Genomic DNA, 57,671 nt, shown 5'->3' on the forward strand with positions numbered 1-57,671 from the left:
TAAAGATTAGTAGTATCATACCGAAATCATCAGATTAGAAAACTCTCTTCAACCAGGTAATCACCGGATATGAAAAAAATCGCCATTTTTGGTAGTGCATTTAACCCACCTAGTTTAGGGCATAAAAGTGTTATTGAGTCTTTGAGCCACTTTGATCTTGTGTTACTTGAGCCAAGCATTGCACACGCTTGGGGCAAGAACATGCTTGATTACCCAACTCGGTGCAAAATGGTTGACGCGTTCATCAAGGATATGGGGCTTTCTAATGTTCAGCGTTCTGATGCAGAGCAAGCTTTATACCAACCTGGACAAAGTGTGACGACCTATGCGTTGTTAGAAAAAATTCAAGAAATTTACCCAACTGCCGATATAACTTTTGTCATTGGTCCTGATAATTTCTTCAAATTTGCTAAATTTAGTAGAGCTGAAGAGATTACGGAACGTTGGACTGTTATGGCATGTCCTGAAAAAGTAAAAGTCAGAAGCACAGATATTCGCAAAGCATTGGCCGAGGGTGAAGAGATCGGCGCCTATACAACACCTTCCGTACGTGATTTATTACTTAGTAAAGGCTTATACAGAGAAACATTGTCTGGGAACTGAGAGGTCAGATTTTCATGGTCAGAGTAGTTTTATTTAGTGCATGTGCGCTGCTTGTGGTGACACAAGCTCATTCCGCGTGTAACTATTTTTCTGATCGTTCCGTGGTGTTTGAAGATAACACGCTTCCAATCTGTGAAGAAATTTTAGATTCCATCGGCGTGTTAAGTACTGAAGCATTGATTTGGTATGCAGCGGAAGCGAAGCTTGAAGGACCAACAGAAAACTATTGGGAGGAGTGGGCGATTAAGCCGGAAGACACCCCACTTCTAACTCAAAACTTAGAAAAGAATTACTTTGGTCTTGGTTTTTGGATGCCGGAAGAGCTCCGAGACGAAGAGAGTAAAATGGATACAGAAGAGTGGCTTCGTAGTCACGGGTTGATGTTCAGCGTTGGTTTTGGTGATAAATCCGACGGACAGCCAAGAATGCGGTTTGATTATCGTTGGCACGAATATTATGACGCTGACTGGATGATGCAGATAGAAGTACCTTTCTAGGCATCTCAAGCAAATGAAAAAAGGGCGTACATTATCAATGTACGCCCTTTTTGTTTTAATCTACTTTCTGTGTCCGTAATTCTACGTAATGCTGAACACGTAGCTTGTTGAAGAGCAGTTATAGCGCTTCTCCAAAGACTAAAAAGCAAAGCTGTTCATATTCTTCGGTGTTACCAGCAAAAAGAGAGTCAACAATTTGCTCTTCCTTCTTCCCCGACAGTTTCATTTTTCTTGCTTCACGTAGTGTTAGTACCAAGCAAAGCTCTTTAGAAATATTCATGTCACAGCCAGGAGTCCACTGATTGATGGTTCTTGTTAACGTTGAGTGCGCTAGTTTAGGAGACAGCGTCAATACTTCATGTCTTACTACTGTCAGTAGATCGGTTTGCAGATCCGAGCGTTCGGCTGTTGTTGCTAGCTTCTCGACGAGCGCTTTTAGTAGCGGTGAAGGCTTCACAAAGCCCGCCTGTTGTGAGAACTCGTCATTTAAACGCACAGAAAAATCACAACGATATACACGAGAATTAGGTAAAAAGGTGAGGGAGCTCAAACATCCTTGAGGAATCCAAAAATATTGGCCTGGTTCAATGGCATACTCCTGCTTACCCAATTTAATGACGGCTAACCCTTCGATGACAGATAGTAGACTGTGCTTCAGTGCTTTTTTACGCGCAGCTACATCAAGAAAGGGGTATTTAGCGTCGTGAAATTCAATTGCGTAGTTCATTATGAGTACCAGTGTTTTTTGGCGCTAAGGGTAACGTTAAACCCATACGATTCCAACCTGCTGAGAGAATTTTTTAGCATGATAAATGGTGGCTTAACTGGTATGACCATGTTAAAAGTATGGGTTGAAATGCTGCTTGTCAGCAAAACTATGCGTAAAATGTGCCAGCTTTTTTTGATATGTAATGAACAATGACAGCCAATACCGATCCTTATATTGAAATTCGTCCTTACAACGACGAAGAAATTCCAGCAGCGCTGGATCGTCTAATCCAAGATGATGAATTTATCACTGCTATCCTAGAGCATCGCTTTGCTAATAAAGCAGCGTGGTTCAAAACGCTAATGAGCCCGATCCTGCGCATCTACCTGAAAGCCAAGTGGAGCAAGCTTGATTCTGTCGAAGCAATTCAGATTGAAGTGAAGAAGTATCTGAAAGATACATTGAATAAGACAACGGATGGCGTCACTTTTTCTGGTTTGGATAAGCTGGATAAAAACACGTCATACCTATTCGTTTCTAACCACCGTGATATTGCGATGGACCCTGCGCTCGTAAATTATGGCTTGTACCAAAGTGGGCACCGTACAGTTCGTATAGCGATTGGCGATAACCTGCTGAAGAAGCCATGTGCGACAGAATTGATGCGACTCAATAAGAGCTTCATCGTTAAGCGCTCTGCTAAAGCGCCTAGAGAAATGATGAAAGCATTGGGACAACTGTCAAGCTATATCAAACATTCGCTTGATACTGGCAATTCAATTTGGATTGCCCAAAAGGAAGGTCGTGCTAAAGATGGAAACGACTTTACTGATCCTGCTATTTTAAAAATGTTCCATGTTGAAGGTCGTAAACAAAAGATCAGCTTTGGTGAGTACACGCGTTCTCTGAAAATCGTTCCTGTCTCGATTGCCTATGAAAATGATCCATGTGACATTGCCAAAGCAAAAGAGCTGTACGAAAAAGCAGAAAATGGCCGCTATGAAAAAGGCGAATTTGAAGATATCGAAAGCATCATTCAAGGTATCGTTGGCTATAAAGGCCGTGTACATGTTGCGTTTGGTGATGTGATTGAGCAAGAGTTTGAAACGCCGGAATCTCTTGCTGGTGAAATCGACCGCCAAATTCACAACAACTACAAGTTGTACCCAATCAACTTGTTAGCTGCTGGGCATGAAGATTCGAGCATCATTACGGAAGCAGTTAAGCGTCATCTCGCGGATAAGTTGGATCAGCTACCTGAAGGCGCAAGACCTTATTTGGTGGCGAGCTATGCCAATCCTGTGAATAACCAAGAGTAACTTTCGTCACTGAACTCTGTTGATTCAGAATGCCTTAAAGCCTCGGTCTGACGGGGCTTTTGTTTATCTGCTCTTTAAGGTGCGACGGCGCCACCAAGGGTTAAACTGCTGGGCCATTTTGTGATCTTGTTACCACCTAAATAGATATTCCCTTTCACCGTCATTGTGTCTGGAAATACTTTCAGCGCTGATCCTCCAATATAAAGATTACCATCAACCACCAATCCTTCAGGAAGTTCAGAAATGGGAGTGCGAATAACACTTAGATCACCTTTTACTCGAAGTTTAGCTGGAAGCGCTTTTAACGGTGTATCTGTCAGATTTAGGTAACCGCCTAGTTTGATGCCTTTAGGCCAGTTTTCGATCTTACTACCTAGTAGGTTTGCATAGCCTTTTATCTTTGTTCCTGAGCGAATAACTTTGAGTGCGCTGTTAGTTGCTTCCAGACTGCCTTCAACATCAAGCCCTTTAGGCAAGGTTTTGATAGGGGTTTGTGAGATGTTTAAGTTACCCTTTACCACTAGGCCAGAGGGTAGTTGGGTGTAAGGCTTGTTTCTAAGATCAAGATTGCCGTAATTATCGATGTGACCAAACTTAGAATAGTAATCTAGCTCATATGCCAAAGGAGACGAGCAGAGTAGGATTGAAGTAAGGCATAGGGAAACAAAACGCATAGTCAAAGAGTTAGTTAAATACCGAGATCAACAGGTGCTTATCTTATACTTAAATAAACCTATTATGCATTTTTTGCTCACAGTTTTTGATTCATAACTTAAATATTCAAATTAGAGATACACGTTAAAAGTGTGCGCTTCTTTACTGAGCTAAGTAACTTCAAGCTTACTAAAATGAGATAAATTAAATGATTGAATGTGAAGCAGACCCAAGTGTAGAGGTGAGAAAAATATCAGTAGATATTTGAATAATATGAGATTCTTCCAAGAACTTCACAAGGGTCCTTGTTAGTATTATTGAGGTTTGAGGGAGATTTTCATGAAGTTAAAAAGTGTATCTATTTTTACCGCTGGTGTTTTTGCAGTACTGCTGTCGGGTTCCGTTTTTGCTAAATCATACAGTACATCAGAAAACAAAGCGCTAATAGTTGCTGACGGTAAGGTAGGTCAGCGTATCTGTTACTACGATGATAAAGCCTACACCACAGGGGCCGTGATTAATGTTGAAGGCGTATTACTGATGTGTACCGCTGAGAACGATTTTGAAACCAATGGCTCGTTAAAGTGGGTCGTGTTCAAAAAAGATAAATAAACGCGCCGAAGTTGTCTGTTTCATTTAGAGCGGTTTAAGATTAAGAGATTGGAAAAATAAAAAGCGAGCATCATGCTCGCTTTTTTCATTAACGCGCGAGTGAGCGAGTTTTTAATTCAAAGATAAGTTTTTCAGCACTTACTTCAAATTTGAATCGAGCCGTCGCTTGGTTCGATTCTTCGGTTATTTCTGAAACATTGTATTCAACATCAGCACATACTGATTTAGCGAGCTCGATGTATTTTTGTAGTTCAGACTCTAGCTCTGTTTTTGTCTGTGCGAAAACCGTTACGTCGGCAACTTCGTCACCTTCTTTGATGATAAAGCCAATCTCGCCAGCACAGCCGCAGGCCTCACATACTTGGTTTTTTTCTAATTCGACACTCATAACGAATCCTCTTGTAAATACTAAGGGTATTCTATCAGGTATTTGATCTGTATCTACAAAAATGACGACTTTTGCGTAAAAAAGGAACAGAATAGGCACTTGTTAAGTAAGGGTTAAAGATTGGATTACTAAATCATCAAGAACGTTAATGTGATATATATCAACATTTAAAATCAATTAACGAACATAGTGACGAGATTTTGCTCAGTCCAGTTGAACTAATGGTTAATTTATAAGACTATTTCTTGATTGATTATTTTTAATAATTATCATTCTTGGTCTTTGAATAGTTTCGATGAATAATTGGCGCAAGGTTTTGATGAGACTAACTTTTCGCCTTATTTTGAGTAGCATGTATTGACAAAAACATAACTGAAAATTACACATTACGCAGTGTAAAGACGTTATGGTTTGGAACTCGACATGATATTAAATAGTCGCAATACATATACCCAAAGCGCTTTCAAGTGCAGCGCTTAGCAACCTGATTTCTAGGTTTTCGCTAATCGAACCGCATCGGCGAGCCGGGTATAATGCTAAGAATGATTTCATTCTGGCCTCATTTAATAGTGAGTTAGATGGATTTACAAAGAGAAGAGCTTAAAATATGCCAAAGCGTAGTAAAGAAGATACCGAAATCACTATCCAAAAGATCATGGATGCCGTCATTGATCAGCTACTCAGATTAGGTTACGACAAAATGTCGTACACGACGCTAAGCCAGCAGACAGGTATATCGCGTACCGGTATTAGCCATCACTTCCCTAAGAAAACGGACTTCACCGCCGCACTGGATGGCCGTATCTTTAAAATGTTTATTGAACACTTAGAGTTTGATAAAGGATTAAATGCATTTTCACAAAGTTGGATTAAAGCGCTGGAAGATGCTGAATTCCTCGCGATTTTACGACTGCTATTCCATCACATTGTCACCGCTGAAAATGCGCAAGAATTTGCTGCTAATGGTATTGACCGCTTATACAAAATGGTTGAAAGCCAGTTTGGTGCGGGTGGTGACAGAGAGCTTGAGTGGTTGATTGGTCGATCATTGATCCAAATGAGCAAGTAATAGCCTTTAAAGCACCAAATTCTGCCACTATCAAAGCAAAGGCCCGCAATTCTCATATTGCGGGCCTTTGTCGTATCAAAGTGTTTTAGAGACGGCTTAGAGGAGATACGCTTTATGCTGCGGCATGCACTTGAGGGAAGTCTAGCGTCGGATGTTTTGTCACAATAGATCGATAGCCATAAACTTGCTCAATGCGCTCTGACGTTAGTGCATTCCATGGCGTGTCATCACAAACTAGTTTCCCGTTATGCAAGAGTACAAGGCGGTCTGCGTACTGAGAGGCTAGATTCAAGTCATGTAACACCACAACCACCGCTGCGTTTTGTGCTTTTGCCGTTTCACGAGCAATCTTTAACGTGTTGTGTTGGTGGGCGAGATCCAACGCTGAGGTAGGTTCATCAAGCATTAAGATTCGTTTTTCGCCAGATTGATGTAGTTGTGTCATCACTCGTGCTAGATGCAGTCGTTGCTTTTCTCCACCAGATAAAGACGGGTACAGGCTTTCTGCTAAATGCAATACGTCGGTTTGTTCCATGTAATGTAAAGCCAGTTTAGTGGTTTCTTTATTGGACAGTGATAGAGGTATTGCCCCCAGCTCTACTACTTCTCTGGCTAGAAATGGGAAGGTTAAGGTGCTGTGCTGCGGGAGCATTGCAATATGTTTGGCGCTTTTTTCAGGCTCCCAATCATGCTTTTGTTTACCGAAGTAGGTGATGTGATGATTCGAAGAGATCTCACCGCATAGAAGCTTGAGTAAAGTACTTTTACCTGCGCCATTGGGGCCGAGTAGGGCGGTCACTTCACCAGCTCGGATATCAATGTTGATGTCATCGAGCACCACACGGTTGCCATACGTCATCGAAATGTTTTTCCCCGATAAAACGATCTGGTTCATTACAAAATCTTCCCTTTTTGCTGGAACAATAAGTAGATGAAAAAGGGCGCGCCAATCAATGCGGTCACGATTCCAACTGGTAATTCAGCTGGTGCCACGGCAACACGAGCAAACATATCTGCGGCAGTAAGAAGCAGTGCTCCCATTAAGGCAGATATTGGTAATAGCGTTCGATGGTCAGGCCCAGCGAGCATGCGCCCTAAGTGAGGAATCACGAGCCCAATAAAGCCAATTGCACCACTGATGCTCACCGTAATACCAACACCCAGTGCAGAAAGTAAAATAAGCTGACGTTTGAGTTTTTGAACCGGAACTCCTAAGTGTCTTGCTTCTGATTCCCCTAACAACAGAGCATTCAGCGCCATCGACTTCTTCTGAAACCAGAGCAATAGGATGACGAGTGTTACAGCAGATAGAGCAATCCCTGACCAATTTGCACCAGCTAATGAGCCCATCGACCAAAGCGTCAAATCTCGCAGCATCTGATCATCTGCGATAAAGTTCATGTAGCCAATCGCAGCACCCGAGAGCGCGCTGATGGCAACGCCGGCTAACAACATAATTGTAACTGAGGTACCAAACTTACTTGTGCCGAGTTTATAAACGAGAATAGTCGTTAGTGCACCGCCAAGGAAAGCAAAAAGAGGCAAAGCCGCTAAGTTCATTAGTTGCGGATAGTTTTGGCTAAATTCAGCAAATACAACAATAGCGAATGCACCACCAAGAGCAGCGCCAGCAGACACACCAATGATACCTGGCTCGGCTAATGGGTTACGGAACAAGCCCTGCATAACCACACCACAAATTGCCAAAATGGCGCCGATGAACATACACAAAATGGTGCGAGGCAATCGGATTTCGTTAATGACCAACTGAATGTGAGGAGCGAGATCAGAACTGCCTCCCGTTAGGCTACGCAAACTGTCAGCAAAGCTAATGTTCATTGGGCCAACGGTAATAGAGGCGATAGCAATAAATGCTAAAAATCCACTAAGCACTGATAACGTCGTTGAAAGGGGGATACGTCTTAACAACATGTCATGTCTCTATGGGTAAAGCAGTGCATTCAAGCGTTTAGCTTCTGCAAGGCTTTTAAGGCCCAAACCACCTACCAGAGCATGGCCATCAATCGTTATGATGTCTTTGTTCTTTCCAGCGGGTGTTGCAGCAAGAAGCGGCATTGCTTTTAAAATTGCATCGGCACCACCCAACGTTTCATAGCTGCGACCACTAACAAGAATCACGTCAGGCTGCATCTCTACCATCGCTTCTGTGGATAGAGGCTTGTAAGACGAGAGTTGTGTAGCGGCTGGGTTTTGTCCGCCGGCGAGTTGAATAATTGCATCGGGTGTTGTTTGTGAGCCCGCAACATTTGCAGGTCGCCCTTCATGGATCAGCAGAAAGAGCACTTTCTTTTTCTTCGCTTGATCAGGTTGGTTTGCATTGAGTGCTTGTACTTGCGCCTGGACATCTTGCTTTAAGCTTTCAGCTTGAGCTTTGCGATCCATAAGGTTCGCAATTTGATCAATACGTTGATAAAGGCCCTCGACATTTGCATCAGTATTAACGATTTCTACATCTACGCCAGCCGATTTCAATTGGTTCAATGTTGTTTTCGGCCCCATCTCATCAGAACCAATGACTTTTGTCGGACGTAAGGCGAGCAACCCCTCCGCTGAAAGACGACGATGGTAGCCCACTTTAGGCAGTTCCATTTCTTTTGGTAATTGACTGGTGACGTCGATAGCAACCAAGCTATCTTTAGCGTCGAGTTCAAGCAAGAGTTCAGTGACGGCGCTGCCTGCGCTAACAACGCGCTCTGAGGATGGCGTTTCATTGGCAAAAAGTTGACTACTCGCAAGTAGGGAAATAGCTGCCGTGACAACAGCATGAATAGTGATGCGTGTGTTCTTCATTTTGAAAGGATCTCTATCTTACTTATTTTTATGATGGCTCTTCAGTGAGTAACTGAGTTGCTTGAATTCCGTTTTCTTGTAAAAAGCCGAGAAGTTGTACTAGCGACTGAATATTCGCGGTTTTTTCTGCTCCAATTACAATCGGTTTATCGCTTGACTTACTCTCTTCTAACAGCGCGAGGGTAAAGTTGTCCCAATCGATATATGTCTTGCCGTTAATAGCCCAGTAAGGCTCGTCTTTAAGAATATTTACCGTGATGGATTGCTTATCGACATCTGCAACAGCCTGAGATTCTGTGCTCGGTAAATTGACGTCTAATGAATCGAGTTTGACCGCTGCGGTTAACATCAGGAAAACCATGACGATAAAAATAATGTCTAACAGCGGTGTTAAATCGGGGGTTAAACCGTTACGACTATTTTCTTGTGGTGTTTTAATCATTGAGTTGCAGCCTCAATCTTCTCAGAAGAGCGCAGTGTTACTTTTGAGTGGTCTGGCGAGACATGCTGTAACGAGATACCTTCAAGCCATAAGTTGACGTAGTTTAAAGTGTGCTCAAGCTTGGCGATTACACGATCCGCCCACAAACCAATGATCTGCGCTCCTGAAATGGCAGGAAGTGCGATAATGAGACCCGCGGCAGTGGTGCGCATAGCAAGACCTAGGCCGTCAGCCAAATCATTCGGAGTGATATTCCCCGTTGAAACCGCGATGCCTTTAAACATGTCAATTAAGCCAAGTACCGTACCAAGCAAGCCAATTAAAGGGCTGATGACGCCAATCAGCGTCAGCAAACGAAGGCCGGAATGCAGCTGATGGCGTTTTTCTTGCAGCCAAATACCTGCGGCATCCTCTCTTAAAGATTTCGAGAAAGAATGATGAGCAAGCAACATCGCAACACCACGGTACAGAAGCGGCCGCTTATTCGACAACTCTTCAGCAAGTGCTTCAAGCTCGCTCCCATTTGTTGGGTCTAATCCTGTGAGCTTTTGGCGAATGGCTCGCTTTCCTACACCAAGGCTAATTAACACATGGAATAATCGCTCGGCGATGATCATCACCGTTAGAGCTGAGCAAATGATCAAAGGCCATGTCATCAGCCCAAATTGAGTTTGTAATTCTTGTAGTTGTTCCATTATCCATCCAACTTAAAACGAACAGGTACTTGTACTCGGTGAGCGACTTTTAGCCCACCTGAAATATGTGGTGTAAATTGCCACTGTTTGATCGCACGAAGTGCTGAGGCATCTAGCGACTCTGTGCCGGAAGACTCAATCAAAACCTGTTTAATCTGGTTACCATTCTCATCTAGCCATATCTCATACAAGGCTACACCCTCAATACCGCGTCTTTGTGCAGACCTTGGGTAACGGGGTTGTGTTGGTTGACTCACAAACGTTGGTTTGTCGACCAAGACAGGCTGAGATGTTGCCCCTTTGGATTTGCTCGCAGGTGCGGATTGTTGAGCTACCGTCTCTTTCTTCACCGGTTCCGTTTTTTTCTTTGGTTTCGCTTCGGGCTGAACCTTTTGCTTTGTTATGGTTTTGGTGGGCTCGACCGCTTTAGGTTTAGATTGTTTAACCGGTTCAGGTTTTTTCTCTACTACCTTCTTCTTAACAGCGTCTTTCTTGACGACCTGTTTTTTTACAATCTTCTTTTCTGGTTCAGGTTGGTCTTGAGGCTGCTCTTTTGGTGGCGCTACATTTTCTGGTGTAGATTTTTCGACAGCGGGAGGAGCAGACACAAGATTTAGACTTACCGAACTTGCTGGGTTTCCAGCCGGCATCGCGAACACCTTTGTCTCTTGAGAAACAAAAAGAAGTGCGGCATGGATGGCAAGGGAAGCACCTCCTGCAATGACATATCTTTGTACGTTCACGGAATATCTCGGGAAACTATGAAAACTTGGGCAGATTATTACTTACAATGGAAATAAGATCAATTATCAATTGCATTATCATTACGCTCAAATTATGATTCTTGCAGAATTTTTAAGATCAGCTTCCATCCCTTACATGATGGGAGTTAAGCGAGTATATATGAGCGTCGATATCGATAAGCTTGATGAATCAGTGTTGGGCAGTGATAGTCCTGATCCATTGCGATTTGCTTTTGTTAAGAAGCATTCTGCACATGCCGGGGGAGCGAGCGTACCTGTGCCCTCGTCTCAACAACAGGCGATTTTTTCGAGTATTACGGCTAACTCAGTTAAAGCGACCAATAAACGCTGTCTTTATATTCATGTTCCGTTTTGTCGCGTTCGTTGCACTTTTTGTAACTTCTTTCAAAATGCTGCAAGTCGCACACTGGTTGATGAGTACTTTGAAGCATTAATGCAGGAGCTTAGAGAGAAAGCGGCATTACCTTGGACACAAAATGGTATTTTTCACGCCGTATATATCGGGGGCGGAACGCCAACGGATTTATCTCCAATACAGGTTCGTGTGTTAGGCCAGGCTATCCGAGACCACTTTCCTTTGGCCGCAGACTGCGAAATCACCTTAGAAGGTCGCATCAATCGTTTTTCTGATGAGTTGTATCAAGGCGCTTTAGACGGTGGGTTTAATCGTTTCTCTTTTGGTGTGCAAAGTTTTAATACACAAGTGCGCCGCAGCGCAAAACGTTTAGATGATAGGGAAGATGTCCTCAAACGAGTGAGCGAGATCGCCAAAGAAGACAAAATTCCGGTCATTATCGATTTACTCTATGGCTTACCTTATCAAACCAAAGAAGTGTTAGAGCAAGATTTAAATGATTTCCTCTCGACTGGCGCACACGGACTGGATTTGTATCAGTTAGTGGTTGGCGGGTCAGCTCCCATGCTCAACCTCGTAGAAAAGGGAAAAATCCCGCCACCTGCGACCACACCAGAAAAAGCGGGAATGTATGAGCTCGGTGTGAACTTTATGGCCAAACACCATATGAAGCAACTGAGTGTGAACCATTGGGCAATCGATAACCGCGAGCGTAGTTTATACAATAGTTTAGCCAAGACTTATGCAGAGGTATTGCCAATTGGCTGTGGTGCTGGAGGTAATATCGGTGGCTACGGGATGATGCAACACCGCACACTAGAGACCTATATTAAAGCGGTCAAAGAAGGTCAAAGCACCATCGCGATGATGATGAAGCAAAGCCCTCTAGAACCACTTTTTTCTGCACTCAAATCTGCGTTTGACCGTGGCATTGTTCAAGCAAATCAACTTCCATCATTTATGGGAGAGGACGCGTTCGGGTTTTTATTGCCTCTATTTAAAGTGTGGCAAGCGAAAGGCTTAGTACAACTACATGAACGTAGCGCAATCCTTACTCTTGCAGGCAGCTTCTGGGCAGTGTCACTGGCTCAAAGTTGTATTCAGGTACTCACGTCAGAGATGCACGAAACCGTACCGAAAGCATCCAATAATTAATGAAAACAAATTGAACAAAAACGGAAGACACAATGGAATCAATCAAGCAACAAGTTGAAGTATTACTAGAGCAAGAAGCACAATTATTGCCAGCTGCGATGGCAGAGCGTCTTGGCATTTCCGAGTTTGAGGTTGTTGCGGCTCTACCTCAGGAAATGGTGGCTATTGCACCAGGAGAGCAAGCGCAAAGCATCTTAGAAAGTTTGGTTGGTTTTGGCCCGGTGACGACCATCGTCCACTCTTTTGGTTCTATCTTTGAAGTTAAAGCGCCGTTTCCAAAAGGAAAAGTGGCGCGTGGCTATTACAATTTAATGGGTAGAGAAGGTGAACTGCACGGCCACCTTAAATTAGATAACGTTAAAAATGTCGCATTAGTCAGTAAACCGTTTATGGGTAGAGAGAGTCACTATTTTGGTTTTTTCTCAGAGTGCGGAAGCAATATTTTCAAGATTTATTTAGGCCGTAACGAAAAGCGCGAGTTGATTGAAGAGCAAGTCACCGCATTTCGCGCCCTACAAGCCGAATTAAAAAAGTAATCACAAACATAATCGAGGCTTAACTCGAATACTAATTAGTAAAGTCAGGTATCAATATGGATCAACAAGTTAAACAAGAGCGTTTGCAAGGTCGTTTAGGGCCAGAGATCAAAGAGTTCCGTCAGGAGCGTCGTACACTTCAGCTTGCAACTGTCGATGCAGAAGGTCGCCCGAATGTAAGCTACGCGCCTTATGTCCAAAACCAGGAAGGTTATTTCGTTCTCATTTCTAAAATCGCTCGTCATGCCCGTAACCTTTTAGAAAATCCAAATGTTTCATTGATGATGATCGAAGATGAAGAGTCTTCAAAGCAGCTGTTTGCTCGTAAGCGCTTAACTTTTGATGCGGTAGCAAATGTAGTTGAGCGAGACACAGAGATGTGGCAACAAGTTGTTGAACAAATGAAAGAGCGTTTTGGTGAGATTATTGATGGTCTAAGCCAGCTAGAGGATTTCGTTTTGTTTAACTTAAAGCCAGAATCGGGGCTATTTGTTAAAGGTTTTGGTCAGGCGTATCAAGTGTCTGGTGATGATTTAGTAGATTTTGTTCACCTTCAAGAAGGTCACAAGAAAGTCGAAAGTGCCTGATTGTAAACCGATCATATGAATGTCGATCATTTGGCATAATGAACGTTTAAAGGGAGTTAGGTTATACTGACTCCCTTTTTTATATTGGAACAAAAGCATGAAACCTGTAAGCAAGGAATTGAGCGAGATTTGCTATCCGTTTATTTACGAGGACAGTCCGGTTTGTGACTTTGAAATTACAGCAGATGAACTTTGTAGTCGTATTGGCCTTGTTCTCGCTATGGAGTTGGACGAGTTTAGCCGCGATATACTGACAAGAATGCAGCCTAATGTTTATCATCTAAATGGTTCGGTTCGCGGAAAATTAGCGATTACAGAGACGGAAGTTGAAGAGTTAAAGGCTGATTATGCTTTGCTCAAGCAACGTATTGATGGCGGCTTCAAAGGCTTTGTTCTACCCGGAGGGCTCCCGGCAGCCAGTCAATTGCATTTGTGCCGTTGCCAAGCTAAAAAAACGGTACGAGCATTAGTTGCCGTTGAACATACAGGTAAGAAGCAGCCCGCACCTATTTTGTTTCGTTACGCGAACTTATTAGCGAATGTACTTTACAGCCTAGCTTCTTATATTAATCATGCTCACCAAGTCAAAGAGACGGAATTCGTTTCTCGTAGTTACGCGATGCCAAAGAAGTGAGCTGAGAAATTAGCGGATGTGAGCATCAGGGATAGGACAAGTACTGCATTATATTCTCAAATCAACTCGTCCAATAAGAGTTAAGAAGTCATAGCTTTGGCTTCTAGCTCTTTTGCTCCGCGAAGCATCGCTTCGATTAGTTCTCCTGCATTGAATTTCTCAAGTGCCTCATGCGCGCCAACTTGGTGAGCTCTGTCTACACAGATTTCGCTCGATAACGATGTATGTAAAATGCGGTATGAATGGTTCAGAGAGGAATTATTCTGAACTTCAAATGCTAATTCATAACCGTCTAATCCGGGCATTTCAATATCGCTGACCAGAATATCAATTGGGCGATGAGCCGCAGCGTCACTTTTCATCAGTTCCAATGCATCTAAACCATTTTTACAGATTTGATACCCAATATTGATGCTATCGAGTGCGTCACACAGCTGTTTACGAGCGATGGAAGAGTCATCCACCAATAGAATACTGAGTGCTTTTAGGCGTTCTCGCTCAATATCTGTCAGCATTGGGATCTTTGAATTCTCGTACTGCGGATAAATTTTGGAAAGTAGCAGTTCCACATCCAGCATTTGAACAGTTTTGTCCTCGTAGCGAGTAATTCCAGTCACGAAAATATTTTTTCCAGCGCTCGGAGGTGGCGTTTCAATAGCTTTCCAATCGCACTCAATGATCTTCTCTATACTACGAACCATAAAAGCAACCACGGTTCGCAAGCAATCTGTCACGATCAAGTAGCAGCTTTTATATTCTTCTTCACTTATAGGACGAAAGCCAACAGCCGCTGACATATCGATCACTGGTACTGTTAAGTTACGTATCGTAACGGTTCCAATGACGTGATGATGCGAGTAAGGGATCTTTGTCGTTGGCATGTACGGGACGATTTCACGGACTTTTAGCGTACCGATAGCGAAACTCTGTTGCAGGGTGAGCTTAAACATCAACATGCCCTGAGATTGATTCGCTTTGCTAATGACTTTTGCCATGAAAATAACCTTATAAACACCACCGAATTGTGTCTAATCTAATCTTATCAGACGAAGGCTTCAACCACCGGAGAGACAAATGTGAGCTTTTTAGACAATCTTTTAGAGACATAGTGATTAACTGAGCAAAACTTGTTTGTATTTTAAACTCATTATGTAGACGATTTTATATTCCTCGTGTATTGGGGCCTTTACCGCTGAGCTATTATTAAGAAATGTTTGGTCTGTTAAAAAGGATTGGGTACACTTGCGCGACCAGAATAGTGAGAGATAGATCAATGGCAAATACAGCAGCCGCATTACATATTCTTGTGAAGCAAAAAGAGCAAGCGGAAGACATAATCAAGCAACTGAAAAAAGGCGCAAAGTTTCAGACATTAGCGAAGAAGTATTCAACTTGCCCGTCAGGCAAACGCGGTGGTGACCTTGGTGAATTCCGCCGTGGTCAAATGGTACCTCAATTCGACAAAGTGTGCTTTTCTGGCGAAGTGTTAACGCCGCATTTAGTTAAAACCAAGTTCGGTTGGCATGTTGTAAAGGTGCTTTACAGAACATAAGGCTTGGTATCTACCTAAACATTGTCAGATGAAACCCACAAGCATTGAATATCATCTGTACGGTCTCTTTTCACCAATCACTACCGTCATGACATGGCAGATACATTCTGATCTGCCATGCTCAACCAAACGCTAATCTTTCCAAACTAGAAACTCATTTATATGCAGTTAACTTGGCTTTTCTCATAAGTCGTTATCCTATTTCAAGCTTTGGTATGAGAATACGTTTGCTGGTTGTATCAATTATCAATGCTATTCCTTGCTGGCGAACTTTGGTTCATGTTCGGGCGCCATTCGCATATGATAGCGACCTTATTAAAATTAATCCTGTTCATAATTTAAGATGTCCCTGACTCATAAAGACTATTTTAAAATCGCATTTCCTTTCATCGTTTCTATTGTTACCCAACCATTATTGGGGGCGGTGGACACCGCGGTGATCGGTAAACTCGGTGTGGCTGAGATGATTGGTGGTGTAGCGATAGGCACCGTCATCATGAATACCTTGTATTGGCTGTTTGGCTTTTTCCGCGTCAGTACTACTGGGCAAAGTGCAATCGCATTAGGTAAAAATAGCCCGGAAGATCAAGCGAGCAGCTTATTCCGTCCTTTCGTGCTTTCGCTCTGCCTTGGCTTGATTTTCATTGCGTTGCAGTCCGTGATTTGGATGGGGGCAGAGCTGATTATCTCCCCTGATGCAGTCGTGGCAGAAAACGCTAAGACTTACTTCGATATCATGATCTTTGGTGCGCCGTTTGTACTGCTGAACTACACCGTGATTGGTTGGTTGATGGGGCAAGCGAAAGCTAAAGCAACCTTGTTCACGCAAGTGTTTGGTAACGTTCTGAACATCGTGCTGGATATCGTCTTTGTGTTGTACTTTGATATGGGCATTGCTGGTGTTGCGGTGGCGACACTTATCGCGCAAATCTCGACGTTTGTTATTGGTGCGGTGCTGGTGTTGAAAACCTGTCGCTTCCCGCTGTTTGATCACATTCAGACCGCAAAAATGACGCGTAAAGATCTCAAAGTCATTGCGTCTTCCAATATGGATCTGCTGCTTCGTACTGTGTGTCTATTGGTGTTCTTCAACATGATGGCGCGTGTAGGCTCTCAGCTTGGTTCTGATGTGCTTGCTGCGAACGCAATCTTGATGCAAGTGACCTTTATCGTCAGCTACATGTTCGACGGTGTGGCGAATGCGTCGAGCGTCTTTGCCGGTAAAGCGGTAGGGCAGAAGAATCCGACATTGCTTGATAACGTGATTAAGCTAAACACGCAATGGACCGCGGCGTTTGTTGTTGTCTTGACCTTGCTGTTAGTGCTGTTCAAACACCAAGTGGTGATGTTGTTTACCACCTTGCCAAACCTTGTTGAACTGTATCTAGACATGAGCCCTTGGTTATTGGCATTCCCGTTGGTTGCTGGTTTTGGTCTTACGTTTTACGGCATCTTTACCGGTACAGGGACGACGCGACCAGTGCGTAACTCTACCTTTCTAACCATGGTGTTGTTCTTAGTGACTCAATTTATTGCGGTGCAATATTGGGGCAACCACGGTTTATGGCTGGCATTCACTCTGTTCTACGTTGGGCGCTTTGTCTTCTTGTTCCCATACCTCGAACAAGTCAAACAAAAGTGTCAGTAATTCACACTGTCACAAACGACCTAATTTAGATGTTCTTATAACAAGGGTGGAGCCATCTGCCCTTGTTGATAAATCTGAAAAAGGTGATGAAATAACCCCTCCGACTGGTTTCCTTGCTTTAACCCGCATGATATTATTTGTGATGTTATATTATTACATTTAGTTTGATGCCGTGATTTCTCAACCAGTACTCTCCGTTAATAATCTCAGCCTTACAGACTCAGAACGCACACTCTTCAAAGACATTTCTTTTGAGCTGTTTCAAGGTGAAGCTCTTGCCATTATGGGACCTTCCGGCATTGGTAAATCCATGTTGTCGAAAGCCGTCGCAGGTTTTTTGCCGTCAGATATTTGGGTAGACGGAAGTATCCAGCTTAACAGCAGTGAAGTCGCACAAACTGCCATGCTGCAACGGAGTCAATCACAGCGTCCCGCGGTCATTTTCCAAGATGCACTTAAAGCGCTGAATCCATTGGCGTCTGTCGAACAACAACTGTGTTTGGCATTGACGGGCAACAAAACACGCTTGTCTTCAGCAAACCGAGAAACGGTGACGACCTTGTTGTCTCAACTCGGATTTGCGGATCCAAAAGCAGCATTAGCGCAGCATCCAAGTCAGCTATCTGGTGGTCAACGTCAGCGTATTTGTATTGCCATTGCATTGCTTGGTAGTGCCAACTTGATCATCGCTGATGAGCCCACCAGTGCGCTCGATCCAATCACCGAAGCGGAGATCCTTGAGTTGTTCCGCTGCAGTGTTCAGCAACGCAGCATCAGTGGTTTGTTGATCACGCACGATCTGTCTGCGGCTTTGGCGTGTGACAAAGTCTTGGTGATTGCGGACAACACCATGGTGGCTTATGGCGCACCGTGGCAAGCCATTCAGCAAAGTTCGCATCCTTTCTGCCAACAACTTGCGCAACTGCTGCCTTAACCTCATCTCTGGAGCCTATTTTGACTAAGCACAACTTGAGCGGGCACACACAGCCTAAATCGGCGGAAGTTCGCTTTGAGCAAGCCAGTGTTCACTATTACTCCAAACCAAGTTGGTTAGGGGGCAAACCGTTCAAAGCGCTCGAACAATTGGATCTTGCTATCGACACAAAGAACATTGCGATTGTTGGTCCTTCTGGTGCGGGTAAATCGACCTTGATTGAGCTTCTGTTCGGTCTTCGTAAGCCCACATCTGGTGAAGTGTATGTGTGTGGTTATCCGTTATCGCGTAGCTCGGCTAAGCAGCGTCAAGAGTTGTGTCAGCACATTCAATTGATTCCGCAAGAGCCGCAATCGAGCTTGAATCCTTATTACACCGTTCGCCAGATCTTACTGGAGCCGCTAAGCAACATTGGTTTGACGCAAGAGCTCAATGAGAAGGTGGAAAAGGTCTTGGCGGATGTCGGTTTGGACCTCACATTGCTGGATCGCAACCCGCAGCAATTATCAGTTGGGCAAGCGCAACGTGTGGCTATCGCCAGAGCTTTGATTGTCGAACCTTGCGTGTTGGTTGCCGATGAGCCAACCAGCAGCCTAGACCCCGTCAGTCGTAAACAGATTCTTGACCTGTTGGCAGGTATTCAAAAGAGTCGTCAGATGCGTCTGATTTTGGTGACACATGACCTCGATGCGGCACAAACCCTATGCGATGAAATCCTAGTGTTAGACAAAGGACGTGTTGTCGAGCACGGCACAGCACAAAACGTGACAAATAACCCATCGCACTTGATCACTAGAGCCTTGATGAGCGCTCAACACAAAAGTAATGAATTCACAAAAACCATTGGAGAGGTTTCTTATGCACCTTAGTACTCCCAAGTTAGCTTTGTCGCTGGCTTTAAGCGCACTGCTGACAGGTTGTTTTGACTCTGGCGAAAGCAAGCCAGAAGCGGAAAAAGCAGCTGCACCGCAAGCAACGGAAATTCGCGTTGCCATGATGCAACCACCACGCACAGGTTTGTCGCCACTTTCAGATGACGCGTTCAAACTGTCACGTTGGAGCACAGCAGAAACGCTAGTGAACCTAAACGATCAGTCGGTAGCAGAACCTATGCTGGCAACAGAGTGGGAACAAGTTGACCCGATGACGTGGCAGTTTACGGTACGTAAGGACGTGAAATTCCACGATGGTTCTGATCTTGATGCCAATGCGGTTGTGAACTCTCTACAAAAAGCATTAGATGCTGCACCAAAACCACGCATTTTGGATGGTATCGAATGGCAAGTTAGCGCACTGGACGACTTCACTGTTGAAATCAAAACGACCTTTAACGATCCATTGTTGCCAAGCCGTCTATCTAGCCCACAGCTAGCGATCCTTTCTGGTGCTGCATATCAAGAAAACGGTCGCGTTGTGCCAATTAATGCGGGTACCGGTCCATTCGTTCTGACAGAAATCAACGGTACAACCAGCGCTAAATTGAAGCGTTTTGACGGTTACTGGGGCGAAAAAGCAAAAGTAGACAGTATCTTTGCTGAATACGTACCAAACGGTTTTGCTCGTGCTGCGGCACTACGTACCGGTGAGGCGGATGTCGTTGAAGCGGTTCCTGTATCGCAAATCGCGATGATGGAATCTTCACAGCTGCACGAAGTGGCAATGCCGCGTACCAACACGCTTTACCTAAACAACAAATCAGATGTGTTTAGCCAGTTCGGTTTGCGTAAAGCAGCGGCTCAAGCGGTTAACCGCGAGCAAATCATCAAAACGGTTTACGAGAACCACGCCGATTCAGCAAAAGGTCTGTTAGGTCCTGCATTGGCATGGGCTCAACCAATTCGTGATGCGAACCCTCGTATGGAAACCATGGAAATGCGCCACGCGAACGGTGAGAAGATCACCATCGGTACATTTACCGACCGTGCTGAGTTGCCAGAAGTAGCGGTGCTGCTAAAGCAACAACTTGAAGCGGCTGGCTTTGTGGTTGAGCTAGACGTTCGTGAATACGCACAAATCGAAAACGATGCTCTAGCAGGTAAGTTCGATGCGTTCTTGTTGTCACGTGCAACGGTGCTGGATTCTGGTGACCCAGTGGCGTACATGCAAAGTGACTTTAGCTGTAAAGGTTCTTACAACCTAGGTCAGTTCTGCTCTGAAGAAGTGGATGCAGCATTGAAACACGCTGATCGTCAGCCGTTGGGTGAGAAACGCCAACAAGCGATCATCGAAGCAGAAAGCAAAATCCTTGAACAATACGCTGTGATTCCACTGCTTCACGAGCGTGTAATCCAAGGTGAGAGTGATCGCGTGAAGAATGCACAACGTGACCCACGTGAGCGTCGCCTGATCGACCAGTTTACTGAGGTGAACTAACTCGATGTCGTCTGTTGCCAACATGCGTTCTCGTTGGAGCGCTTGTATGCCTGAATGGTTTACGCGTTTTTTGTCGCGCTTCCTGTCACTCGGGGTAGTGGTTGTGCTGGTGGGTTTGATGCCGGATATTGCCGGTATCGACCCAAGCCAATCAATCCTCCGTGCCCGTGCGGGTGCTCAACAATTGCTGACGGCAGAAGCTCTGCAAGCCATTCGAGAAGATCTTCAACTTGACCGCAGCGCTGCTGAGCGACTGTGGGATTGGTTGACGCTTGCCATGCAAGGTGACTTAGGTGTCTCTTGGGTGAGCGGGGCGTCCGTCATGGAGAGCGTTCAACAAACCGCAAAAACGTCACTATTACTGATGCTTACAGCGTTAGGTATAGCATTTGTAATGTGCATGGCGAGCGTGCTTTACACCGTGCGTCGTTGGCAACAGAATCGTTTAGACAAGCATCACGACACGCTCAGTTCGGTGTTGGTCTCATTGCCGGAATACGTGATTGCTTCATTGCTGATCATGGTATTTTCCATTTGGTTGGGTTGGTTCCCACCTTATGGTTGGCAAGGCGTGCAAAACCTCTGGCTACCAAGTTTGGCAATGGCATTGCCTGCTGCTGGTTTGTTCGGGCGCTTGCTCAATGACAGCCTCAAGCGAGTATTAGATGAGCCTTGGGTGATCACTTGGCTATCGGCGAACGTCAGTAAGTTTCAAATCTTACGCTTTGCCTTATGGCGTGCCGTTAGTAACTTGATTCCTCAAATCGCAATGACGGTGATTGGTTTAACCGGCGGCGCGGTTGCTGTGGAACAAGTGTTTTCCATTCCGGGTATCGGACGACTAATCTTAGGCGCAGCGAAGTCACAAGATCTGCCAATGCTGCAAGGTGGCTTGTTGGTGTTGCTGGTGTTCTCGATGTTGATCAGCAGTGCGAGCATCTTATTGCAACGTTGGTTACTCGGGCACAGTGTCACAAGTGGCAAGCTGATCAGCAGTCACAGTACGTTCCGTTTTACCCAAAGCACCACCAAACGTATCGTCAGTGCCACAATCTTTGCCTTGCTGATTGGTTGTGCTGGATGGGCGTTAATGCGCGATCCTTACACCATCCAATTTACCCGCCTTGAATCGCCAAGCTTAGCAGCACCGTTTGGTGCCGATGCGGTTGGACGAGATCTGCTTGCTCGTGTTGGCGGCGGTATGATGTCGACAATCAAAATGGGCATCATCGCAACGTTCCTCAGTTTGGTGATTGGTTTGCTGCTCGGCTTCGTGACTCGTTATAGCCAAGGCTTAATTGAGATCACCAAAGGTGTGCCATACATTGTGGCGGGTCTGCTGATTGCGGGTCTAACGGGGATGAACCCAAACAGTGCCTTGATTGCGATTGTTATGGTGTCATGGGCACCATTAGCGGCGCACTGTGCGAGCTTGTTGATGGAAGCCAAAGCGCAGCCATATACGCATCTTGCGCCCATTTGGGGAACCAGTCAGTGGCGAGTACTCCGTTACTACTTGTTGCCTTATGTGCTGCCGCCATTGATTCGTCATGCGTTTCTGCGTTTGCCTTACATTACGCTTAGCCTGACGTCTCTGAGTTTTATCGGACTTGGCGTTAAGCCGCCCGAACCTGAGTGGGGCTTATTGATTGCGGAAAACTTGCCTTACATAGAGCGCTCACCATTGGGTGTCTTGCTGCCAATCTTAGGCTTAGTTTTGATGGCAATTGCGGTGAATTTGATTTTTGATGACAAGTGACGAGCAGCGATAAAGCGAAGTGAGCTTCCATATCCCAGATGTAATCAGTAATTTGGTAATTTAGAAAACAAAAGGATGTGTTTTCTGCCAGAAAGTACACAGCACGGTCTACGTATATTGGAAGCACCTATAAATTAACGAGTATAAAAGTTACGCGAACTCAGATGTTTAGGTAGTATTACTCTTTATACACACGTAATCCTTTATCCGTTAATTCTTGAGTGACCACTTCGGATAGGTTTCGATCGGTAATAATTCCGTCCAATTGCTCGATGTCTAATGCATGAAAGCTCGCTATCTGACCGTATTTAGTTGAGTCTGAGATCAGATAATTGGTTTGTGCCGCATTGATGATTGCTTTTTTAACGAGAACTTTATTTTCATTAGGTGTTGATAAGCCTTTCAAGCTCCAAGATGAAGTCGAAATAAAGGCGATATCAATATTTAGCCCATTCAAGAACTCTGCGACTTTTCCACCAATGGTGGATTGGTTCTCGCGGTCAATTTTTCCCCCTGTGTGGTAAAGCTCACATTCACTGTGCGTCATAAGGAAAGCAGCAATAGAGAAGTCATTGGTGATCACTAAAAGATCATTACGATTTGCTATTTGATGGGCGATTTCTAGAGAGGTTGTTCCCGCATCCAAGTAAATCGTAGCGTCTTGACCAATTAACGTAGCCGCCAGCTTACCAATTTGAATCTTTTCATCCGCTTGTTGCTCGACCTTCGCATCATGGGAAAGTTCGGAATGTAGAGCTTGAGCGAGTTGCACTCCACCAGAAACAGAAACGACTTTACCTGAGGATTCAAGCTTCACGATATCACGACGAATGGTCATATGTGATACGCCAAGGTGGTCGGTTAAATCTGAAATGCTTAACACTTCTTGATGTGATAACAGGGATAATATGGTTCTTTGACGTTCTGCTGGGATCATAGTTTCACTTCTATATTCTTGTTTTTCAGTATCCTACCAATCTTTTCATTTGTTGTGAATATCTGTGAATTATGTTCTCAACGTTGTAAGAACAGCCTTCGCTTGTGTTAACTGCTCGGAATATCTCTGCCCATAAAGAGGTATATATCACGACATTGTTAATTTGTGTGAAAAAATGTGATTCGAAGCGAGGTCTTAATATTAATCTTCACATATAATCACATCAACCAAACAAGAATTAACAAAGTTTAATAGACCAGAAGGCATTGTTTTTATGAGTGAAGTTCAATCTGTAGGTGTTATCGGTTTAGGCTCTATGGGAATGGGCGCCGCAAAGTCATGTGTGCGTGCAGGCCTAGATGTCTATGGTTTCGATTTAAATTCTCAAGCGCTTGAAGAGTTAGGTTCATTCGGTGCAAAAGCTGTTTCTACAAATGCAGTTGAGTTTGCAGATAAGCTTGATTCGGTTCTAGTTCTTGTTGTGAACGCAGCTCAAGTTAACACGGTCTTGTTCAAAACCGGTCTTGCTACAGCGCTTAAGCCGAATACGCCAGTAATGGTTTCAGCAACCATCTCAGCAGAAGACGCAAAACAAATTGAAGCGAAATTGGCAGAACACAATCTTGTGATGCTTGATGCACCGGTATCTGGTGGTGCTGCAAAAGCAGAATTAGGTGAGATGACTATTATGGCGTCGGGAGCGCAAAGCACATTTGATGCACTTGAACCAGTACTCAACGCAACGGCAGCTAAAGTCTACAACATCGGTGAAGCGATTGGCCTAGGCGCAACTGTGAAGATTATCCACCAATTGCTAGCAGGTGTTCATATCGCAGCTGGTGCTGAAGCAATGGCATTAGCGGCACGTGCAAACATTCCTCTTGACCTGATGTACGACGTGGTGACGAATGCAGCGGGTAACTCTTGGATGTTTGAGAACCGCATGAAGCATGTAGTTGATGGTGACTACTCCCCTAAATCTATGGTCGACATCTTTGTGAAAGATTTAAACCTCGTATCGGACACAGCAAAAGATCTCAAATTTCCACTTCCTCTATCAAGCACAGCACTAAACATGTTTTTGAGTGCAAGCAATGCTGGTTTTGGGCAGGAGGACGACAGTGCCGTTATCAAGATTTTTGATGGTATTGAGCTTCCAGGTGTAGAAAACAAACAGAAATAAGCGCACGTAAAACGGAGAAAAAATGATGTTATTAGGCGTTATCGCAGACGACTTTACTGGCGCAACAGACATCGCAGGTTTTCTTGTAGAAAACGGCATGCGCACAGTTCAGCTTAACGGTATTCCAAAAGAAGAGATTGATGTAAACGCAGATGCGGTCGTGATCAGTCTTAAATCTCGCTCTTGTCCTGTAGATGAGGCAATCGAGGATTCAGTAGCAGCGCTTAAGTGGCTGCAAGCAAATGGCTGTCAGCAGTTTTACTTCAAGTACTGCTCAACGTTTGACAGCACAGCAGAAGGTAACATTGGTCCTGTAACGGATGCACTGCTTGCAGAGCTAGGTGAAGCGTTCACCATTGTATGCCCATCATTACCAGTGAATGGTCGCACAGTTTTCAACGGCCATCTATTTGTATTCCAAGACTTGCTAAGCGACTCAGGTATGCGTAATCACCCTGTGACACCAATGACTGATTCAAGCCTAGTTCGTATGATGGATGCTCAATCTCAAGGCAAATCTGGCCTGGTGAACTTCCAAATAATTGAACAAGGTCCAAAAGCGGTAATTGAGCGCTTTGAAGAGCTAAAAGTACAAGGCAACCGCTACGCAGTGGTTGATGCATTCAATGCAGAGCATCTCGTCACACTTGGCCAAGCAGCGAAGTCTCTAAAACTGGTAACTGGTGGTTCTGGTTTGGCTGCGGGTATTGCTAAGAACTGGATAGAGAACCTTGAAGATCAAAGTGATGCGAAGCAAGAGGGGAACCCTAAAAAGGCACCAACCGTTGTGTTATCTGGATCTTGTTCTGTCATGACCAACCAACAGGTCGCTGTTTACAAAGAAAAAGCGCCACACTTTGCTATTGATGTGAAGGCGTGTCTGACGGAAGAAGACTACTCAAATCAAGTGTTTGATTGGGTCATGACCAACATCGAAAGCGAGTTCGCACCACTGGTTTACGCAACCGCAGATGCAGCGGCGTTAAAAGCGATTCAACAAGAGTTTGGCGCGCATGCTTCAAGTCACGCGGTTGAACAATTCTTTAGCCAACTTGCAATCAAACTTCAGCAGCACGGTGTGAAAAATTTCATCGTTGCGGGTGGGGAAACCTCAGGGGTTGTAACCCAAAGCCTAGCCGTAAAAGGTTTTCATATCGGTCCTCAAATCGCACCAGGTGTACCTTGGGTGAAGTCACTTGAAGGCGAGCTTTCTTTGGCTCTGAAATCGGGCAACTTCGGCGATGAGCACTTCTTTGCCAAAGCACAGTCGTTTTTTGAATAGGTGAGGTTGTGATGAATAAAGAATTGATGACAGAACAACAACTGCGAGAGCAAATGGTCACTATGGCGCGCTCTATGTTTGAACGTGGCTATGCGACTGGCGGCGCTGGCAACCTTTCTCTAAAACTGCCTAATGGACACTTTCTGGCAACGCCAACTGGTTCTTCGTTCGGCCGCTTGATTGCTGAAGAGCTTTCGGTTGTGGATATTGATGGCAACCATATCTCTGGTGAAAAGCCATCAAAAGAAGTGGCTTTTCATCTGGCGATTTATCGAAATAACTCAAAGTGTAATGCGATTGTGCATCTGCATTCTACTTACTTGACGGCGCTTTCTTGTCTTGAAGGTCTAGATCGCGAGAATGCCATCAAAGCTTTTACACCTTACTTTGTAATGCGCATTGGCGAACTGCCAGTGATTCCGTACCTGCGCCCGGGCGACCCTCAGATTGCTGAAGAACTTGCGCAGCGGGCTAGTGACTACCGAGCTTTCCTCCTGGCGAACCATGGTCCAGTGATCACGGGTACGGACTTTGAAGATGCAGTGGATAACGCAGAAGAGCTAGAAGAGACAGCGAAGCTAGCGTTCATTCTTAAAGACAGCAACATCCGCTACTTAACGGATACTGAGATTCAAGACCTAAAAGGGAGAGGTAAGTAATGGCTAAATTCGCGGCAAATCTGACAATGTTATTCACAGAAGTTCCTTTTCTAGATCGTTTCGAAAAAGCACACCAAGCGGGCTTCAAAGCGGTGGAATACCTTTTCCCATACGCATTCGAAGCGCAAGAACTAGCAAGCAAGATACAGCAGTTTGGTTTTGAGCAAGCGTTATTCAACATGCCTCCAGGTGATTGGGATGCAGGTGAACGAGGTTTTGCAGCTATTCCGGGGCGTGAGGATGAATTTAAAACGAGCGTCGAGACTGCGCTGATGTACGCCAAGGCACTGAACTGTAAAAAGGTTCACGCTATGTCTGGCATTGTTGATTCACGCTTCACTCGTGATCAGCATATTGAAACCTTTATCTCAAACATTCGTTATGCAGCGGATAAGTTTGCCGAACATGGTGTTGAGCTGATGATTGAGCCACTCAACAATCGCGATGTACTGAACTACTTTGTTGCACATCAACGTGAAGCGGTGGAACTCATCAAACAAGTGGCTCGTCCAAACGTGAAATTGCAGCTCGATCTCTATCACGCACAAATTATGGACGGTGATCTGAGTACGTTGATTCGCGATGTGGCGCCATACACAGGCCATATTCAAATTGCTTCTGTGCCTGAAAGGCACGAACCATCGGAAGGCGAACTGAATTACCCACACCTATTCAATGTTTTGGATGACTCTGGTTACCAAGGCTGGATCGGTTGTGAATACAACCCAAGGCATAGCACGCAGCTGGGCCTTAGTTGGGTTAAACCATACCTATAACAATTTTAATTTCTATCCATAAATAACTTGAAACCAATTACAAAAACAAAGGGTCGTGACTATGAATATTATCATAACTGGAGGGGCGGGTTTTCTCGGAACCCTACTTGCCAAATCACTACTAAAAGAAAACAAAGCTGAAAGTATTACTATTGTCGACATTCAAAAGTCGCGCTTAGAGGGCATTGATGACCGAGTCGTTTCTTTAGTCATGGATATGACAAAGCGAGAAAATATAGACCAAGTTATTACTGCCGAAACGACACACATTTTTCATTTAGCGGCAATTGTATCGAGCCATGCTGAGCAAGATTTTGATTTAGGCGTAGCTGTAAATCTGACGACCACACAGTTATTGCTTGAGCGTTGCCGTAAAGTAAACCCTAATATTCGTTTTACGTTTGCTTCATCTTTAGCTGTATTTGGTGGTGATCTTCCGGAAACGATTACACCAATAACAGCACTTCATCCTCAGTCATCCTACGGGACGCAAAAAGCTATAGGTGAGTTATTGGTGAACGACTATGCCCGTAAAGGCTTTGTTAAAGCTGTATCCGTACGTTTACCGACTATTTGTATTCGCCCTGGGAAACCAAACCTTGCCGCTAGCTCTTTCGTAAGCGGAATTATTCGTGAGCCTTTGAATGCTCAAGAATCAAATTGTCCTGTAGACCCTACGCTAAAACTTTGGATATCGAGCCCGTCTAGAGTGGTTGACAATATTCAGTATGCAGGGCTAATGCCTTATGAGCAGTTAAATAATCTGTCCTATAGAACGCTTAATTTACCTGGCATTCAAACTACACCAGCTGAGATGATTCAAACAATGGACACTCTAATGGGTAAACAACTTTCTAATTATATTACCTATGAGCATGATGCGGGTATTGATCGTATTGTGAGTAGTTGGCCACAAAAAATTGATTGTACTAAAGAACTGGAGCTTGGATTTAAAGCAGACAGTAATTTCAAGGATGTATTACAACAATTTATTTCTGTTAACAATATGGAGATTGTCTAATGTTACCAACCTCAGTAATTGGACTAATAGTAGCCGTATCAGTCCTTGTTTTTCTTGTATTACGTACAAAAGTACATGTGTTAATTGCGATGTTAATTGCGGCATGTATCGCAGGTATTATTGGTGGGTTAAGTGTTGACGACACGATTGCGACCGTTAGCAAAGGATTTGGTGGAACATTAGGCGGTATAGGGATTGTCATCGGTCTCGGCGTTATGATGGGGGCTATTTTAGAGGCTTCTGGAGCAGGAGAAAGTATTGCCTATAATTTTATAAAGTGGTTAGGAAAAAAGAAAGAAGAGGCCGCTCTTGCTGTAACTGGCTATATTGTTAGCATCCCAATCTTTGTGGATAGCGCGCTTATCATTCTTTATCCAATAGCGAAGTCTTTGTCAAAAACGTCCAATCGCTCGATTTTAACGCTTACGGTTGCTCTGGCGGGCGGCTTGGTCGTAGCGCATCACGCTATTCCGCCGACTCCAGGGCCTTTGGGCGTTGCTGGTATCTTTGGTGTCGATCTTGCCAGCATGTTAGGTTTTGGTTTGATGATCGCAGCGCCTTGTGTCATGGGTATTGTTTGGTATGCAAGATGGTTAGAAAAGCAGTTTCCTGAATTCATTCCAACCGAACATTTCTCGAAGTCTAGTGAGCAACTGATTAATGATCACAAAGAGTACATTGCAAGTAAAGAAGCGAAAGACCTACCATCTTTAAGTAAATCTATCGCTCCAATTATTATCCCTATTTTACTTATACTTGCGAAATCAGTGATGGGTTTATTAGAGGGGACTTTCGGTTTCGAAGGGCTGACTGCAACAACATTTGGTCAATTTATCGCTTTTATCGGCAGCCCTACTATTGCACTATCAATAGCGACGTTACTAGCGGTTTACACATTGGGTAATAACCTTACCAAAGAAGAAGCGAATGAAAAGATGGAACAAGGAATCTCCACTTGTGGCATCATTTTGTTAGTAACAGGTGCTGGTGGCGCGTTAGGTGCCGTATTGCGTGAAACGGGTGCGGGCGCAGAGATTGCCAACCAAGTTGCAGGGCTTCCTATTTCTGCGGTTATGATTCCATTTATTATTGCGACGTTAGTTCGTATTATTCAGGGCTCTGGTACAGTCTCCATGATAACCGCTGCCTCTATATCTGCCCCAGTTTTAGTGAATATTCCTGACGTTAACCTTTTATTCGCAGCGACGGCAGCTACGATGGGATCTCTATTTGCTGGCTACTTTAATGACTCGCTATTCCATATTGTTAATCGATTAATGGGGGTGACTGAGGTTAAGAAACAACTCATTATTTGGACTATTCCAACAACAATTGCTTGGGCTATTGGTGGTTCATTAGTCATGATTCTTAACTTATTCTTCGGATCTCATGGTTCAATCTTTGATCCTGTGTTACCACTTGCTGTACTTTTGGGGTGTGTTGCATTTACAAAATCTTACAGCGCTAAGCACGTCGAATTACAAGAGGTATAAAGGTTTACTTGTACTCTTCCATAAAGTAAAAACCTATCACAATATGTATTTTTATCAGATAGTTTAGAGTTTTTTAATAATATGAACGGCCCTATGTTTGGGCCGTTTTAGTTCTTATAAATAAACTATTTAAATTGAACCGATATAGGTTCCGTTTTCAACTTAATCAATATGAAATGGAATTGTTATTTCCCGCTTAGTAAGAGATTACCTATAAAGGTTCTATTCGAGTTTAACTCTAGTGATTTTACTCTAGCGAAGTAGGGTTACTTTATATAAGAGTCCAGTACTTTTAATACGACTTCCATATCTTTTTCACGTTGAGTTTTGTCTTCCTCAAGTACGACGTGTTCAAGTAAGTGACCTTTAATTACTTCTCGCATCAAACCATTTACTGCTCCCCGAATAGCGGCAATCTGCTGCAACACATCTTGGCATTCATGCTCTTCTTCCAGCATTTTTTTAAGTCCATTCACCTGACCCTGTATTTTACTGACTCGAGTGTTGAGCTTCTTTTGATCTCTGGTTGTATGCGACATGTCTTATCTTCTTTAAGTTACGGGCCGAGTTATTCTAACTGATAATGTAGCACTCAATTTATACTGGGGGGTAGTATTTAATACTAGGGGGGAGTATAGTTTGCGATAAATTAGAATCAACAACAGAGAACAACAATGGATTTTGTCGCGTTACTACAACAAGGTAATGGGTGGTTCTTTATTCCCAGTGCCATTTTGCTTGGCGCCTTGCATGGTTTAGAACCTGGGCACTCTAAAACGATGATGGCGGCGTTCATTGTCGCGGTGAAAGGAACGGTCAAACAAGCCGTGATGCTGGGTTTAGCTGCCACACTTTCTCACACTATAATTGTATGGTTAATCGCTGTTGGCGGGATGTATATTAGCCAGAAATTCACCGCTGAAGCGGCTGAACCATGGATGCAACTTATCTCTGGGGTCATTATCGTGACAACCGGCGTATGGATGTTTTGGCGGACATGGAGCGATGAGCGAGCTTGGAACAAAGCTCAGGATCATGCTCGCGACTGGACGACGCAAGTTGTGGATACAGGACATGGGCATGTTTCGCTTTCGATTACACAGGAAGGGGAGCATCACCGTTTCCAATTGCGAACACTCAGCGGTAAACCTTTAACTGCTGAAGGTATCAAGGTTTCGGTATCGAGTGATGGTTATCAACCTGCTGATATCTATCACTTTATAGAGCGTGATGGATACTTGGAATCGGCGTCTTGCATTGAAGTCTCTAATGGACTTTCTGTCACTTTGATCATCGGGCACCATGATCATACCCATGACTTTGATGTACATTTCCGTTCTAGTTCTCATTTAGAAAGCGAAGATAAGGAATATCAAGATGCTCACGAACGCGCTCACGCTTTAGACATTCAAAAACGCTTTGAGAATCGAGACGTGACGAATGGGCAAATTCTGCTGTTTGGATTAACGGGCGGTTTGATTCCATGCCCTGCTGCGGTAACGGTTTTGCTTATCTGTTTGCAGCTTAAGGCAATGACTCTTGGTGCGACTTTAGTTGTGTCATTCAGTATTGGCTTAGCCTTGACTCTGGTTGCTGTTGGCGTTGTGGCAGCATTGGGCGTGCAAAAAGCGACATCTAAATGGAGCGGTTTGAATGATGTTGCACGTCGAGCTCCTTACTTATCGGGCGTCTTGATCAGTGCAGTTGGTTTATACATGGGTATGCATGGATACATATCGCTGACGAGTTAAACTCTGTGATAAAGACTCTTTTCCTTTCTTTTTGTATGGGTAATGGCTTCATGCCTTGGTTTGCCTATTTTGCTGCCGATTCTTGATTGAGAATCACTCGATCCGACATCGCTGCCATATCTACAAACCAAGTCATTCTCGCTTCACCAAGCATCTCGGATTACAACCGCTGCAATTGTGGCTCTAATATCTGAACCTGAGATACTAAATGATAAAACGGGAGCACTGACCACAGCGCTCCCGACGGCAAAACGCTAATTAGAACTCTTTTCTTTAATGTTCGATACCAATTTGGTCGCATAGTTAAATTTAACTATGCAAACGTTTCCTTTTGCGTACTCGTCCCTTCGCCAAACCTCGTAGAAATGTGACGTTTTGAAGACTTTTTTTCCTTCTGTCTAAAGTAATCGGGAACCAAGCAGATACATAGTTATAAAGTTATGTCTTGCTCTGCCAAACAGACCCAAAATGCAGTTTGGTTGGTTTTGGAGAAGAAAGGCTTAGCGCTCGATTAATGAGCATCAATTGAATTGTATTGAGACAATTATAATGAAAAGAATCATCTTATTAGCAGTCTGCGCCATGTTTGGTATTGCTGTCGTGGCGAGTATGGCATCAACGTACCTAATTTCGAGTCAGAAAATCGATGACATCATCTTAAACAAATCCCAAGTTCAAGCTGAGTTTCTAGCGGGAAATGCGAGTTATATTTTGGAGAACTCAGCCAATCCAATGCAAGATTTACAATCGCTTGTTGAGGGGCTGAAACAACGTTCAGACGTGAGTTATGCCGTTGTAATTGACCGTAACGTAACGGCAGTAGCCCACAGTGATAAGCACAAGCTGAACAAAACCTATAACGATGAATATACTGTTGAAGGCGCGACGAGAGGTGTTCAACAGTACTCAAAGTGGTATGCCGATGTCCAGAAAGTATGGGTGTTTGACATCATGGCACCAATTTATGTGGATGGTCAGTTATACGGTACTTTTGATATCGGTATTCCTATTACCGAAGTGAGCCAAGCGACGAATGGAATTATTACTTACCAGTTGATCTCTATGGTGGCGATCTTCGTTATGTGTGTTTTGATTCTGTCACTTCTGCTAAATAAACTGATGAGACCGCTTTCTGCGCTTAAAGACGCTCTACAAGACATCTCAAAAGGAGACGGAGACTTAACCGTTCGTTTGCCAGCGAAAGGTAATGACGAAGTCGCGCAAATTTCTTCTGCTTTCAACGTTTTTGTTGGGAAAGTACATGAGATTATTACACAAGTTGTAAATACTGGTGTGGAGCTTAATAGTTCAGCTGTCGCTTTGCGTGGGCAATCTCAACAAGCGCTCACAAGAGGGCAAGAGCAGAACGAGCAAACCATGCTGGTTGTCACATCCATGAACGAAATGATTGCGACGGTCAATGAAATTGCCTCCAATGCTGCTGGAGCGGCAAATGCTGCGAGTGCAGCAAGTAATGAAGCGCAAGATGGCTACACGACGCTAGAAAGAACCAAAACGGCGATGACTAATCTTGAAAACGAGATGAACAGCACTTCCAACATTATCGTGAGTCTTGCTGAAAATACTCAGTCGATTGGTAGTATTCTAGAGGTGATTAGAGGTATTTCGGAGCAAACCAATCTATTGGCTCTCAATGCGGCTATCGAAGCTGCACGCGCTGGTGATGCCGGCCGAGGTTTTGCAGTCGTAGCTGATGAAGTTCGCAACCTAGCGACTAAAACGGCTCATTCTACCGATGAAATTGACAACATGATTCACCAGCTACAAACTGAAGCTCAAAGTGCGGTGAATTCAATGAGCAATAGTAAGACTCTTATTGAAGAAGGAACGGCAGAAACCGAGTTAGCTCGACAGGCTTTAGAAGCAATAGCTGCACAAGTGACGACTATTTCAGATATCAATACTCAAGTAGCAACCGCAACAGAACAGCAATCAACGGTAGCAAACGAAATTAATATGAACATGGATACCGTCAGCCACTCAGTGAAAAGTGCGCTAACGGCGAGTGAGCAACTAGAAGAATCAAGTCAACAACTCGCGGAGCTATCGCGAACACTCGATCGTCACGTAGGAGCGTTTAGAATCTAAACGCCAACTGACCCTCTTTAATAAAAGCCAGTAAATGTTAATTGCTGGCTTTTTTATTTGAAAAAATCGAGTCTCAAATCGCTTAGCGGTGTTTGTCCTTTCTAGACGATAAAACAGAATACGATAAATTAGTTGAGTAAAGCTTAGCTAGGCGTTAAGTTTTGCGTTTTGCTTTAAATGTTCAACAAACATAGATATTTTCTTAGCTACATGTTTTCTAGACGAGTAAAAGGCGTAAAGCACTAAATCCTCAGGTTCGTACTCTAGAGTGACGATTTCTAGCTCACCATTTTTGATCTCATTTTGGCATGACTCAATTGGCAATATTGCGTATCCAAGCCCTGATAACGCGCCATATCTGGCGAGATGACCGCTGTTTACTTTGAATGAAGATTGCACAGTTTGAGTAATATGGCCCCCAACAGGGTTTCTGAATACCCATGGTGCACCATTTACTGCGGTAAGCGTCGTGATGCAGGGAACATGACTTAGATCCGTAATTTTGTAAGGGGTGGCGTATTTCTCAATTAGTTGAGGCGCGGCTAAAATGGTACTGGGCCAGCGTTTTATCTCTCTCGCCACCCAGTTACTGTCTGACAAAGTCCCTCTATGAAAACTCAATATTATATCAAAGCCATCGATAGCATCGCCTTTAGGGGCGAGCGTTGTATCACAATGCAAAGAGATTGCTGGATATTGATTGCAAAAGGAAACAATAGCTTTTGCCAGTACAGGTGTGTCTGGCATAAGAATTCGCAGTTCCCCTGTTACCGTGTGTGAGTGGCGCGTTACCGTTTCTAGTGCGGCGTTGAGTTGCTCCAATAACGGACGAGTGCTGCTATAGAGCTCTTCTCCAGCCTCGGTAGGCGTCATTCGCCTTGTTGTTCTATTGAACAACCTAATGTTTAACTTTTCTTCAAGCAGGGCAATGTGTCGGCTGACATTTGATGTTGGTATATTCAAACACTCAGCGGCTCGCTTAAAGCTGTTGTTCTCATAAACACAGTGAAAACTTTTTAACCAGATTTGGTCAACGTTATCAAACATTTCATTATCCCATTTTATTGGATTATCAAGCCAGCATATCGCACTTTATCCCTGTACTAAGTTACATACAATTTTATTTACAAGTTTAAGCGAACAAACAACGAGATATCGCGCTAGAACGTAATCAATAGTGGTGAATTTATGAGCTGGTTAGAACGGTTATTTGAGAATAAAAATATAATAGGTTCGCGCAAAGCGTCTATCCCTGAGGGCGTTTGGACAAAGTGTCCTGAGTGTGAACAAATACTTTATAGTGCCGCGTTAAAAGAAAATTTGGAAGTATGCCCTAAATGCTCATATCACATGAGAATGGCTGCGCGTCAAAGGTTGATCTCTTTTCTGGACCATGGAACACAACAAGAGTTGGCAAGTGAGTTGGAGCCACAAGATATTTTGGGTTTTAAAGACTTAAAGCGATATAAAGAGCGAATTGCTTTAGCACAGAAAACGACTGGAGAAAAAGATGCGTTGGTGGTGATGGAGGGCAAGTTATTGGGTCTGCCTGTTGTTGCGTGTGCATTCGAATTCTCTTTCATGGCAGGCTCGATGGGCGCAGTGGTTGGCGAGAAGTTTGTCCGAGCAGTTGAAAGCGCAATTAATACAAAATCTGGGTTAGTATGTTTTTCCGCTTGCGGAGGGGCGCGCATGCAAGAGTCTTTGGTGGCACTCATGCAAATGTCAAAAACCAGCGCCGCGTTAAACCACTTATCTGAGCACAGATTACCCTATATCTCAGTATTGACGGACCAAACTTATGGTGGCGTCTCGGCGAGTTTAGCCATGTTAGGAGACATCAATATTGGTGAACCTAAAGCAAGTATTGGCTTTGCGGGAAGACGGGTCATTGAGCAAACGGTACGTGAAAAGCTACCAGACGAGTTTCAGCGAAGTGAATTTTTACTAGCGCATGGTGCGCTAGATATGATTGTCGATAGACGTGAAATGCGCGATCGCGTTGGCCGCTTACTGGCTAAGTTAACCAACGCGAGGGTGGTCTCAGAATAGGTTGTATTAAAGTTAGACTTAGTACTTGCGTTTATTGAGCCGTAATCATTACAAACCGTTCATTTTGCCCCCATCTTGGTTCCGCATTCATTAGGCTGAGATCCAACGCCGTTTGGTATGGGTCAACAGCAAAATGGTCGCTTACTAACCCCCAGAGCATCCAGTTGATTGCGGTTTCATTCTCGGTAAGCTCTTCGAGTGGCGCTTGGAGGAAAAAGTACTCATCTTCGCCATCGTAACCGAGCCGATCATAGATAATGTTGCGTAGCTCTCGATCCAAATCATGTTGGAGGTTGATTGAGTCGTACAGTTGCTCTTCTGTTGGGCCATTCTCATGGTGATAAACATTGCGTTTTGACTCTTTGTGTAAAGTACCTGCGCCAGTTTCAATGCTTACTTTCTTTTGCGAGTGTTGCTCAAGAACTTGAATGATTTCACCCTCTAGTTGATCGAGTTTACTCAGCAAAACTTGATTGTTTATGTCACCAGCGGGGGAGGCCATCGTTTGGAAGGCTTTCACTCTCTCGTAGACTGCTTTCCCGTGAGGAAGGGCTGCAAAACACTGTTCTTGGAGCGCTTCATTGGCTTGCCAAATGCCCGAGTAGAGCTCGTAATCATGTGTATATGGTGGAAGCTCTTCAGTATCTTCCCCTAATAATTCTCGCCAGTGCTTTTGCCACTGTTCTTCTTTTGCGTGTTTTACACGCGCGTATTGCTTAACCCAGCGGTTACGAAGTTTTACCCCAAAAATGGCAAGTCCCCATGGAGCGAGCAAATAAAAATAATAGTGAGAAGAGTTATCCCAAAAGTAACCGTAAACGTAAACACCAAAAGCAAGCACCCAAGTTCCAATAGTACAAGCAATAACCCCGGACATTATTGATGATTGGCGCTTTGTTTCTCTTAATGTATTACCTTCAGCACATAACCAAAAAATGCCGCCAAAAACAAAGGCAAACGTTGTCATGAAGTAGGCAATCCCCGCTCCCAAAAATCCCCAAAGTGACATGTATTATCCCTAGCCAAATATCTGCTTTATTCACTCATCAATGACTGGAGGAGTAAATGTGTTTGATTTGGCGGAGAATTTACCATTAATGCCAACCTTTTGATATGCACTCTATGACTTATTGGGAATGAGTCACAAATAAAAATAGATGGTATCAAGCATCAAAATTTAATTTAGAACCTTTGATTGTCGTGAACTCTATCTGGAAGAGTTAAGGGGGGCGTTTAAGGGCAATTTTCCTCATAAAGTCGTTATTTAGAAAAAGGTAAATTAATGTTTTTATTGATAATTGTGAGTTTTTTGGGAGTGGGATTGCTCCCATTTAATTAGAGTAAAAGACCTATTTTTGGGAGCGGTTTCATAAATTTTATGACACTGATTTCACTGTTTGAGCTGTAAAGAATATAAACCCCCACTCAATGTATGTTAATAATCAATGAGTGTTGTTATGTCTCATATCCGTTTTTTCCCGCGCCATCGTTTGGCGCTTGCTTGTATGCTAGCGAGTGTGTCTGGCTTCTCTTTTGCACAAAATCAGTGTGCTGTTGCTGATTTACAACAATCGCGAGATCTGGCTACTGCCGTTTCTGGTGCTGAGTATGATTGCTACCACGCTTGGTTTTCAGCACCTTCAGAAACGCTGAATGATATCTATAGTGAAGCGAGCCTAAGCCGTATCCAAGTCGCGCTGGATCAAGAAATCGCTCGCTATCGTGGTGAAGCAGATCAAGCTCGTATTCTAGAGAACCTAGGCGAATTTATTCGAGCGGCCTACTACGTTCGCTACAACGCTGGTACTGGTACACCCGAGTTTTCGCAAGCGTTGAGTCAGCGTTTTGCTCAGTCGACGAACCTATTCCTAAACAACCCTCATGCTTTGGATCAAGGTCGTGAACAAGTTGGTGCAATGAAGAGCCTGACTTTGATGGTTGATAACGTTAAGCAGTTGCCGCTGACCATGGATAGCATGATGGCCGCGTTGATGCACTTTAATCGTGAAACCGCGCAGGACACGCAATGGGTCGATGGTTTAAACAACTTGTTCCGCTCTATGGCAGGCCATGCGGCGAACGATGCGTTCTACCGATACATGGCAAACAATACACACCATATTGATACGTTGGTGAAATTCGCATCTGATAATGCTTGGGCATTAGATACGGATGCAAGCTTTATCGTTTTCAATGCATTACGTGAAACTGGTCGTTTGCTCGCGAGCCCAGATCAGGAGACCAAACGCAAAGCATTGGCAGTAATGCAACAGGTGATGCAGCGTTATCCACTGGGTAGTGAGCATGACAAACTATGGCTTGCTGCCGTTGAAATGATGAGCTACTACGCACCAGAAGGCCTAAATGGTCTGAATATTGAGCAAGCCAAGCAAGATTTAGCTGCACGTGTAATGCCAAATCGTTTTGAATGTCAGGGACCTGCCATTATTCGCTCTGAGGATCTGACCGATGCTCAAGCAGCGAAAGCGTGTGAAGTGCTAGCGGCAAAAGAAGCCGACTTCCATCGAGTTGCGAATACGGGTAATCAACCTGTCGCTGATGATTTGAATGATCGTGTTGAAGTGGCGGTATTCGCGAGTAACACTAGTTACGTTGATTACTCTTCATTCCTATTTGGTAATACAACGGACAACGGTGGTCAGTACCTAGAAGGTGACCCTTCAAAAGCGGACAATACTGCGCGTTTCGTCGCTTATCGCTACGCGAATGGTGAAGATCTCTCTATCTTGAACCTAGAACATGAATACACGCACTATTTAGATGCACGATTTAACCAATACGGTTCGTTCAGCGATAACTTGGCTCATGGTCATATTGTTTGGTGGCTAGAAGGTTTTGCTGAATACATGCATTACAAGCAAGGTTACCAAGCTGCGATTGAGCTGATTGCAGATGGTAAACTGAGCCTTTCCACTGTGTTTGATACCACGTACTCTCACGATACCAATCGTATCTATCGTTGGGGTTATCTAGCTGTTCGATTCATGTTAGAAAATCATCCACAAGACGTCGAAAGCTTGTTGGCATTGTCGCGCTCTGGCCAGTTCGAACAATGGGCACAGCAGGTGACGTCTTTAGGTCAACAATACGATGCTGAGTTTGAACGTTGGTTGGACACATTAAAAGTGGAACCTGAGCAACCTGATACAGACCCAGAAGAGCCAACAGAACCAACAAGCCCTGAAGCACAAGTGACTGAATTGACGGCGAACCAAAGCCTTCAGCTCAGTGGCGAAGCATACAGCGAAAAACTGTTCTACGTTGATGTTCCAGCCAACACCGTTAACTTCAATGTATCTATTGAGGGTGCGGGTGATGCGGATCTTTACATGAGCTACAACAAAGTCGCGCATTACTATGATTTCGAAATGAGTCATTATGCTGATGGCAGCAATGAAGAGATTGTGTTTGAACCAGAGCAAGATGGTTACGTTAAAGCGGGTCGTTACTACATCAGCTTAACTGGACGTGATAGCTATGACTCAGTGAATCTTGTGGCTGCGTTAGAAGTGGAAGCGCAAACACCGCCAACCCAAGTGCAAGATGATTTAGCACCTGTGGTATTAGAGTCTGGTGAAGCCAAAATGCTTACCGTTCACAAGCAGCGTTATGCAGCAGTTTATGTGCCTGAAGGTGTTGAAGAGGTTCGTGTATGGCTAACGGCTCACTCTCAAACTGGTAATGTCGATCTATACGCGAGTAGGGAGCATTGGCCTACAGTAGAGCAGCACGAGTATGCGTCCAACTATGCAGGCAGCAATGAATACCTTGCGATTCCTGTTACTGAAGCAGGGTACGTGCATTTCGCTCTTCAGGCTCCAGAGCAAGGCGATGACGTTGAAATGCTAGTGCACTTCAACTAAACAGGTTCGATTAACTAAAGTCGAGATAAAACGTCGCTGATACAGCGACGTTTTTGTTTATATCGGACACGATTATAAACAAACAGCGGCGAATGCTAGTTAATCGGCTGGTTTATCGAGTTATCAGTTGCCCTTTTTCTAAACGGCTTTAGATTTGTATTGCAATTTACCGCGCACATAAACTTTTTTAGCGACGCGTTCTGTGACCTAGCTTCTGATTTGTGCTTCCCAAATGGATACAATATATATGCACCCCGTGCAATAAAGTGAAAAGGGAAAGACATGAAAACGCTTATTTATGAAACGTTGATTAGCCTTGCTAACCAAGAACCAGAACAACATGCAAGAATCCGACAAAATCTCTATGAACAGTTGGATCTGCCGTTCGATAAGCAGCTGGCTTTGTATTCTTGTGCCCTTGGTCCTGCAAGTTCAGGCAAGTTGGAGAGCAGTCAAGGGATTAACAACGCGGTAGATTGCGCGGTTAAACTGCTTGAAACTCCTGAGCGCTAATTCACTCGTTGTTTTAATCACGGCCCGAACCCCAAGGGCCGTTTTTAATTGCGGTTAAATTGATTTCAACGTCGTTATTACTCTGCTCTTTCCGCTAGCACTTCTTTGAATGCAAACATGCCGTTTAATGCCGCGGGAAAACCTGCGTAGACGGACATCTGCAAAATGATCTCTTTAATCTCATCCTCGCTACAGCCTACATTCAGCGCTGCATTTAAGTGCACTTTTAGTTGCGGCGCGCAATTCCCCATTGCCGTTAGCGCGGCGACGGTTGCGATTTCTCTCGATTTTAGGTCTAAGCCCGGGCGAGCATAAATATCGCCAAACGGATACTCAATGGTGTACTGAGCTAAATCTGGACAAATATCTTGTAAGGTTTCGATGACATTATGACCAGCGTCGCCATCAATTTGAGAGAGTAGTTCTAATCCTTTGTTAAAGCGTGATTGTTCCATCGGTATGTTCCTAGTGAATAAACGTAAACACACCTTAATCGTTAGAGTTAACTCTAAGTCAACGAACTTTTCCGCTTTTATACAAGGCAATTTTTTCTTCTAGAGCCGATAAGTGCTTTTTCTGTTGCTCAATGTGGCGTTTGAGGTTTTCTTGGTGTTGTTCTAACAGGGCTTGACGTTGTGGTACAGATTGAGAGCCGACTTCCCTTAATTTGGCATACTCTAGAATCTCTTCAAGTGGCATTGCAGTTTCTTTTAAACGCTTAACAAAGCTTATCCAGTTTAGATCTTTCGAACTATACATTCGATGTCCACTCGCGTTTCTATGGACATGTTTAAGTAAACCGATTTTTTCATAGTATCGAAGTGTATGAGCAGATAGCCCGACGAGGTCAGAAAATTCTTTGATATTCATTATTATCCTCCAAGGTAGAGCATACCCCATAGAGACAAGCTAAGTTTCGCATTTTGAAGTCATTTCGGGACAGATACAAACAGAAATCTTTAGTCTTTTAACGCTAGGTATGGTGATTTACTGGATTTTTGAAACGCGCCAAACGTGATCCATCTGCCAGTTTCGTTTTATTAACAATTGATTACTCAACGGGTTGGCTTGGCTATTTTTATCCTTTGGGCCTATTTTAGGGCGTACGTAGGTCTTATGTTGCATCTTTTTTGATTGATATTTTTGCTAAATAAAACAATGTCTTAGGTTTGTTCTGGGCTGTTTGGGGTGTATGTTGTGTGCCCGTTATTCACTCAGAACGATTTATCGCTGTGCAATGGATGAGTCGCTACGCCTTCGATTTCAGCCTTGAGTTAGTGCTAAAAGGGTGAGTGCCTCTGATGAATAGCTTTTATAATTTCGATTATTGAATTCACTCACAAAAAAATGCAAACAAGTAATCGTGAGTGGAAACGAGCAGGAGAACAACATGAGTGGCTCACAGGAAACACAATCATTCGGTGCAAACGTTATCTTACATGCGTTTGATTGGAAGTATGCTGACATTGCCCAACGAGCAAAAGAAATCCGCAAGCTTGGTTATGGCTCTGTGTTGGTTTCGCCACCAATGAAAAGCGCACACGATGAGCGCTGGTGGCAGCGTTATCAACCACAAGATTATCGTGTTATCGACAATGCCTTGGGTGATACCAAAGATTTTATTCATATGGTTCGTGAACTGGAGCAAGTTGGTGTGTGGGTTTATGCCGACGTAGTGTTTAACCATATGGCAAATGAGGCCCACCTTCGCAGAGACCTTCAGTACCCAAGACAAGAGGTCTTGGAGGAATACCAGAACAACAAGCAGAAATATCAGTCGCTAGCGTTGTTTGGCGATCTATCTCAACCACTTTTTGATGAAGAGGACTTTGTTGAAGCATTCGGCATCAAAGACTGGAAAGATAAGTGGCAGGTTCAAAACGGACGTATCACAGGTGGACCAACCGATCCTGGCTTGCCAACTCTTCGTGTTTGTGACCATGTCGTTGAGCAGCAGCGAGCGTACCTAAAGGCGCTGAAAGCTATTGGTGTGAAAGGTTTTCGTATTGACGCTGCGAAACACATGACGTTAGAGCATCTTAAGCGTGTTTGGACAGACGACATCACGCGGGATGTGCATATATTTGGTGAAATTATTACCGATGGCGGTGCGACGGAAGAAGAGTATCAGCTGTTTCTTGAGCCGTATCTACAGGAAACTCGCCTAGGTGCGTACGATTTCCCTTTGTTCTCAACCATGTTTAAGGCGTTTGCTAAAAAGGGCAGCTTCAAGTCTCTGATTGATCCCTATTGTTTTGGTCAGGCTTTGTCCCCCGGTCGTGCGATTACATTTGCTATCACACATGATATTCCTAACAATGATGTCTTTCTTGATCTCATCATGGACGAGGAAAACGAATGGTTAGCTTATGCCTATATTCTAGGCCGAGATGGCGGTGTGCCGTTGATTTATACCGACTTAAACACCAGCGGTATTAAAGGTAAAAATGGTCAGCCAAGGTGGCAAGGTGCATGGAGCGACCCGAGAATGGCAAAAATGATCCAGTTCCATAATATGACGCATGGCGAGCCGATGAGTGTTCTTGAAGGTAACGATGACATGCTCGTACTTAAGCGAGGTGACAAAGGTATTGTGGTGCTTAATAAATCACAGCGTCAACAGTCTTTGACATTAAAAACGGATGGCAATTGGGTTGATTTGATGACAGAACAAATCATTCCAACTGACGGTAAGTTAATCGTACCATCTAAGTCGTCGATGTTACTTGTCGCGAACTAGAAGATGTACACACCGAGCTTAGCAACTTCGGTGTGTATGTTTTTCATCGTCATTCACGTTCTGCTGAAGTTCAATATAAACTCAAACTCTCTCGTTTTTGCTAGAAATTTATGAGCACTCGTTAACGCAACATTCTGCTTTTAAAAAACCAATTACGTCATCTAAGCACTGATATTCTGCAACACAAAAAAGGGTTCTACCCTCACGGCGCTGGGTGAGAAGACCGGCTGAAGCAAGGCTCGAGATATGATGAGAGAGAGTGGATGCTGGAATGCCAAGCTTTTCTTGTACGCCGCCTACCGCGATACCTTTGTATCCCGCTTTGACGACTTCTTTGTAAATACTTAAACGAGTCGGATGCCCTAACTCTTTTAGTGCTTTAGCAACGGCTTCAAGCTCCATACTGACCTCTAAAGAATGACCACAGTAATTTTGTTTCGATAATAGGGAAAGTCTCGGTAAATGCCAACTATTACGATCTCAGAACAATTTAAATCAGATGAGATTCATGCTGGCTCATGCCTTCATGACAACAATTGTCTGTTCTAATGAGACAGATCAATCTTCATTATTATTTCACGCCACGTTCAAAATCCCTCGTCTACACTCACTGTTGAGTTGTCAGTTGGCAGACCAAGGAGGCGGCCATGATTGCGGTTCATAGAGATTATTGTTTGTCTAACAGTTCGGAGTTACATGCCCACGTTAACGTCAATCCTGTCGGTAAATTAGAAGTTGAGATTGTTGAACTTCAAGAGCGCCACACCACAGAGTTTGATGATTTGTCTTTTGAGAGTCGTGGGTGTGAAACTCGAATCTGTGGTAAAGAAGACACAACTCCGTGGCAGTTCAATCTTGCAGTTACTGATGCGTTAGAGCTTTCTCATTTAGTGGAAGAAGCAAACGAAGAGTATGAGATTTTAATGAATGATCTTATGTAATATCGAGAAGATCATTTTATCCTGCACGGCGTGTGGCTCTGTACTGAAAAAATAAAAACCTCCCAAGCGGGAGGTTTTTAATATGGAGTGCGTTATCGTTGGATAGGCTCTTCTCTTGGTGGTGTTAGCTCTTGGACGTTATCTTCATTAAAGTCATCGGCGTAACCTTTAGGTGGCGGTGTCCAACCACGTTCTGACCGCGATAGTTTGTCATGACGATCTTTTTGCATCTCTTCCGCCATTTTCTCCTCTAACTGAATAAACAGTTGTCGGAAATTGTTGTCATAGCGTTCACCTTCAGAATCATCTTCCCAAGCTTTGTAGAGTATTTCTGACTTACGTGCTTCAACACGCTTATATGTCGCCTTCTGTTGTTCAACAAAGAAGGGGTGAATGCCAAGTGCTTTCATTGTGTGACCGCCCATCTCCAATGCAGAATGGTAGGTCTCTGATTCAATAATATCAGCTCCCGCTTGACGCAAAAGATAGCCATGTCCACGGTCAAAGGCACGTGCAATCACTGTTACTTTTGGGTACGTGTGCTTAACGTACTTCACCAGTTCTACACTCGATTCTTGGTTATCAATCGCCACAACCAACGCAGCGGCGTGCTCAATGCCGGCTGTATGTAGCATATCTGGTCGAGTCGCGTCGCCAAAATAGGCGCGAGTGCCAATCTGGCGCATGTTATCGACTTGGTCAGATTGATGGTCAAGTACCACGGTAGTCACGCCGTTTGATACCAATAGGCGATTCACTATTTGTCCAAAGCGGCCGATGCCGGCGATGATCACCGTGCCTGTTTCCTCAATCGTATCGCTTTCGCGTTCATTTGACTGGCTTTCAAAGCGCGGCAGAATCACTCTATCAAACAGAATAAACAAACCTGGTGTCAGGAACATCGAAATCGCAACCACTAACGCAAGAGTTTGTGAAAGTTCAAATGGGATGACGTGGTTTTGCACTGAAAAGCTTAGAAGCACAAAGCCGAATTCACCTGCTTGAGCCAAGCTTAGGGTAAACAGCCAGCGGTTGCTGCCTTTCACCCTAAATATCAGTGCAAGAATAAACAGCACCAAGGCTTTCAAAACCATCACGCCAATGGTCAATGCCATGACCAACCTGAAATCACCAAAAAGGACCGAGAAGTTGATCCCTGCGCCAACGGTAATAAAGAACAGACCTAACAATAGGCCTTTAAATGGTTCGATGTTGGATTCTAACTCGTGGCGGAATTCACTGTTCGCCAATACAACGCCAGCCAAGAAGGTTCCTAAGGCAGGAGATAAGCCCACTAAGCTCATCAGCGCAGCGATACCAATGACCAGCATGAGTGCAGTTGCGGTAAAGATTTCTCGCAAACCAGAGCTAGCCACATAATTGAGCAGAGGTCGACTTAAAAAGTGTCCACCAACGACGACGATTGCAATCGATGCTGTGATTACGATGCCGTATGCCCAGCCGGGCAACCCCGCAACGAGGCTTAATTCTTCATGGTGCGCTGCGGCTGTTTGAGCCGCGGACTGTGCCTGTTCAATTAATTCAGGTAAGGCCAATAGAGGAATGAACGCCAACATTGGTATCACTGCAATATCTTGAAAAAGCAACACGGAGAAAGCGTTTTGTCCACCTTCCGTCTTCGTTAATCCTTTTTCGCTAAAAGTTTGCAAAACAATCGCAGTAGAAGAGAGGGCGAAGATCAAACCTATGGCTAAGGCTATGGTCCAAGGCTGGTCAAAATACAAGGCAATACCCATAATCGCCGCGACGGTACCGCCGACTTGCAGACCTCCTAAGCCCATTAAGCGATTGCGCATTGCCCACAACATTTTGGGTTCGAGCTCTAAGCCAACGAGAAACAGCATCATCACCACGCCAAACTCGGCAAAGTGCTGGATTGTTGTTGTTTCTTCACCGACTAAACCGATAATTGGGCCAATGACCACACCTGCGATGAGATAGCCTAAAACGGACCCAAGTCCCAAACGCTTAGCAAGTGGGACTGCAATTACAGCAGCAATCAAATATACGAAGGCTTGTAAGAATATCCCTGTCATGAAGCCTCCTTAATGAGCTCTGGCAATGCGCTGTTAAGCTTGATTAATGACGCCGCAGCTTCAACATCCAACCTATCTTCGACTAAAGCTGTTAGCAGGCTCTTGTACCGCTCAACATGACGAGGGATTCGCCCTTCTTCATCTGCTGTACGTGCGCCAAACATCGCGAGAGGGGCAATGTAGTTCATGCCTGTCAGTGCGGACATTTGTTCAATAGGCGCAAGCAGTTGACGAATCGTAAAGTGGTTGTAGCCCTCTGCCTTATAAGCTTCTTCTTTACCCCCTGCAGACAGCACACAAAGCATGGTCTTACCTTGCAGTGCTGTGCCATCTGTACCGTAAGCAAAGCCATATTCCAAAACCAGATCTTGCCACTCTTTTAAAATTGCAGGCGTTGAATACCAATATAGTGGGAATTGGAAAATCACCACGTCATGCTCACGTAAGCGTTGCTGCTCACGGTCGATATTAATATCGAAACGAGGGTATTCGCCATAGAGATCAACACATGTCACGCCTTCAATTTTTTGAGCTTCTTTGAAAAGTGGAGTATTCACTTCTGAACGATGCTGGGAAGGATGAGCAAAGAGAATGAGTACTTTTTTATTTGCCATAGGGATCCTTGCTATCTAAATAACCATGCCCAGTAGGAGCGCGGGTTGGTTAGAAAATGTAACTCATAAATGATCGCCAAGCTAGTTTGGAAAACTGTTTAAGCTGTTTCAATATCAATAAAAAACCACCAAATAAATTGGTGGTTTTGGGAAGCGTTACGTTTTACTAATCATGAATAGGGACGACTAGAATATCCACCGGTGACTTGTTAATTAAGTGTCTGGAGTAAGAAATAATCTTGCTCCAGAAATCTTGGTGGTGACCACAAATCAGAAGATCCACTTCTTGCTCTTTAATGGTGACCTCTAATTTATCAGCCAAGTCGCCAGTACCTACGAAGAAATGTTTAAGTGGGTAATCCATGTAATCACTAAATGTTTTTAAACATTCCATTGAATGCTCATTCAACGGCCTTTGATCCGGGTTTTCTTTGATGTCTACAAGCTCACGATAGATTTCTCCGTGCGTACCATCAATATGAATAAAGGAGATATCGGAGTCGAGATAGTTTGCCATTGATACCGCTCTGTCGATAAGCACGGTGCTTTCATCTGACAGTTCGAGTGCAACAAGGATATGTTTGTATTTCATAACCACGCCCTTATGTGGATTATCTTTACTCTAAGCATAGTATGGCTTGGATAAAAATTGTGTTGCTAAGATCTCGAAATTGTTCAAAGACTTGTTAAAAAGTTAATGTGATATAACAACTTACTGTGAAACTTTCTTTTTGTTCACATTTGGTTAGAAAGCTTGCTTTTTGAACAAAAAAGCGGCTACACTCTGTGCATCATTTCTCTAGGAGATTACGCCAACATGAAGAACTAAACCTGTCATCCATATTTTTACTTATTTTTTGGATCTGCAGGGTTAGTAGGCGTAGCTCACTTTCCGATATTTCTTTGCAACAAGACGACTTTTTGATTTGACGTATATCGTCGAGCTTTACATAGAGCTTAATGCGTTTGTGCACGCGTTTTGTTGCCATTTCAAATCATAGCTACGGCTGTTGTCCCTGTCATACAGGAGGCAAATTATGCCAGTTTTACAAGCTTTTAATGTTAGCCATCAGTTTGATAATGGCGATACGCTATTCCAGTCTATTTCTTGTTCCATGACTAAACGACGTGTTGGTTTGGTTGGGCGCAATGGCATCGGCAAGTCGCTTTTGGCTTCCATTTTAGCGGGAGAAATTCAGCCTGCCAGCGGTGTTGTGACTGCTCCCTCTTCTTTCATGATGTATCGCCAGCAGCCGTCTGATCTGCTTTCAGGTCAGCAATCGATCGCCCAATTTCTGGGAACAGACTCGGCCTTACATGCTTTGAAGCAGATTGAACAAGGTGATGTTTCTGAACATTGGTTCGAACTGGTTGGCGAACAGTGGGATATTGAACTGAAACTCAAACAGCAGCTTGCTGCGATGGGCTTGCCGCAAGACCCTGATTTCTCTTGTGCTCGGCTCAGTGGTGGTCAGTTGGCGCGTTTGCAGTTATGGCAGTTATTTGAAAACGAAACGGAGCTTTTGATTCTCGATGAACCATCCAATCACCTCGATACCGAGGCGAAACAATGGTTGATAGAGTCTATGACGCACTTCAGCGGCGCGATTTTACTCATCAGTCACGATCGTGAGCTGCTGCGAGAGATGGAGGAAATTTGGGAGCTATCGGGCCTAGGTTTACAGGCTTTTGGTGGAAATTACGATGTGTACGCCGAGAAAAAACGCACTGAACTGCAAGCGGTCGAGAGGCAGTTAGCGCAAGTCGATAAACAGAAAAAACGGTTAGCCGAGCAAGCCCAGAAAAATCGCGAAAAAGCAGACCAACGCGCCGCGCAAGGGAACAAACTGCGCAAAGACGGCAGTCAGCCCAAAATTTTGCTTGATGGCAAAAAGGATAGCGCGACCGCCAGCGCCTCAAATCGCAATAAGAATGAGCAACTCAGACAAGTGCATTTACAAGCCAAAGAGCGGGCGTTGCAATCGCGACATGAGCAGCTCAAAGCGCAAAAGCTTTATCTTGCAGATAATCCGAACCGTTCGCGAAAAGTGTTGTCGATACAAGAAGGTATATTGCCTTTTGGAGATTCTACTCCTATCACTTTGCAGATTTTTGCGAACGATAAAGTCCATCTCAAAGGGAAAAATGGCTGCGGAAAGTCAACCTTGTTAAAGACGTTGCTTGGCGAGTTGTCGTTGCTGAGTGGTGAGCTGCAAGTGAATACCCCCTTGTATTATCTCGACCAACACTTTGGCGCAGTGAATCCAAATCTTTCGTTACTTGAGAACGTAATGGAGACCTGTCAAGAGATGACGGAAAGTGAAGCGAGAACCTTATTGGCGGGGATCGGTTTTCGTCGAGACGCTGTGTTTCGGTTGGGATGCGTACTCAGTGGTGGCGAGAAGATGAAGCTCGCAATGCTGATCGTCAGCCATCAACACTCCCAGCCTTTGCTGCTGCTTGATGAACCAGATAACCATCTCGATCTCGAGTCAAAAATAATGCTTAGTCAGGCGTTAAATACATACAAAGGTGGATTTGTTCTGATTAGTCACGACCAAGATTTCGCTTCTGAGTCTGGGGTTTTGCGTCAAATCGAACTGAATTAGACGAAAGAGAGTAAACGCCATCGTAGCTCTTCAGCGTTGTTCCTAAGCTCTACACCTCCACTTACCGATATGTAGAATTGGCAGGAAATAAGGGAGTTAGGATGGCTTTCACAACTCGTTTAATGAAATTAGATTCATTTTGTCGATATATAGTAGAGTTCTGATGTATTGCACAAAAAGAAAACAGAAAAATAAAAAGGAATTTCATGAAAAAGAACACCCTAGCACTCACAACGGCTCTCGCACTCGGAAGTGTGTTGTCTGTGGCGCATGCGAATGAAGCGGCGCAATCGTCGGTTGAACAGGTAACCCCGAAAGCCATCACGTACCCAACCACACAAAAAGTGGATGTTGTCGATGACTACTTTGGTACAAAAGTGAGTGATCCTTATCGCTGGTTGGAAGACGATCTCAGCCCAGAAACCGCAGAATGGGTGAAGGTACAAAATGCAGTGACGTTTGATTATCTGGCGAAAATCCCTTACCGCGAGCAGATTGAAGAGTGCATTACTAAGCTCATGGATTACGAAAAACAAAGCCAGCCGTTCAAAGAGGGTAAGTTCACTTATTTCTACAAAAATGACGGGCTACAAAACCAAGATGTGCTTTATCGGCAGTTAGGTGATGGCGAAGCAGAAATTTTCCTCGATCCAAATACTTTTAGTGAAGATGGCACCACATCGTTAGCGGGAGTGAGCTTTTCACGTGATGGTTCTTTGGTTGCATATAGCATTTCGGAAGGCGGTAGCGATTGGCGCAAAGTCATTGTGTTAGACACAGAAACCAAAAAGCCCGTCGGCGAAACGCTGGTGGATATTAAGTTCAGTGGCATCAGTTGGTTCGGCAATCAAGGCTTCTATTACTCAAGTTATGACAAGCCAAAAGGGAGTGAACTTTCTGCGAAGACAGACCAACACAAGCTCTACTTTCATAAACTAGGGACGAAACAAAGTGAAGACCAATTAATTTTCGGTGGTGTAAAGGACGAAAAGTATCGCTACGTTGGGGGTTACACGTCGGAAGATGAACGCTACTTGTTTATCTCAGCTAGCGTATCGACGTCGGGCAACAAACTGTTCTTCAAAGACCTGAGTAAGCCAAATAGCTCGCTCAAAACCATTTTAGATAACACCAGTTCTGATACTTGGGTGATAGACAACCAAGGCACGAAACTGTACTTGGTTACGAACCTTAATGCGCCGAACAAACGCGTCGTGACGGTGGATGCGAGTCAGCCGCAGCCCAAAAACTGGAAAGATTTGATCCCTGAAACAAAGAATGTGTTACGCGTTTCTACCGCGGGTGGCAATTTGTTTGCGAGTTATATTGTTGATGCGATCTCGATGGTGAAGCAATACGACATGAACGGCAAACTCATCCGAGAAATCAAATTGCCTGATATTGGCAGCGCGTACGGTTTCTCGGGTAAAAAAGAAGAAACCGAAGTCTACTATTCTTTCACCAACTACAAGATGCCAAGCACTACGTATCGTCTGAACATCAAAGATGGTGATAGCGAGGTGTACTACAAATCTAAAGCGCCATTTGATCCAGCTTTGTATGACTCTCGCCAGGTGTTTTACACCTCAAAAGACGGAACAAAAGTGCCGATGATCATCACCTATAAAAAAGGGACACCGATGGACGGCAGTGCACCAACCATCCTATATGGTTATGGTGGTTTCAACATCAGCCTCACACCATCTTTTAACCCGACACGTGCGGCTTGGTTGGAGCTTGGTGGTGTCTACGCGGTAGCGAACATTCGTGGCGGTGGGGAGTATGGTAAAGAGTGGCACAACGCTGGCATTCAAATGCAAAAGCAAAATGTGTTTGATGACTTTATTGCGGCGGCTGAATTTCTAATTGATGAAAAGGTAACGTCATCAAACAAGTTAGCCATTAACGGTGGATCGAATGGTGGCTTGTTAGTGGGGGCCGTTATGACGCAACGTCCAGAGCTTTTTAAAGTGGCGCTGCCAGCAGTCGGCGTACTGGATATGCTGCGTTATCATACTTTTACCGCAGGTGCTGGTTGGGCGTATGACTACGGCACGGCAGAGCAAAGTAAAGAGATGTTCCAATATCTGAAAAGTTACTCGCCGGTGCACAATGTAAAAGCAGGGGTGGAATACCCAGCAACATTGATTACAACCGGTGATCATGATGACCGTGTTGTTCCTGCTCACTCATACAAATTTGCTGCTGAGTTGCAATCGAAGCAAGCGGGTTCAAATCCGACCTTAATTCGCATCGAAACCAATGCAGGACATGGTGCAGGCACACCAACGCGTAAAATAATTGAGACAAATGCAGATATTTATAGTTTTGCACTGTTCAATATGGGAATAGAGAAACTGCAATAGTGCGAATTGTTTGCGTTTTAGTTATCGAAACACATCGGCGCTTTATCGCTCGATAATAAAAGGGAATCACAGAGAGTGATTCCCTTTTTATTTATTATAGGCCTACTATTCTAATCTGATGCTAGGCTAATCAAACTAAGGTTTTTAAATTATTATAATGTTCTAATTAATCTGAAGAGTGTTGTACGATCGAAATGAAACATTGATCGCGATCACCTAAATCCATTGCACTCTCTATTTATATGGTAAAATTAATTAATCATTTGTTCTAATGATAATTGAATTTTCATAAGTTTTAATATTTCCTTCTTCATTGGTATTACCAAATTTCAAGTTATATAAGATATAAGTAGCGGTGATTGAACTTTTACGATGCTTTATTTTATTTTAATTAAAACGTCGAATGTTTCGTCATTATTGAATTTGCTTTGATAATTTATGTTATCCAAAGCGAGTTGTGTTGCTTGCTATTTATGATGACCTCATGACGTGAATAATTTTATAATCATTAAAATGGATACAGTTTTATGAATTTAGTGAAACCGTCTGTTGCCATTGTGGTTGCAGCCCTACAACTCGCGTCTTCTGCCTATGCGCAAACAAACAATAGCGAAGAACTACAAGATATGTCTGACCCACTTGCGGTATACACCCAAGCTGGCTTTGGTATTACTGATAAAGGCGCGAACATCAAAATCGGTCAAACTTACCAATCTAGCCAGCCTGGTACCATGGCGATGAACATCATTGAAATGAAAGGCATTGGTGGTGAGCTATTTGGCATTCGCGACAATGACGATCCAATATATGCCAACGTTGATGACAGCATTGACTCTTTCCGACTACGTAATTTCCAAGTAGAAGTCGCAAAAGGTCTAGGCCGTCAATTAGATGTAAACTACGACGTTGATAACGATAAATTAGATGCATCTTATAGCTTTATTCAAGGTCTACCTAAGTTTGGTATGTTGCAGCTATTTCCTTTAGCTGGTGCGGGTGTCACTATTGCTAATGATTTTAGTGGTGATGACAAAGGTTATGAAATTCCAGGTACTTTCACTGTTGTGGGTATGTACTCAAAAATTGAATTAACCGATAAAATCTGGATTAACTACAACCCAATGTATATGCATACGTTGTCAGGGTCTAGTCAATATAAAGATACTTATTATGCGGGTGAAGATAATATCTTGACTCATGAGTTTGCGTTGTCTTATCAAATTAATCCTCGCGCAAATATTCGTTACTTTGCAAACTGGAATGAGCACGTTAATTTCGGTGATGGTGATCACCGTATCGAATTTAACTACCAATTCTAACTCCCTCGTTTATTTCCAGAATAGAAAGTAGGTTTATCCATATATTTAAATATTTAGGCCAAAGCTCTTTCTACATAAAGTAGGTTTATCATGAAAGCCAAATATAAATTTGCGTTGGTATCTATTGCTATATCTTCTGCATTACTATCAGGATGCAAAACTGGCGATATCGCAACGAAAACAGCCCAAGCACCCTCTGTTGAAACCGTTACCCTAACCGAAACAAAAATCACTCCTTATCATACTTTTATCGGTCGAACTGAAGCGGTAAATGACGTTGATATTATGCCGCGAGTCGGTGGCGAATTAACCGCGATTCATTTTAAAGATGGCGATATGGTAGAAAAAGGCCAATTGCTGTTTGAAATCGACGACCGTCCTTACAAAGCGGCACTGGCGTATGCAAAAGCGTCGTTGCAAAAAGCAAAAGCACAACTCGTTCAAACTACGCGTGATGCAGAACGTGTGAAGAAACTCATCAAAGATAAAAGCATCAGTGAGCAGCAATACGATGACGCCATTGCTGCGCACGCCGCAGCGATTGCCTCGGTAGAAGAGGCGAAAGCGACGCTGGTTTCAGCAAGGCTCGATCTTGAATTTAGCTCTGTGCGCGCTCCTTTCTCTGGCCGCGTGGGTTTCAGCAACTTCCGAGTGGGTGACCGTATTTCGAAAATTCAACTCGTTCCTCTTGTTTCGATCACTCAAATCGACCCAATTCGCTTTGGCTTTGATGTGGATGAGAAGCTCTACCGCCGCGTAAGAAGTGCGATTGATGTGGCCCATCGTAACGATGACAAACTGGATGTTGATTTAACACTGACGCTTTCAGACGGTTCATTGTACCCGCTTGATGGCAAGATCTACGCCGTTGGCAACAAGATCGATTTAGAAACAGGCTCAATTCGAGCAGAAGCACAATTCGATAACCCAACTTACGCGCTTATGCCGGGTGAATATGGCAACTTGACCATCAAGCTGCGCAACAAAACCATTGATGGTTTGCTTATCCCATCGGCGGCTGTTCAGCAAGACCAAGCGGGTGACTACGTCATGGTGGTTGGTGATGATCACGTGGTGTCTCGTCGTAACGTTGAACTCGGTCAGACCTACGGTGTGAAACGTGCTGTGCTGACTGGTTTGGCGGCTAACGAAAAAGTCATCGTCAATGGTCTACAAAAAGTGCGTCCGGGTGCAACGGTGAAAGACGTTGAGCTACAGAGTGAACAAGGCTGAGTGAGTACTGATGTTAAGTAAATTTTTCATTCACCGGCCGAAGTTTGCTTTGGTGATCTCACTGGCGATGACATTGATGGGTATGATCGCCCTGAAAGTCTTGCCAATTTCTGAGTATCCTCAAATCTCTCCAACGGTAATTACGGTGAGCACCATGTATCCGGGTGCAAACGCGGACGTGGTTAAAAAGACCGTAGCACAACCGATAGAAGCCAAAGTCAACGGCGTTGAAGACATGATTTACATGTCTTCTGTGATTGGTAACGATGGCTCATACACATTGCGTATTTACTTCCGAGTGGGCGCAGATGGCGATATGGCGCAGGTTCGTGTGAACAACTTGGTGGCACAGGCGACGTCGTCTCTACCACAAGAAGTAAACCAAATCGGTGTGACGGTTAAGAAGAAATCTTCCGACATGCTGGGCGTTATCACACTGCGTTCTCCGAAACAGTCTCACGACAGTATCTACCTTTCTAACTACGCGGATCTCAATATTGTCGAGCGTCTAAAACGTATCGAAGGTATGAGTGACATTACGCTGCTGGGTAAGAAAGACTACTCAATGCGTATTTGGTTGAACCCAAATAAACTGGCTACCTTGAAGCTTTCTGCTAGCGATGTTATTGGCGCAATTAAAACGCAAAACATCCAAGTGGCGGCGGGTAAGATCGGTGGTATGCCAGCTCCAGGTGACCAGCAATATCAATATGTTTTGCAAACCAAAGGCCGCCTCACTTCTGCGGAAGAGTTCGAGAACATCATCATTCGTGCGAGCAAGAAAGGTTCTTTGATTCGCTTGAAAGATGTGGCTCGTGTGGAAGTTGGTGCACAAGGTTACGAAGCTGATGGTCGTATGAATAACGAACCAGCCGCCGTTCTGGCCTTGTACCAGTTGCCGACCGCGAACGCGCTAGACGTGATGGAACGCGTGAAAGAGGCCATGAAAGAGTACGAGAAATCGTTCCCAGATGATTTGGTCTACGACATCGCGTATGACTCTACCGAATACGTAGAGACATCGATTGATGAAGTGTACGAGACGCTGGTGATTGCAGTACTTCTTGTCACCTTCGTTGTGTACGTTTTCTTGCAGAACTGGCGAGCGACCATCATTCCAACCTTAGCGATTCCGGTTTCCATCATTGCGACGTTCGCAATCATGGGCGTGATGGGCATGACCATTAACACGATCTCGTTGTTTGGCTTGATCCTCGCCATCGGTATCGTGGTGGACGATGCGATCATCGTGGTAGAGAACGTGGAGCGGGTTATCCATGAAGAGCATTTAGACCCGATTCCGGCCACGATCCAAGCTATGAAAGAAGTGACGGGGCCAGTATTGGCAACAACGCTTATTTTGTTGGCGGTATTCGTACCGGTTGCGCTATTGCCGGGTATTTCTGGTCGAATGTTCAACCAGTTCGCGGTCACCATCTGTGTATCGGTGCTGATCTCTGCGATCAACGCATTGACGTTAACGCCAGCGCTTTGTGCGTTGATGTTGAAATCTACTCACTCGCAACCTATTGCGCCTTTGCGTGCGTTTAACCGAGGTTTTGAAGCAATAACGCGCAAATACCAAGGTTTAGTTGGCTTCTTGAGCCGTCGTATTGTGCTGAGTATCGGTGTTTATGGCGCGCTTATTGCGGTGCTGGCATTTGCGTTCATGACCGTACCTTCTTCTTTCGTACCGAACGAAGATAAAGGCGTGTTCATGGTCGAAATGCGTTTGCCAAACGCAGCAGCATTGCAGCGTACTGCACCATTAATGAAGAAGTACGTTGATGAGCTAAAACAGATGGAAGGTGTGGAGAACGTGGTTTCGGTTGCGGGCTTCTCGGTAATTAACATGGCGTCGATTCCAAACTCGGGCATGTTGATCATCAAACTGGATAACTGGAGCAAACGTAAAGACCCTGAACTACACCAACGTGCGTTGATGAACAAAGTTAACCAAATGCTGAACTCAACGCCAGATGCCGCTTCGTTCGTTTTCGCGACGCCGGCAATCAAAGGCATGGGTGCGGTGGATGGTTTCAACCTTGTGCTGCAGGACAACTTGGGCCGTTCTCCACAAGAGTTGGCAAAAACAACCGCTGATTTTGTTGCCCAAATCAACCAACTGCCTGAAGTGGCGCGTGCGTTCTCGATTTTCCGTGCCAACATTCCGCAACGTTACATCGATATTGACCGCGATAAAGCGATTTCGATGGGCGTACCGTTGAATGAAATCTTCAGCACACTGCAAGCGCAGTTGGGCGGTGCCTACATTTCTGACTTCAACTTGTTTGGTCGTTCGTACCAAGTGAAAGTGCAAGCAGAAGAGCAATATCGTGACAACATCGACGACATCGACCATCTGTTTGTTCGTTCTAGCTCTGGAAAAATGGTGTCACTGGCAACGCTAGTGAAAGTGAAGCCGATCTTCGGCCCTGATACCTTGTCGAACTACAACATGTTCAGTTCTGCAACCGTGAACGGTGCGCCAGCGCCAGGCTACAGCTCGGGTGATGTTGTAAAAGCCATTGAAAAACTGGCTGCAGAATCTTTGCCAAGTGGTTACTCGTACGAGTGGTCAGGCATGACTTACCAAGAGATGAAAGCAGGCAACATGGCACCAATCGCGTTCGCATTGTCTTTGCTGTTCACCTACTTGTTCTTGGTGGCTCAGTACGAAAGTTGGACCATTCCTGCTGCGGTAATGATGGCGGTTCCAGTCGCGATTCTCGGCGCAATGGGCACGCTACTGCTGGTGGGACAACCGTTCGATTTGTATGTGCAGATTGGTGTGGTCATCTTGATCGGTATGTCCGCCAAAGTGGCGATTCTTATCGTGGAATTTGCCAAAGTTCTGCGAGAAGAAAAGGGCTTATCCATCATTGATTCTGCCAAAGAAGCTGCTCGAATCCGTTTCCGTGCAGTACAGATGACCGCATTCGCCTTCATCTGGGGGGTATTCCCGTTGGTGATTGCATCGGGTGCCGGTGCGGCATCTCGTCACTCACTGGGCTTTGCAGTATTCGGCGGCATGATTCTCTCTACGTTTGTAGGCACGTTACTGACGCCAGTGTTCTTCGTGATGATGCAATCTCTGCGCGAGAAGTTTAAGCGAAAGAAACCCACTGAACTTGAGGTGAGCGAGCAATAACGCTGATTTCAACTGACTGACTCCACAACACCCCCACGCTGTGTGCGATTGGCCAATGCCTTTCATTGATATACAACCACCGTCGCAGCGTGGGTTCCCCTAACAATAATAGGTTTTAGCATGAAAAATCTTTCAAAAATCGTCGTAGCGAGCTCTCTACTGACGTGTGCTGCTGCGCAAGCGGGTGGGTTATACCTTTATGAAACTACAGCATCGGATATTGGTTTGGCATCCGCTGGTATGGCGGCTCGTGCGCAAGATGCCTCAGTAATGGCTGCAAACCCGGCTGGTCTGGCGAATGTTTCTGGTAAATCTTTCTCTGGTAACCTGATTGGCCTTTACGGTGACGCGCAACTAGACACGATGACTGGCGATGCGGGCAACGTGATTGGTTTTGTTCCTATGGCGTCGGCATTTTACAGCCAACATGTGAACGACAAATGGACGCTGGGTATTGGTCTGTATGGCAATTACGGCCTTGGCCTCGAGTACGAAGGTCTTTTGAATAATCATTTAGATATTCCTACAGCAACGACGCAAGCCTTAACCATTCAACCTTCCGCTTCTTACCGCATCAATGATCACTGGTCTGTGGGTGCGGCGCTTGGCATTCAGTACGGTATGTATGAAGTGGAAACGAAGGGAGCCTTGAACTTCAATGACGAAGACCAAGATACTCAGCTCAACGGCCGAGTAGGTGTGCTTTATGAGGCAACACCAGGCACTCGTCTTGGCCTGTCTTACTCTTCTGAAACCGAATTTGAATTCGACAAGAGTAACTCCATTGCTCCACAACAACTGATCTTCAGTGCTTACCATGAAGTGAATGATGACCTAGCGGTGATGTGGAACGTGAACTGGCAAGACTGGAGCGAATACACAACC

The 57,671-nt window shown here is 44.4% G+C and carries 54 protein-coding genes (1 of these 54 running past the window's edge); 34 read left to right on the forward strand and 20 right to left on the reverse strand.

Annotated features, from left to right (window positions below; translation table 11 throughout):
- Positions 1–69 precede the first annotated feature (69 nt).
- Both R7F07_RS19735 and R7F07_RS19740 read left to right on the forward strand, forming a co-directional pair.
- The gene (locus R7F07_RS19735; RefSeq protein ID WP_005375300.1) at positions 70–603 is read left to right on the forward strand and encodes a nicotinate-nicotinamide nucleotide adenylyltransferase; all 534 of its coding nucleotides are present in this window, start codon (positions 70–72) and stop codon (positions 601–603) included.
- 14 nt (positions 604–617) lie between these two features.
- Positions 618–1,100 (forward strand): hypothetical protein, encoded by a 483-nt coding sequence (locus R7F07_RS19740; RefSeq protein WP_017635276.1) that lies wholly within the window; start codon positions 618–620, stop codon positions 1,098–1,100.
- A 118-nt stretch (positions 1,101–1,218) separates the two neighbouring features.
- Here the strand turns inward: R7F07_RS19740 and R7F07_RS19745 are convergent, their stop codons facing one another.
- Complete coding sequence (locus R7F07_RS19745) at positions 1,219–1,827, reverse strand: hypothetical protein (protein WP_064369671.1); 609 nt, start codon at positions 1,825–1,827, stop codon at positions 1,219–1,221.
- Between the two features lie 191 nt (positions 1,828–2,018).
- Between R7F07_RS19745 and R7F07_RS19750 the strand changes: the two genes are divergently transcribed.
- Positions 2,019–3,128: a 1-acyl-sn-glycerol-3-phosphate acyltransferase gene (locus R7F07_RS19750; protein ID WP_005385027.1), complete on the forward strand. Its 1,110-nt coding sequence runs from the start codon at positions 2,019–2,021 to the stop codon at positions 3,126–3,128.
- Between the two features lie 74 nt (positions 3,129–3,202).
- Here R7F07_RS19750 and R7F07_RS19755 read toward each other — a convergent pair whose 3' ends face one another.
- Positions 3,203–3,802, reverse strand: a complete 600-nt coding sequence (locus R7F07_RS19755; RefSeq protein ID WP_171342495.1) for a hypothetical protein — start codon at positions 3,800–3,802, stop codon at positions 3,203–3,205.
- A gap of 319 nt (positions 3,803–4,121) precedes the next feature.
- Here R7F07_RS19755 and R7F07_RS19760 point away from each other — a divergent pair, with 319 nt between their 5' ends.
- Positions 4,122–4,394: a YnjH family protein gene (locus R7F07_RS19760; protein ID WP_318110551.1), complete on the forward strand. Its 273-nt coding sequence runs from the start codon at positions 4,122–4,124 to the stop codon at positions 4,392–4,394.
- 88 nt (positions 4,395–4,482) lie between these two features.
- On the opposite strand, the gene R7F07_RS19765 is transcribed toward R7F07_RS19760, so the two are convergent.
- Positions 4,483–4,782, reverse strand: coding sequence for a YfcZ/YiiS family protein (locus tag R7F07_RS19765; protein ID WP_005375307.1), 300 nt, complete (start codon positions 4,780–4,782; stop codon positions 4,483–4,485).
- Positions 4,783–5,389: 607 nt separating this feature from the next.
- Here R7F07_RS19765 and R7F07_RS19770 point away from each other — a divergent pair.
- The gene (locus R7F07_RS19770; protein WP_171342496.1) at positions 5,390–5,851 is read left to right on the forward strand and encodes a TetR/AcrR family transcriptional regulator; all 462 of its coding nucleotides are present in this window, start codon (positions 5,390–5,392) and stop codon (positions 5,849–5,851) included.
- A gap of 112 nt (positions 5,852–5,963) precedes the next feature.
- On the opposite strand, the gene R7F07_RS19775 is transcribed toward R7F07_RS19770, so the two are convergent.
- The 6 genes from R7F07_RS19775 to R7F07_RS19800 are packed head-to-tail and all read right to left on the reverse strand — an operon-like array spanning position 5,964 to position 10,542.
- Positions 5,964–6,746 (reverse strand): heme ABC transporter ATP-binding protein, encoded by a 783-nt coding sequence (locus R7F07_RS19775; RefSeq protein ID WP_005385036.1) that lies wholly within the window; start codon positions 6,744–6,746, stop codon positions 5,964–5,966.
- Complete coding sequence (locus R7F07_RS19780) at positions 6,746–7,783, reverse strand: FecCD family ABC transporter permease (protein ID WP_005375318.1); 1,038 nt, start codon at positions 7,781–7,783, stop codon at positions 6,746–6,748. Before R7F07_RS19780 ends, R7F07_RS19775 begins: the two co-directional genes overlap by 1 nt.
- Before the next feature lie 9 nt (positions 7,784–7,792).
- On the reverse strand, positions 7,793–8,662 hold the full coding sequence (locus R7F07_RS19785; protein ID WP_053303820.1) for a heme/hemin ABC transporter substrate-binding protein: 870 nt from the start codon (positions 8,660–8,662) through the stop codon (positions 7,793–7,795).
- 28 nt (positions 8,663–8,690) lie between these two features.
- Positions 8,691–9,104 (reverse strand): ExbD/TolR family protein, encoded by a 414-nt coding sequence (locus R7F07_RS19790; RefSeq protein WP_005375322.1) that lies wholly within the window; start codon positions 9,102–9,104, stop codon positions 8,691–8,693.
- Positions 9,101–9,799, reverse strand: coding sequence for a MotA/TolQ/ExbB proton channel family protein (locus R7F07_RS19795; protein ID WP_005385044.1), 699 nt, complete (start codon positions 9,797–9,799; stop codon positions 9,101–9,103). The genes R7F07_RS19790 and R7F07_RS19795 overlap by 4 nt, the downstream gene beginning before the upstream one ends.
- Positions 9,799–10,542, reverse strand: coding sequence for an energy transducer TonB (locus R7F07_RS19800; RefSeq protein WP_081008275.1), 744 nt, complete (start codon positions 10,540–10,542; stop codon positions 9,799–9,801). Before R7F07_RS19800 ends, R7F07_RS19795 begins: the two co-directional genes overlap by 1 nt.
- A gap of 160 nt (positions 10,543–10,702) precedes the next feature.
- Between R7F07_RS19800 and hutW the strand changes: the two genes are divergently transcribed.
- The 4 genes from hutW to R7F07_RS19820 all read left to right on the forward strand — a co-directional run bounded on the left by hutW (position 10,703) and on the right by R7F07_RS19820 (position 13,830).
- Positions 10,703–12,073, forward strand: a complete 1,371-nt coding sequence (gene hutW / locus R7F07_RS19805) for a heme anaerobic degradation radical SAM methyltransferase ChuW/HutW (RefSeq protein ID WP_171342497.1) — start codon at positions 10,703–10,705, stop codon at positions 12,071–12,073.
- 32 nt (positions 12,074–12,105) lie between these two features.
- A complete protein-coding gene (gene hutX, locus R7F07_RS19810; RefSeq protein ID WP_158155408.1) occupies positions 12,106–12,609 on the forward strand; it encodes a heme utilization cystosolic carrier protein HutX in 504 nt (167 codons plus the stop codon).
- Positions 12,610–12,665: 56 nt separating this feature from the next.
- Positions 12,666–13,196, forward strand: a complete 531-nt coding sequence (gene hutZ / locus R7F07_RS19815) for a heme utilization protein HutZ (protein ID WP_017635270.1) — start codon at positions 12,666–12,668, stop codon at positions 13,194–13,196.
- 97 nt (positions 13,197–13,293) lie between these two features.
- A complete protein-coding gene (locus R7F07_RS19820) occupies positions 13,294–13,830 on the forward strand; it encodes an ATP:cob(I)alamin adenosyltransferase (RefSeq protein WP_171342498.1) in 537 nt (178 codons plus the stop codon).
- Between the two features lie 80 nt (positions 13,831–13,910).
- On the opposite strand, the gene R7F07_RS19825 is transcribed toward R7F07_RS19820, so the two are convergent.
- Positions 13,911–14,825 carry a chemotaxis protein gene (locus tag R7F07_RS19825; RefSeq protein WP_033906782.1) on the reverse strand — a complete coding sequence of 305 codons (915 nt, stop codon included), beginning with the start codon at positions 14,823–14,825 and terminating at the stop codon, positions 13,911–13,913.
- Between the two features lie 215 nt (positions 14,826–15,040).
- Here R7F07_RS19825 and ppiC point away from each other — a divergent pair, with 215 nt between their 5' ends.
- The 6 genes from ppiC (at position 15,041) to R7F07_RS19855 (ending at position 22,096) form a co-directional block, all read left to right on the forward strand.
- Complete coding sequence (gene ppiC, locus R7F07_RS19830; RefSeq protein WP_081008359.1) at positions 15,041–15,382, forward strand: peptidylprolyl isomerase PpiC; 342 nt, start codon at positions 15,041–15,043, stop codon at positions 15,380–15,382.
- A gap of 343 nt (positions 15,383–15,725) precedes the next feature.
- Positions 15,726–17,030: an MATE family efflux transporter gene (locus tag R7F07_RS19835; protein WP_054577076.1), complete on the forward strand. Its 1,305-nt coding sequence runs from the start codon at positions 15,726–15,728 to the stop codon at positions 17,028–17,030.
- 172 nt (positions 17,031–17,202) lie between these two features.
- Positions 17,203–17,964, forward strand: a complete 762-nt coding sequence (locus R7F07_RS19840) for an ATP-binding cassette domain-containing protein (protein ID WP_081008274.1) — start codon at positions 17,203–17,205, stop codon at positions 17,962–17,964.
- Between the two features lie 20 nt (positions 17,965–17,984).
- Positions 17,985–18,833 (forward strand): ABC transporter ATP-binding protein, encoded by an 849-nt coding sequence (locus R7F07_RS19845; RefSeq protein WP_009698234.1) that lies wholly within the window; start codon positions 17,985–17,987, stop codon positions 18,831–18,833.
- Positions 18,823–20,337, forward strand: a complete 1,515-nt coding sequence (locus R7F07_RS19850; protein ID WP_171342499.1) for an ABC transporter substrate-binding protein — start codon at positions 18,823–18,825, stop codon at positions 20,335–20,337. The genes R7F07_RS19845 and R7F07_RS19850 overlap by 11 nt, the downstream gene beginning before the upstream one ends.
- Positions 20,338–20,341: 4 nt before the next feature.
- On the forward strand, positions 20,342–22,096 hold the full coding sequence (locus R7F07_RS19855) for an ABC transporter permease subunit (protein ID WP_411976917.1): 1,755 nt from the start codon (positions 20,342–20,344) through the stop codon (positions 22,094–22,096).
- Between the two features lie 178 nt (positions 22,097–22,274).
- Here R7F07_RS19855 and R7F07_RS19860 read toward each other — a convergent pair whose 3' ends face one another.
- Positions 22,275–23,033, reverse strand: coding sequence for a DeoR/GlpR family DNA-binding transcription regulator (locus R7F07_RS19860; RefSeq protein WP_171342500.1), 759 nt, complete (start codon positions 23,031–23,033; stop codon positions 22,275–22,277).
- Positions 23,034–23,307: 274 nt separating this feature from the next.
- Here R7F07_RS19860 and ltnD point away from each other — a divergent pair, with 274 nt between their 5' ends.
- The 6 genes from ltnD (at position 23,308) to R7F07_RS19890 (ending at position 29,447) form a co-directional block, all read left to right on the forward strand.
- Positions 23,308–24,216, forward strand: a complete 909-nt coding sequence (ltnD, locus tag R7F07_RS19865) for an L-threonate dehydrogenase (protein WP_005375356.1) — start codon at positions 23,308–23,310, stop codon at positions 24,214–24,216.
- Between the two features lie 25 nt (positions 24,217–24,241).
- Positions 24,242–25,498: a 3-oxo-tetronate kinase gene (gene otnK / locus R7F07_RS19870; protein WP_171342593.1), complete on the forward strand. Its 1,257-nt coding sequence runs from the start codon at positions 24,242–24,244 to the stop codon at positions 25,496–25,498.
- Between the two features lie 11 nt (positions 25,499–25,509).
- On the forward strand, positions 25,510–26,157 hold the full coding sequence (locus R7F07_RS19875) for an aldolase (protein ID WP_005385078.1): 648 nt from the start codon (positions 25,510–25,512) through the stop codon (positions 26,155–26,157).
- Positions 26,157–26,933: a 2-oxo-tetronate isomerase gene (otnI, locus tag R7F07_RS19880; protein ID WP_171342502.1), complete on the forward strand. Its 777-nt coding sequence runs from the start codon at positions 26,157–26,159 to the stop codon at positions 26,931–26,933. Before R7F07_RS19875 ends, otnI begins: the two co-directional genes overlap by 1 nt.
- Before the next feature lie 61 nt (positions 26,934–26,994).
- The gene (denD, locus tag R7F07_RS19885) at positions 26,995–27,954 is read left to right on the forward strand and encodes a D-erythronate dehydrogenase (protein ID WP_017635260.1); all 960 of its coding nucleotides are present in this window, start codon (positions 26,995–26,997) and stop codon (positions 27,952–27,954) included.
- Complete coding sequence (locus R7F07_RS19890) at positions 27,954–29,447, forward strand: GntP family permease (protein WP_005375369.1); 1,494 nt, start codon at positions 27,954–27,956, stop codon at positions 29,445–29,447. Before denD ends, R7F07_RS19890 begins: the two co-directional genes overlap by 1 nt.
- A 266-nt stretch (positions 29,448–29,713) precedes the next feature.
- On the opposite strand, the gene rcnR is transcribed toward R7F07_RS19890, so the two are convergent.
- Positions 29,714–29,986, reverse strand: a complete 273-nt coding sequence (gene rcnR, locus R7F07_RS19895; RefSeq protein WP_005375370.1) for a Ni(II)/Co(II)-binding transcriptional repressor RcnR — start codon at positions 29,984–29,986, stop codon at positions 29,714–29,716.
- Between the two features lie 135 nt (positions 29,987–30,121).
- Here rcnR and R7F07_RS19900 point away from each other — a divergent pair, with 135 nt between their 5' ends.
- Both R7F07_RS19900 and R7F07_RS19905 read left to right on the forward strand, forming a co-directional pair.
- The gene (locus tag R7F07_RS19900) at positions 30,122–31,198 is read left to right on the forward strand and encodes a nickel/cobalt efflux protein RcnA (protein ID WP_171342503.1); all 1,077 of its coding nucleotides are present in this window, start codon (positions 30,122–30,124) and stop codon (positions 31,196–31,198) included.
- 549 nt (positions 31,199–31,747) lie between these two features.
- Positions 31,748–33,307: a methyl-accepting chemotaxis protein gene (locus R7F07_RS19905; RefSeq protein WP_017635256.1), complete on the forward strand. Its 1,560-nt coding sequence runs from the start codon at positions 31,748–31,750 to the stop codon at positions 33,305–33,307.
- A gap of 147 nt (positions 33,308–33,454) precedes the next feature.
- Here R7F07_RS19905 and R7F07_RS19910 read toward each other — a convergent pair whose 3' ends face one another.
- Positions 33,455–34,354: a LysR family transcriptional regulator gene (locus R7F07_RS19910; protein WP_171342504.1), complete on the reverse strand. Its 900-nt coding sequence runs from the start codon at positions 34,352–34,354 to the stop codon at positions 33,455–33,457.
- Positions 34,355–34,495: 141 nt separating this feature from the next.
- Here R7F07_RS19910 and accD point away from each other — a divergent pair, with 141 nt between their 5' ends.
- Positions 34,496–35,359: an acetyl-CoA carboxylase, carboxyltransferase subunit beta gene (accD, locus tag R7F07_RS19915; protein ID WP_064354563.1), complete on the forward strand. Its 864-nt coding sequence runs from the start codon at positions 34,496–34,498 to the stop codon at positions 35,357–35,359.
- 31 nt (positions 35,360–35,390) lie between these two features.
- On the opposite strand, the gene R7F07_RS19920 is transcribed toward accD, so the two are convergent.
- Entirely contained in the window at positions 35,391–36,368 is a 978-nt protein-coding gene (locus R7F07_RS19920; protein WP_171342505.1) for a hypothetical protein, read from the reverse strand.
- Between the two features lie 448 nt (positions 36,369–36,816).
- On the opposite strand from R7F07_RS19920, the gene R7F07_RS19925 reads away from it, so the two are divergent.
- Positions 36,817–39,243, forward strand: a complete 2,427-nt coding sequence (locus R7F07_RS19925) for a M9 family metallopeptidase (protein WP_085569320.1) — start codon at positions 36,817–36,819, stop codon at positions 39,241–39,243.
- 282 nt (positions 39,244–39,525) lie between these two features.
- On the forward strand, positions 39,526–39,756 hold the full coding sequence (locus R7F07_RS19930) for a PAS factor family protein (RefSeq protein WP_005375384.1): 231 nt from the start codon (positions 39,526–39,528) through the stop codon (positions 39,754–39,756).
- A gap of 77 nt (positions 39,757–39,833) precedes the next feature.
- Here R7F07_RS19930 and R7F07_RS19935 read toward each other — a convergent pair whose 3' ends face one another.
- The gene (locus tag R7F07_RS19935) at positions 39,834–40,211 is read right to left on the reverse strand and encodes a carboxymuconolactone decarboxylase family protein (RefSeq protein ID WP_005375385.1); all 378 of its coding nucleotides are present in this window, start codon (positions 40,209–40,211) and stop codon (positions 39,834–39,836) included.
- A gap of 58 nt (positions 40,212–40,269) precedes the next feature.
- Positions 40,270–40,626: a MerR family transcriptional regulator gene (locus R7F07_RS19940; RefSeq protein WP_005375386.1), complete on the reverse strand. Its 357-nt coding sequence runs from the start codon at positions 40,624–40,626 to the stop codon at positions 40,270–40,272.
- 520 nt (positions 40,627–41,146) lie between these two features.
- On the opposite strand from R7F07_RS19940, the gene R7F07_RS19945 reads away from it, so the two are divergent.
- Positions 41,147–42,496 (forward strand): alpha-amylase family protein, encoded by a 1,350-nt coding sequence (locus R7F07_RS19945; protein WP_054578668.1) that lies wholly within the window; start codon positions 41,147–41,149, stop codon positions 42,494–42,496.
- A gap of 108 nt (positions 42,497–42,604) precedes the next feature.
- Here R7F07_RS19945 and R7F07_RS19950 read toward each other — a convergent pair whose 3' ends face one another.
- Positions 42,605–42,898: an ArsR/SmtB family transcription factor gene (locus R7F07_RS19950; RefSeq protein ID WP_005375388.1), complete on the reverse strand. Its 294-nt coding sequence runs from the start codon at positions 42,896–42,898 to the stop codon at positions 42,605–42,607.
- 245 nt (positions 42,899–43,143) lie between these two features.
- Here R7F07_RS19950 and R7F07_RS19955 point away from each other — a divergent pair, with 245 nt between their 5' ends.
- Entirely contained in the window at positions 43,144–43,437 is a 294-nt protein-coding gene (locus tag R7F07_RS19955; protein WP_318110552.1) for a hypothetical protein, read from the forward strand.
- A gap of 92 nt (positions 43,438–43,529) precedes the next feature.
- On the opposite strand, the gene R7F07_RS19960 is transcribed toward R7F07_RS19955, so the two are convergent.
- The 3 genes from R7F07_RS19960 to R7F07_RS19970 form a co-directional block, all read right to left on the reverse strand.
- Positions 43,530–45,494, reverse strand: coding sequence for a monovalent cation:proton antiporter-2 (CPA2) family protein (locus R7F07_RS19960; protein ID WP_171342506.1), 1,965 nt, complete (start codon positions 45,492–45,494; stop codon positions 43,530–43,532).
- Positions 45,491–46,108, reverse strand: coding sequence for an NAD(P)H-dependent oxidoreductase (locus R7F07_RS19965; protein ID WP_005375391.1), 618 nt, complete (start codon positions 46,106–46,108; stop codon positions 45,491–45,493). The genes R7F07_RS19960 and R7F07_RS19965 overlap by 4 nt, the downstream gene beginning before the upstream one ends.
- A 166-nt stretch (positions 46,109–46,274) precedes the next feature.
- Positions 46,275–46,700 (reverse strand): universal stress protein, encoded by a 426-nt coding sequence (locus R7F07_RS19970; RefSeq protein WP_005375398.1) that lies wholly within the window; start codon positions 46,698–46,700, stop codon positions 46,275–46,277.
- A gap of 445 nt (positions 46,701–47,145) precedes the next feature.
- Here R7F07_RS19970 and R7F07_RS19975 point away from each other — a divergent pair, with 445 nt between their 5' ends.
- From R7F07_RS19975 to R7F07_RS20000, 6 genes are all read left to right on the forward strand, one after another.
- Complete coding sequence (locus R7F07_RS19975) at positions 47,146–48,717, forward strand: ATP-binding cassette domain-containing protein (RefSeq protein ID WP_171342507.1); 1,572 nt, start codon at positions 47,146–47,148, stop codon at positions 48,715–48,717.
- Between the two features lie 206 nt (positions 48,718–48,923).
- The gene (locus R7F07_RS19980; protein WP_171342508.1) at positions 48,924–51,083 is read left to right on the forward strand and encodes a prolyl oligopeptidase family serine peptidase; all 2,160 of its coding nucleotides are present in this window, start codon (positions 48,924–48,926) and stop codon (positions 51,081–51,083) included.
- A gap of 527 nt (positions 51,084–51,610) precedes the next feature.
- The gene (locus R7F07_RS19985) at positions 51,611–52,402 is read left to right on the forward strand and encodes a hypothetical protein (RefSeq protein ID WP_017821525.1); all 792 of its coding nucleotides are present in this window, start codon (positions 51,611–51,613) and stop codon (positions 52,400–52,402) included.
- Between the two features lie 90 nt (positions 52,403–52,492).
- Entirely contained in the window at positions 52,493–53,635 is a 1,143-nt protein-coding gene (gene vmeP / locus R7F07_RS19990; protein WP_005391278.1) for an efflux RND transporter periplasmic adaptor subunit VmeP, read from the forward strand.
- 10 nt (positions 53,636–53,645) lie between these two features.
- A complete protein-coding gene (gene vmeQ, locus R7F07_RS19995) occupies positions 53,646–56,786 on the forward strand; it encodes an efflux RND transporter permease subunit VmeQ (RefSeq protein WP_171342509.1) in 3,141 nt (1,046 codons plus the stop codon).
- A 120-nt stretch (positions 56,787–56,906) separates the two neighbouring features.
- A protein-coding gene (locus R7F07_RS20000) for an OmpP1/FadL family transporter (RefSeq protein WP_171342510.1) crosses the window boundary here: on the forward strand, positions 56,907–57,671 show its 5' portion. The gene runs 321 nt beyond the window's last position; 765 of the gene's 1,086 nt are visible here — the first part of the coding sequence; its start codon is at positions 56,907–56,909; its stop codon lies beyond the right edge, outside the window.

It is taken from the genome of Vibrio sp. YT-16, from assembly GCF_033337405.1.
Lineage (GTDB): Bacteria > Pseudomonadota > Gammaproteobacteria > Enterobacterales > Vibrionaceae > Vibrio > Vibrio alginolyticus.

Coding starts and splice junctions, on each gene's coding strand:
- R7F07_RS19935 (WP_005375385.1), bottom strand. CDS start 40,211: ATGGAACAATCACGCTTTAACAAAGGATTAGAACTACTCTCTCAAATT.
- R7F07_RS19855 (WP_411976917.1), top strand. CDS start 20,342: ATGTCGTCTGTTGCCAACATGCGTTCTCGTTGGAGCGCTTGTATGCCT.
- hutX (WP_158155408.1), top strand. CDS start 12,106: ATGGAATCAATCAAGCAACAAGTTGAAGTATTACTAGAGCAAGAAGCA.
- denD (WP_017635260.1), top strand. CDS start 26,995: ATGAATATTATCATAACTGGAGGGGCGGGTTTTCTCGGAACCCTACTT.
- R7F07_RS19900 (WP_171342503.1), top strand. CDS start 30,122: ATGGATTTTGTCGCGTTACTACAACAAGGTAATGGGTGGTTCTTTATT.
- R7F07_RS19910 (WP_171342504.1), bottom strand. CDS start 34,354: ATGTTTGATAACGTTGACCAAATCTGGTTAAAAAGTTTTCACTGTGTT.
- R7F07_RS19850 (WP_171342499.1), top strand. CDS start 18,823: ATGCACCTTAGTACTCCCAAGTTAGCTTTGTCGCTGGCTTTAAGCGCA.
- R7F07_RS19820 (WP_171342498.1), top strand. CDS start 13,294: ATGAAACCTGTAAGCAAGGAATTGAGCGAGATTTGCTATCCGTTTATT.
- R7F07_RS19770 (WP_171342496.1), top strand. CDS start 5,390: ATGCCAAAGCGTAGTAAAGAAGATACCGAAATCACTATCCAAAAGATC.
- rcnR (WP_005375370.1), bottom strand. CDS start 29,986: ATGTCGCATACAACCAGAGATCAAAAGAAGCTCAACACTCGAGTCAGT.
- R7F07_RS19980 (WP_171342508.1), top strand. CDS start 48,924: ATGAAAAAGAACACCCTAGCACTCACAACGGCTCTCGCACTCGGAAGT.
- R7F07_RS19765 (WP_005375307.1), bottom strand. CDS start 4,782: ATGAGTGTCGAATTAGAAAAAAACCAAGTATGTGAGGCCTGCGGCTGT.
- R7F07_RS19750 (WP_005385027.1), top strand. CDS start 2,019: ATGACAGCCAATACCGATCCTTATATTGAAATTCGTCCTTACAACGAC.
- R7F07_RS19905 (WP_017635256.1), top strand. CDS start 31,748: ATGAAAAGAATCATCTTATTAGCAGTCTGCGCCATGTTTGGTATTGCT.
- otnK (WP_171342593.1), top strand. CDS start 24,242: ATGTTATTAGGCGTTATCGCAGACGACTTTACTGGCGCAACAGACATC.
- R7F07_RS19860 (WP_171342500.1), bottom strand. CDS start 23,033: ATGATCCCAGCAGAACGTCAAAGAACCATATTATCCCTGTTATCACAT.
- R7F07_RS19760 (WP_318110551.1), top strand. CDS start 4,122: ATGAAGTTAAAAAGTGTATCTATTTTTACCGCTGGTGTTTTTGCAGTA.
- R7F07_RS19970 (WP_005375398.1), bottom strand. CDS start 46,700: ATGAAATACAAACATATCCTTGTTGCACTCGAACTGTCAGATGAAAGC.
- vmeQ (WP_171342509.1), top strand. CDS start 53,646: ATGTTAAGTAAATTTTTCATTCACCGGCCGAAGTTTGCTTTGGTGATC.
- R7F07_RS19940 (WP_005375386.1), bottom strand. CDS start 40,626: ATGAATATCAAAGAATTTTCTGACCTCGTCGGGCTATCTGCTCATACA.
- R7F07_RS19825 (WP_033906782.1), bottom strand. CDS start 14,825: ATGGCAAAAGTCATTAGCAAAGCGAATCAATCTCAGGGCATGTTGATG.
- R7F07_RS19965 (WP_005375391.1), bottom strand. CDS start 46,108: ATGGCAAATAAAAAAGTACTCATTCTCTTTGCTCATCCTTCCCAGCAT.
- accD (WP_064354563.1), top strand. CDS start 34,496: ATGAGCTGGTTAGAACGGTTATTTGAGAATAAAAATATAATAGGTTCG.
- R7F07_RS19755 (WP_171342495.1), bottom strand. CDS start 3,802: ATGCGTTTTGTTTCCCTATGCCTTACTTCAATCCTACTCTGCTCGTCT.
- R7F07_RS19775 (WP_005385036.1), bottom strand. CDS start 6,746: ATGAACCAGATCGTTTTATCGGGGAAAAACATTTCGATGACGTATGGC.
- R7F07_RS19745 (WP_064369671.1), bottom strand. CDS start 1,827: ATGAACTACGCAATTGAATTTCACGACGCTAAATACCCCTTTCTTGAT.
- otnI (WP_171342502.1), top strand. CDS start 26,157: ATGGCTAAATTCGCGGCAAATCTGACAATGTTATTCACAGAAGTTCCT.
- R7F07_RS19955 (WP_318110552.1), top strand. CDS start 43,144: ATGATTGCGGTTCATAGAGATTATTGTTTGTCTAACAGTTCGGAGTTA.
- R7F07_RS19985 (WP_017821525.1), top strand. CDS start 51,611: ATGAATTTAGTGAAACCGTCTGTTGCCATTGTGGTTGCAGCCCTACAA.
- hutW (WP_171342497.1), top strand. CDS start 10,703: ATGAGCGTCGATATCGATAAGCTTGATGAATCAGTGTTGGGCAGTGAT.
- R7F07_RS19835 (WP_054577076.1), top strand. CDS start 15,726: ATGTCCCTGACTCATAAAGACTATTTTAAAATCGCATTTCCTTTCATC.
- R7F07_RS19780 (WP_005375318.1), bottom strand. CDS start 7,783: ATGTTGTTAAGACGTATCCCCCTTTCAACGACGTTATCAGTGCTTAGT.
- hutZ (WP_017635270.1), top strand. CDS start 12,666: ATGGATCAACAAGTTAAACAAGAGCGTTTGCAAGGTCGTTTAGGGCCA.
- ppiC (WP_081008359.1), top strand. CDS start 15,041: ATGTTTGGTCTGTTAAAAAGGATTGGGTACACTTGCGCGACCAGAATA.
- R7F07_RS19950 (WP_005375388.1), bottom strand. CDS start 42,898: ATGGAGCTTGAAGCCGTTGCTAAAGCACTAAAAGAGTTAGGGCATCCG.
- ltnD (WP_005375356.1), top strand. CDS start 23,308: ATGAGTGAAGTTCAATCTGTAGGTGTTATCGGTTTAGGCTCTATGGGA.
- R7F07_RS19740 (WP_017635276.1), top strand. CDS start 618: ATGGTCAGAGTAGTTTTATTTAGTGCATGTGCGCTGCTTGTGGTGACA.
- vmeP (WP_005391278.1), top strand. CDS start 52,493: ATGAAAGCCAAATATAAATTTGCGTTGGTATCTATTGCTATATCTTCT.
- R7F07_RS19960 (WP_171342506.1), bottom strand. CDS start 45,494: ATGACAGGGATATTCTTACAAGCCTTCGTATATTTGATTGCTGCTGTA.
- R7F07_RS19945 (WP_054578668.1), top strand. CDS start 41,147: ATGAGTGGCTCACAGGAAACACAATCATTCGGTGCAAACGTTATCTTA.
- R7F07_RS19735 (WP_005375300.1), top strand. CDS start 70: ATGAAAAAAATCGCCATTTTTGGTAGTGCATTTAACCCACCTAGTTTA.
- R7F07_RS19890 (WP_005375369.1), top strand. CDS start 27,954: ATGTTACCAACCTCAGTAATTGGACTAATAGTAGCCGTATCAGTCCTT.
- R7F07_RS19930 (WP_005375384.1), top strand. CDS start 39,526: ATGAAAACGCTTATTTATGAAACGTTGATTAGCCTTGCTAACCAAGAA.
- R7F07_RS19875 (WP_005385078.1), top strand. CDS start 25,510: ATGAATAAAGAATTGATGACAGAACAACAACTGCGAGAGCAAATGGTC.
- R7F07_RS19785 (WP_053303820.1), bottom strand. CDS start 8,662: ATGAAGAACACACGCATCACTATTCATGCTGTTGTCACGGCAGCTATT.
- R7F07_RS19790 (WP_005375322.1), bottom strand. CDS start 9,104: ATGATTAAAACACCACAAGAAAATAGTCGTAACGGTTTAACCCCCGAT.
- R7F07_RS19975 (WP_171342507.1), top strand. CDS start 47,146: ATGCCAGTTTTACAAGCTTTTAATGTTAGCCATCAGTTTGATAATGGC.
- R7F07_RS19920 (WP_171342505.1), bottom strand. CDS start 36,368: ATGTCACTTTGGGGATTTTTGGGAGCGGGGATTGCCTACTTCATGACA.
- R7F07_RS19925 (WP_085569320.1), top strand. CDS start 36,817: ATGTCTCATATCCGTTTTTTCCCGCGCCATCGTTTGGCGCTTGCTTGT.
- R7F07_RS19795 (WP_005385044.1), bottom strand. CDS start 9,799: ATGGAACAACTACAAGAATTACAAACTCAATTTGGGCTGATGACATGG.